Source organism: Acidimicrobiales bacterium (assembly GCA_035546775.1).
Classification (GTDB): Bacteria; Actinomycetota; Acidimicrobiia; order Acidimicrobiales; family JACCXE01; genus JACCXE01.
This window is the reverse complement of record DASZWD010000042.1, coordinates 1-57,671: the sequence shown is the minus strand read 5'-3', so window position 1 is coordinate 57,671 and position 57,671 is coordinate 1. Positions and strand designations below refer to the sequence as shown.

Below are 57,671 nucleotides of genomic sequence, written 5' to 3'. Positions count from 1 at the left end.
CGGCCGGCTGAGGTCGACGTCGCCGTCGGTGCCTACCGCCATGAGATTGCCAAGTACGAAGAAGTCCATTGACCGCCCCCGATCCGCCAGGCTAACGGCGTTGCGACCGCCGCCGCATGTGCGCCATACCGTTGGGTATGCAACGATCTGCCTATGGCTAAGCAGATCCCGCTCGTCGATTACTTGGTGCTCGGCGACAACCCTCATCTCGTGGGCCACAAGTGCACGTCGTGCGGAGCGATCTTCTTCGACCGCCGCAACGCCTGCGCTTCGTGCTCCAACACCGAATTCACGATGCAGGAGATCGCCAACGAGGGCATCTTGCGCACGTTCACGATCGTGTCGCTGGCGGCGCCCGGTATTCCGGTGCCGTTCGTGGCCGGCGTCGTGGACTGCGACGGCGTGTCGGTGCGCGGCAACGTGATCAACACCGAGCCTGATCCCGAGCACGTCCAGACCGGCATGAAGGTTCGCCTCGCCACGTATCTGGTCGGCACCGACGACGACGGCGTCGAGGCCATCGGCTTCGGCTACGAGCCCATTTCTTAAGGAGACAGCGACATGGCGACTGACGACATCTACATCCTCGGCATCACGATGACGAAGTTCGGCAAGCACCCGGACAAGGACATCATCGACCTCGCCTCCGAGGCCGCCCTCGGCGCGATCGCCGACTCGGGCATCTCGATGAAGGAAATCGGGATCCTCGGCTTCGGCAACCTGATGGGCCAGAACTCGGGCCAGATGCTGCAGAAGCAGATCGGCCAGACGGGCATCCCCGTCTACAACGTGTCCAACGCGTGCGCCACCGGCGCCACCGCGCTGCGCACCGCCATCATGGCGATCAAGGCGGGCGAGACCGACGCCGGCCTCGCCGTCGGCGTCGAGAAGCTCGCCGGCGCGGGCCTGCTCGGCGGCAACGCGCCGCGCAGTGACAAGAAGGAGTACACGCCGTCGGGCCGCTTTGGTTCCGTCGCCGGCACCGACGGGCGCATCGGCACCAACACGATGCCGGGCGTGTTCGCCCAGATCGGCCAGGAGTACGGCCACAAGTACGGCGGCACGTCCTTCGAACTGTTCGCCAAGATCAGCGAGAAGAATCACGCGCACTCGACGCTCAACCCGCTCGCGGCGTACACGAAGCGCATGACGCTCGAAGAGATCATGAACGACGTGATGATCGCCTACCCGAACACGCGCCCGATGTGCTCGGCCAACTGCGACGGCGCCGCCGCCGCGGTCGTCGTGAGCGGCACCAAGCTCAAGACGCTGTCGCTCGAGCAGCAGCGCCGCGCCGTCAAGGTGTCAGCGTCGATCCTGACGACCGACCCGTACGAAGAGGCGTGCCAGGTGCTGCCCGACGTCAACACGCTCACGAAGCTGGCGGCCAAGCAGGCTTACGAGCAGGCGGGTGTCGGTCCCGAAGACCTCAACCTCGTCGAGCTGCACGACTGTTTCGCCACCGCCGAGCTCGTCCACTACGACAATCTCGGTCTGTGCGAAGAGGGCGGCGCGGCGGACTTCTTCAACTCGGGTGCGACGTGGCGCGACGGCAAGACGCCGGTGAACGTGTCCGGTGGCCTCGAGTCGAAGGGTCACCCGATCGCCGCGACCGGCATCGCCAATATCTGGGAGGTCTGCCATCACCTGCGCGGTGAGGCGGGCGACCGTCAGATCGAGGGCGCCAAGGTCGGTCTCGCCCACGTCATCGGCCTCGGCAATGCCTGTGGCATTCACATCCTCGAGAAGGTGGCCGTCTGACCCGTTCGGTCGCCTTTCCCAAGCAGTACTGGTATCCGGTCTGCCAGTCGAAGGACCTTCGACGCAACAAACCGGTTGCCGTCACGCTGATGGACGAGCCGCTGGCGATCTTTCGAGACGCCAGCGGCTCGCCGCGTGCGGTACTTGACCGCTGCCCGCACCGCAACGCCGCGCTGTCCGAAGGGCGCGTGCACGACGACGGGTGCCTCGAGTGCCCGTACCACGGGTGGCGCTTCAACGGCGACGGTGAGTGCCGCGCCGTGCCCGGTCTCTACGAAGGCGACGCGGCAACGGCGACGGCGCGCAACGTGTCGCACCACGCCGCGGTCGAAGCCGACGGTTTCGTGTGGGTGTGGGCGGCGGCGGGTCAGGCGCCGACGCGCGATCCGTTCCGCATGCCGCAACTGCTGCGCGCCGGGCGCAAGCGGTGGCAGGTCGGCCAGGTCGTGTTTCCGTGCGACCTCGACGCCACGCTGCACGCCGCGCTGGAGAACACCCTCGACGTGCCCCACACGGCGTTCCTGCACAAGGGCATCTTCCGCGGCAAGCGGCTGAAGGAACTCACCGCCGTGCGTCGCGACTTCGACGGCGGCGTCGAGGTCGAGTTTCTCGGCGAACCCGTCGGCCTCGGGCCGATCCAGGGCGGGCCGCTGGCGAACAAGACGTTCCAGCACTGGGATCGTTTCGTCATGCCGTGCGTGGCCCAGGTCGAATACCGCGTGGAAGACTGGCTCGAGATCTGGAACAACGTGATCCACCTGCCGGTGTCGCCGACGCTGACGCGCGCCTGGTTCGTCTTCCGCTGGTGGACCCCGCTGCCGGCCAAGGTGCTGGCGCCGATCGTCAACGCCCAGGGCCGCATGGTGCTGCGCCAGGACAAGAACGCCATGAAGGCGCAGTCGCGCAACATCGACCGCTTCGGCGGCGAACGCTTCGCGTCGACCGACCTCGACTTGCTGGGCGCGGCCATCTGGCGACTGCTGCGCCAAGCCGAGCGCGCCGAAGAAAAGCAGCAGGCGAACCTCGACGATCTCGTCGAGGGCGCCGACCGCTTGACCTTCGAGGCGTGACCGGCCTCGCCTTTCGCGACGACGACGGTGCGACCGTCGTCAGTCTCGACGGGGCGACGGTGGCGGTCTACCGCCGGACCGAGGAGCGCGTCGCGATAACGGTCGGCACGTCGCCGCGTCCCGTCGTGGCCGCGGTGCTCGACCACCTCGTCGCCTCCGGTGTCACCACGCTTGATTCCGCCTCGTTGGTGCTGCGCTACGAGGCGAGGGCGCGTGGGTTCACGGGCGGTCTGCGGGCACCGCTGGCACTGACCGGCAACGCCCGCCCAGGCTTCCTCGACGAGCTCGACGCGTTGTTGCCGGGCACGCATGCCCTCCTGCGGCGCCAGTCGCGCTGGCGCGGTGTCGTTGCCGATCTGGTGTCGGGCGTGGGCGGGATGACGCGCGTCGAGGTCGCCCCCGACGACGGGGGAGCGGTGATCGTGGCCGCAGTGCCGCAGCGCGACGACCTCAACGCCGAGGCGATCGCCCTCGCCGTCGACACGACCATGCGGGTGCGGGCGCGCTTCGGTCGCGCCGTCGACCACGTCCGCACCCTCTCGTTCGACCACAGCGCGCACGGGATGTCGGAGGGCAAGACCGCAGGCGCGGCGGCGCCGATGCTCGGCGTCATCCACCTCAACGCCAACTTCGCGTACGCGTCGGGCACCGACGAGATGAACGCGGCGATCCGGCGCCGGCAGAGCGAGGCCGCGGGCACGCCGACGTACGCGACGGGCTTCACGGCGCCGGCGCCGTGGACGCCGCTCGACGTCACCGTGGCGCACGAGCTGTGGCACAAGATCGAGCTGGCGTGGCAGAACGAGCGCTACGCCGAGTCGATCGAGTTCCGGCGGGCGGTGGGCGAACTCTTCGGCCACGACACCATCGAGCACGTATTCGGCGACCCAGTGGCCGTTGCGACGCTCGCCCGCGAGGTGACGGCGTACGCCACGACGAATCGGCTCGAGGCGACGGCGGAGATGTTCGAGCAGTGGTGGTGCGGCCCGCCGCCGCCGGGCTCGATCGCGGCGCGCTTCGGCGAGATCGTCGAACGCTTCTTCCCGCCGCCGCGCTAATCCTCCGACGGGTCGACGAGCCGGTAGCCGACGCCGGGTTCGGTGATCAGGCGCGGGTGCGCCGGGTCTTCGTTGAGCTTCTTGCGCAGTTGCGACGCGTAGACCCGCAGGTACTGCGTCTCGGTGCCGTAGCCCTTCCCCCAGACCGCTTCGAGGATCATGCGGTGCGACAGCACGCGCCCGGGGTGGCGGGCGAGGGCGGCGAGGAAGCCGAACTCCTTCGGCGTGAGGTCAACGGCGCGGCCCGCGACGGTCACCATGTGCCGCGCGAGGTCGACGCGCAGGTCGCCGACGTCGAGCACTGCTTCGTCGATCGTGGGCGTGGTGCCCCGGCGATGCCGCAGCGCCACCCGCACGCGGGCCAGCAACTCGGGTACCGAGAACGGCTTGGTCACGTAGTCGTCGGCTCCTTCGTCGAGGGCGGTGACCTTGCGGTCCTCCGCGCCCTCGGCGGTGAGCACGATGATCGGTACCGTCGACCAGCTGCGGATGCGGCGGCACACGTCGATCCCGTCCATGTCGGGCAGGCCGAGGTCGAGGATGACGATGGCGGGTCCCTCCGCGGCCACCCGATCGAGGGCGTCGAGTCCCGCGCCCGTCGACACGACGCGGTAACCGCGCGCTTCGAGCGCGGCGGTGAGCGCCCGCACGATGGCGGCGTCGTCCTCGACGACGAGCACCGTGTCAGCCACGGCGCACCGGGAGACTGAACGAGAAGCGGGCGCCGCCTTCGGGGACCGACGACAACTCGATGTGGCCGCCGTGGGCTTCGATGATGGCGCGGCAGATGGCCAGACCCACGCCGCTCGACTGCGAGCCCTCGCCGCGCTGGAACGGCTCGAAGATGCGGCCGGCCTGATACTGCGCGACGCCCGGCCCTTCGTCGCTGACCCACACCACGACGTTGTCGTCCTGCTGGCGCGCGCCGAAGCGCACGGTCGAGCGCGGCGGCGAGTGCCGCGCCGCGTTCTCGAGCAGGTTGGTGATCACTTGGTCGAGCAGGACGTAGTCGGCGTCGACGAGGGGAAGGTCGTCGGGCAGTTCTACCTGGACGCGCACCTGACGGAACAAGCGGTCGAGGCGGCGCACCCGTTCGGCCACGAGTTCGTCGAGGGCGACGGCTTGGCGTTCGGGGTGCAGCGCGCCCGCTTCGATCCGGCTGAGCGACAACAAGTTGGCCACGATGCGGTCGAGGCGCTGCGCTTCGTCCCCGACGAGGTCGAGCAATTCGTTGCGGGTCGCGTCGTCGTAGGTGGTGCCGGAGCGGAGATCGGAGGCGACGGCGCGGATCGTCGACAGCGGTGTGCGCAGGTCGTGCGAGACAGCGCGCATCAGCGCGCGCCGCTGCTCGTCGACCTGTTCGAGGACTTCGAGTCTCGTCGCTTCTTCGGCCGCCGCGTCGCGCTCGGCCACCATTGCCTCGTAGCGCTCGTGCATCGCCTCGACTTCGGCCGTGCGCGCTTCGGCCGAGCGGCGGCGTTCGGCTTCGAGGGCGACGACGGTGCCGAGAACCGCGGCGACGGCGAGGAAGATCACGAGGGCGACGGCGTCGTCGACCGCGTTGATCTTCAGCGTCCAGTACGGGCGTACGAAGGCGAGGTTGAACGCCAGCGCCGAGGCCACGGCAGTTGTCAGCGCACCGACGCGTCCACCGAGTACGCCGGCCACGAGGACGGGGATCACGAGGACGAGCGCCGGGGTGGCGCGGTTGGCCGAGTCGCGCAGCGGTACCAGCGCCAGGGTGGCAACCAGGGTCAGCCCGACGCCGGCGAGCGCGCCGACGCCCGCCGCCGGACTTCGCCCCGTTTGTGCATCCACAGCGCCGATCTTTGCGCGATCTTTGCGCGCCCACCGAGGTTCTTATGCCTTCTTTACGAGCGTGTGGGATTCACTCGCGCGGTGACGACTCTTCAGGCGCCGACGCCGATCCCGCCGACGCCACCGCTCAACCTTCCGGAAAAGCGCGGCTACCGCGCGAAGCGGGTGATGCTCGGCGAGCCGCTCCACACCGACCAATTGGCGCACGAGCGTCTCGGCAAGCCGACGGCGCTGGCGGTCTTCGCGTCCGACAACCTGTCGTCGTCTGCGTACGCCACCGAAGAGATCCTCAAGGTGCTCGTGCCGGCGGTCGGCGTCGCCGCATTCGCCCTCGTCGTCCCTGTGACGATCGCCCTGCTGATCGTCCTCGGCTTCCTGATCCTCTCGTACCGCCAGACGATCAAGGCCTATCCGACGGCCGGCGGCGCCTACATCGTCACCCGCGACAACTTCGGCCTGCTGCCGGCGCAGGTGGCGGGCGTCGCACTGCTGACTGACTACATCCTCACCGTGGCGGTGTCGGTTGCGGCCGGTACCGCAGCCATCGCGTCGGCCGCCCCCGTGTTCGAACCCTGGTCGGTGCCGATCTGTGTCGCGCTGATCTCGGTCATCGCGTACGGCAACCTGCGCGGCGTGAAGGAGTCGGGGCGCGTGTTCGCGATCCCGACGTACTTCTTCATCGTCGACATGGTGATCCTGCTCGGCTACGGCTTCTACCGCATGCTCGTCGGCGGGGGGCTGCCGGTGAACCACGCGCAGCACGCCGCGGGCATGGTGCACTTCGGCGGCGCGGGCATGGGGCTGCTGATGGGGGCGTCGCTGTACAAGGTGCTGACGGCCTTCGCCAACGGTGGCGCGGCGGTCACCGGTGTCGAGGCGATCTCCAACGGCGTGCCGGCGTTCCGCGTGCCCGAGTGGAAGAACGCCCGCGAGACGCTCGTGATCATGGGCTCCACCCTCGGCGCCATGTTCCTCGGCCTGTCGATCCTGGCGGCCAAGACCCACACCGTTCCCTACGAGAAGGGCACGCCCACGGTCATCTCGCAGATCGGCAAGGCGGTGTACGGGCACTCGCCGGTCGGCAACGCCCTGTACCTGATGCTCCAGGCCGGCACGGCGCTCATCCTGATCCTGGCGGCCAACACGTCCTTTGCCGACTTCCCGCGGTTGGCGAGCTTCCACGCCGGTGACAACTTCATGCCGCGGCAGCTCACCAAGCGCGGCCACCGCCTCGTGTTCTCCAACGGCATCATCGCCCTGGCGACGGCCTCGATCGTGCTCGTCATCGCGGCCGACGCCAAGGTCGACAACCTGATCGGCCTCTACGCCATCGGCGTGTTCACCAGCTTCACGCTGAGCCAGGGCGGCATGGCCAAGCACCACATCACGCAGAAGGAAGAGGGCTGGCGCATGGGCCTCTTCATCAACGGGACGGGTGCGTTCCTGTCGCTCGTCGTCGACATCATCATCGGCATCACGAAGTTCACCCGCGGCGCCTGGGTGGTCGTGGTACTCGTCCCGGTCATGGTGGCGCTGCTGGTGCGGCTGAACAAGCAGTACGAGTCCGAAGCCGAAGAGCTGAAGGAGGACGCCAAGGCGGCCGCAGAGGCGCAGGTGCTGCGCCGTCATGTCGTGCTCGTGCTCGTCGACACGCTCGATCGCGCGGCGGCGCGCGCCATTCAGTACGCCCGCACGCTGCACCCCGACGAGCTCAAGGCGGTGCACATCGCCGTCGACCTGTACAAGGCCGAGCAGCTGGCCGAGGAGTGGCGCGCGCTGGGCCTGACACGCTTGCCGCTCGAGCTGGTCGACTGTCCCGACCGTCGCTTGACGCACAGCGTCATGGAAGTCGTGGCCGAGTCGCTCCACGGCGGCGACACCGAAGTGTCGGTGCTCGTGCCCCGGTTGGAGCACCGGCGTTTCTGGCACCGCTTGTTGCACGACCGCACCGCCGACTCGATCGCCGACGCCGTCGGGCGTTTGGCGCACGCCAACGTCACGTTCGTGCCGTACCACCTCGGCGCGCATTCCACCAAGGAGCCAGTTGATGTCGCTCGTAGCTGATGACCGGATCGCCATCGGGAGCGTCGTGTGGCGCGACACCGTTTGCGTGGAGGGCCGCGTGCGCTCGATGCGCATCACGCCGTGGGCCGACGTGCCGAGCTTGGAGTGCACGATCGTCGACGAGACGGGTGGGCTCACGGTGGTGTTCCTCGGTCGGCGCAAGATCGCCGGCGTGCATCCCGGAACGGTGCTGCGCGTCGAGGGCGTCGCCGGCGCCCACCACGGCAAGCTCGCCCTGATGAACCCCGAATACGAGATCGTCACGACCCCGCACGTGGAGGCGCCGCACCACTAAGTCGCCCCTGCGGCGTTGGGTCGGCGCGTAGTGCGCCATGATTCGGGCATGTCGTTGCTCTCGGATGCACAGGTGCTCCAGGAACGAACGGTGGCGTTGCGGCGCGAGCTGCACGCCGATCCTGAGCTCGCACTCGAACTGCCGCGCACGCAGGAGCGCGTCGGGGCCGAACTCGCCGACCTGCCGATCGCGGTCACGCAGGGAACCGGATGCACGTCGCTGATCGGCGTGCTCGACGGCGACCGACCGGGCCCGACGGTGCTGTTGCGCGGCGATATGGACGCGCTGCCCATGCCCGAAGACACGGGACTCGAATACAGCTCGCGCAACAAGGGCGTCATGCACGCCTGCGGGCACGACGCCCACACCGCCATGCTGGCCAGTGCGGCGCGCCTGCTGTGTGACCGCCGCGGCGAACTCGCCGGCCGCGTGGTGTTCATGTTCCAGCCGGGCGAAGAGGGCGGCTTCGGCGCCAAGGTGATGCTCGAGCACGGGTTGTTCGACGTCGGTGGTCGACCTGACGCCGCGTTCGCGCTGCATCAGTCGCCGTCGATGCCGAGCGGGATGATCGCCGTGAAGCCCGGCGCGACGATGGCATCGACCAACAACTTCACCATCCGCATCGTGGGCAAGGGCGGCCACGCCTCGATGCCGCATCTCGCGGTCGACCCGATCCCGGTGGCGGCCGAGCTGGTGATGGCGTTGCAGGCCTACGTGACGCGTCGCGTCGACGCGTTCGACCCGGCGGTGGTCACCGTCGCCAAGATCCGCGCCGGCACGACGATCAACGTCGTGCCCGAGGACGCATTGCTGCTCGGCACCATCCGCACGGTGTCGGCGCGTACCCGCACCGCGGTGGTCAAGGGCGTGGAGGATCTGGCCAAGGGCATCGCGTCGGCGCACGGGTGCGTGGCCGAGGTCGAGATGCACGAGGGCTATCCCGTCACCGTGAACGACGACACGATGGCGGGCTACGTGCGCGACGTCGCCACCGGTGTCGTCGGCACCGATCTGGTGCGCTGGTTGCCGGCGCCGGTCATGGGCGCCGAGGACTTTTCCTACGTGCTCAACGAGGTCCCGGGAGCGATGGCGTTCCTCGGCACGATGCCTCCCGGCCACCGCGGCTTCGTGGCGCCGAACCATTCCAACCGCATGGTCCTCGACGAGAACGCCATGGCCGCGGGCGTGGCCGTGTACGCCGCCGCCGCGCTGTCCTTCGCGTCAGCCGCCGCCGCCGAGTGACAGTTCTTCGCCGTCGCAGCCGTCGGGCTTTCGCGGTGGCGATCGGCGTAGCTCTCGTCGGCGCCGGGCTGTTGTGGTGGCGCAAGCCGTGGGTACCCGCCGTACCGCTCGCTGACCCAGGACGCGGCGGCCAAAGGATCAACGAGGCTGGTGTCTTCGGCAACTACTTCGCGAGTACCGCGCCGGCACCGGGCATCCTCCTGCTCGGCGGTTCAGAGGGCGGTCTGTCTCACGACGTTGCCAGAACCGCTAGGGCGTTTCGACGGGCAGGGTTTTCCGTACTGCAGCTGGCATATTTCGGCGCACCGCACGAACCATCCAAACTCGAACGCGTTCCCCTCGAGACGTTCGACCGCGGGTTGGACTGGCTGCGCCGCCAGCCCGCGGTACTGCCGGATCGCGTCGCCCTCGTCGGCCACTCCAAGGGAGCGGAAGCGGCGCTGCTGGAGGCTGCGCGCCGGCCTGACGTTGTCCGGGCTGTCGTGGCCGCGGCGCCGTCGAGCGTCGTGTGGAAAGGGATCGACTGGGGCTTCCCGCTGAATCCCGATTCGTCGTGGTCGGCCAATGGAAAACCCGTCCCGGCGCTTCCGTACGCGCTGTGGCGTCCGTGGAAGCCGATCGGCTCCGTCTACCGGGATGGCCTGCGACGTCTGGGCGAGCATCGCAAGTCCGAAATCGCCGTGGAGCGAATCGCGGGGCCCGTGTTGCTGCTGTGCGGCGATCGTGACGCCCTCTGGCCATCGTGCCCAATGTCTCGCGCCCTGCGTTCCCGCGCCGAGCAGCGCGGAAAGACTGGCGTGAGCGTGATCGAATTCAAGACCGCAGGTCACCTCCTCTTCGGTCCTCGGGTTCCGCCGCAGGATCCGGCGCTGCACAATCGATGGACGGGCGGCTCGGCGACGGCGAACAACCAAGCTCGGGCGAAAGGCTGGTCATTGGTCGTCGCCTTTCTCCGGCAGAACCTCGCGTCGTAACGTCTCTCGCCATGCCCGTCGACCGCAGCGTGACCAAAGTCGCGCTCTTTCCGACGTGCGTCGTCGACGCCGTCGCGCCGGAGGTCGGCTTCGCCACCGCCCGCGTGCTGGCGCGGCGCGGCTGTGAGGTCGAAGTCGCCGAGCGCACGACCTGTTGCGGCCAGCCGGCGTGGAACTCGGGACACGCTGAGCCCGCGGCGGTCGTCGCCCGCACGACACTGGCCGGTATCGAGGAGGCGCTCGCCGACGGCGCCGAAGCGGTCGTCGTGCCCGCCGGCAGTTGCACGACGATGATCCGCGTCTTCTGGCCCGAGCTGTTCGCCGAGGTAGGCCAGCACGACGCGGCGCGCCGCGCCCGCGCCGTCGCGCCCAAGGTGTTCGAACTCAGCGAGTACCTCGCTTCTGCGAAGGATGACCGCCCCATCGGGGCGGAAATCCTTCACAGAAGTGAGGGAGCAGCGGTGCGCTACCACCCGTCGTGTCACATGCTGCGGGAGTTGGGGATTCGGGACCAGCCGTGCGCCGCGCTGGAAGGCGCGGGGTACGACGTGGGGCGCGGGCCGGAACGGTGCTGCGGGTTCGGTGGGTTGTTCAGCGTGAAGCTGCCCGAGACGTCCGTCGCTATGGCCGACGAAGTGCTCGACGCCGCAGTGGCCGCCGGCGCGTCCGACATCGTGGCCGCGGACGGGTCGTGCCTGATGCAGCTGGCGACGCGCGCCGAAGCACGCGGGCTGCCGCTGCGGTTCCGGCATCTCGCCGTCGCCCTCGACGACGCCGAAGCCGAAGCCGAGATATGACGGCCCAGCCGATCGCGTCCACCCCCGACCTGCGGGACCGGACGGTCACGGCCATCGCCGACGCGCGGCTCGGGCGTGCCCTGGCCAACGCGGCGGACACCTTCGAAGAACGGCGCGGCGTCGCGCGCGCCGCGTTCGCCGACGCGGCGGCGGTACGCGAGACGGCGCGCGCCATCCGTGCCGACGTGCTGCGGCGGTTGCCGGCGTTGCTCGACCAACTCGCCGACAACGTGCTCGCCGCCGGCGGCCACGTGTGCTGGGCGCCCGACGCCGAGGCGGCGCGCGCCTATGTGCGCGAGGTGGCGCGCCGGCGCGGCGCCAAGAAGATCGTCAAGGGCAAGTCGATGCTGTCCGAGGAGATCGAGCTCAACCCGGCGCTCGAGGCCGACGGCATCGAAGTCACCGAGACCGATCTTGGTGAGTGGATCATCCAGGTGGCGAACGAAACGCCGAGCCACATCATCGTGCCGGCGATCCATCGCGACCGCGGCCAGATCCGCGACGCGTTGCAGCGCGTCGCCCACGGCGATCTCTCCGACGTCCCCGAGGAACTGGCGGCGTTCGCCCGCGCCCAGCTGCGGGCCAAGTTCCTCGAAGCCGACATCGGCATCACCGGCGTGAACTTCGGCGTGGCGGCGACGGGCACCTGCGTGCTCGTCACCAACGAAGGCAACGGTCGCCTGTCGAGCAGCGTGCCGCCGGTGCACATCGCGTTGATGGGCGCCGAGCGGGTCGTGGCGGACTGGGCGCAGCTCGACGTGTTGCTGTCGTTGCTGCCGCGCAGCGCAACCGGCCAAGCGGCGACGACCTACGTGAGCGCGATGACGGGGCCGCGTCGCGACGGCGAGCGCGACGGGCCCGACGAGTTCCACCTCGTGATCGTCGACAACGGGCGCAGCGCCATCGCCGAGAGCGAGTTCGCCGAGATGCTGGCGTGCATCCGCTGCGGCGCTTGCCTCAACGTGTGTCCCGTGTATCGCCAGATCGGCGGGCACGCCTACGGATGGGTGTACTCGGGCCCGATGGGCGCGGTGCTCACCCCGCTGCTGGCGCAGGACGAGTACTCCACCGCCACGCAACTGGCCAACGCGTCGAGCCTGTGCGGCGCTTGCTGGGAGGCGTGCCCAGTCGGCATTCCGCTGCAGGACATGTTGCTGGCGCAGCGGCGGCGCAACTCTGTCGGCGCGCGGCCGAGCGAGAAGACCGCCTGGCAGGCGTGGGCGGCGACGTGGTCGCGCACCGGCACCTACTGGTTGAGTTTGCGCACCGGCACCGTGGCGCAGCGCCTGCTCGGCCCGCGCTTGGCGCGCCTGCCCGGCGCTCGCAACTGGGCGACGGGCCGCGCGCTGCCCCAGGCGGCCGAGGTCTCCTTCCGCGACGCGTGGCGCCGGGGTGAACGGTGACGCGCGAGACGGGCGACCGCGCCGCGTTTCTCGGACGCATCCGCCGCGCCGTCGCCGCACCCACAACCGGACACGCCCGCCCCGTCACGCCGTTGCCGCCTTCCGGCCCGCCCGTCGTCGCCTACGCGACGGAGCCCGATTTCGCCGCCGCACTCGAAGGGCTCGGCGGCGTCGTGCGCTCGCTGGCCGACCCCGTGGCGTTCACCACGTTCGTCGACGATGCGTTGGATGCCGCCAAAGGCGACAAGACGCGCGTCCGCGTGCTGCTCACCGACGAGCCCGAGTGCGCGGCGGTGGCGTACGCGCTCGGCCAACGAACCGACGTCGACTTGGTCGCGTTCACCGACGCCGCGGCGGCGGCTACCGCTGATATCGGCTTCACCGGTGCCCGCGCCGGTGTCGCCCGTACCGGCTCGATCGTGGTCGACTCCGGCCGTGCGGGTGGCCGTACGGCCAGCCTGCTGCCACCGATGCACGTTGCCCTCCTCCGGGCGGACAGCGTCGTGCGTGACCCCGGCGACCTGTGGCGACCGCTGGGCGTGCCCATGCCGTCGAACCTGGTGCAGATCACCGGACCGAGCCGATCCGCCGATATCGAGCTCATCATCACGCTCGGCGTGCACGGACCGCGAGCCCTTTGGGTAGGACTGCTCGTTTAACCTGCCGCGGTGCGAAAAATCCTGTTGGTGGTCTCGCTCGCGGCGTTGATGGTGTTCGGCGAGGCGGCGATCGGCGCCGCGCCGCCGGCATCGGCTGACGTCGTGCCCGACGCCGCGACGTCCATTGGCGAGGCGATCATCGGTTTTCAACCTGGTTTCCTGCCGGCGCTGAACATCGGCGAGCGGCTGGCGGGTCTGGCCGTGACGCGCGTGTCGCGCAACGGTTCGTTCGTCACGGTGTCGGTGCCGACGGTAGGTGCGGCACGCACGGCGCTGGCGAGCATCCCCGGCGTCGCCTACGTCGAGGACAACGCCTTGCTGCACACCGAGGCGGCGCCGAACGACCCGAAGCTCGCCCAGCAGTACGGCCCGCAGATGATGGGCTTCCCGACGGCGTGGAGTGAGGTCGGGTACGGGTCGACGGCGATCACCGTGGCCCTCGTCGACACCGGCATTCTCAAGACGCACGAGGACCTCGCGGGGGCGCGCATTCTCCAGGGCCACGACTACGCGAACGGCGACACGAACCCGGACGACAACTGTGGCCACGGCACCCACACCGCCGGCATCCTGGGCGCCACCACCAACAACGGTCTCGGCATCGCCGGCGAGGCGCAAGTGAAGATCCTCGAGATGAAGGCGCTCGACAGTTCGTTCTTCAGCAGCAGTTGCTCCGGCAGCGACGCCGACATCGCCCAGGCGATCATGGACGCCGCCGACCAGGGCGCCAGCATCATCTCCATGAGCATCGGCGGCGCCGGTTCGACGGCGATGCAGAACGCGGTCAACTACGCCTACAACAAGGGTGTCATCCTCGTGGCTGCGGCCGGCAACGACGGGCAGAACAACGGCACCGATTATCCGGGTGCGTATCCGAACGTGATCGCAGTGGGAGCGCTCACCAGCAACAAGGTGCGGGCCAGCTATTCCGACGGGGGCGCGCAGCTCGACATCATGGCGCCGGGCAGCAACGTGCTGTCCACCTACACCGGCAGCAACTCCACCTACTCGTCGCTCAGCGGCACCTCGATGGCGACGCCCGGAGTCGCGGGCGCGCTGGCGCTCGCCCTCGGGTGTGCGCCCGCGGGCACGACGCGCGACACCGTCGTCAACGCGTTGTATTCGACGGCCGACGATCTCGGGACCGCCGGCCGCGACAATGCCTATGGCAACGGCCTGGCGCGCGCCGACAAGCTCGTGCAGTCGGTGTGCAATGTTGCGCCGCCCGCCAACCAGAACCCGACGGCCGCGTTCACCACGAGCGCGTCGGGCGAGCTGGGCGTAGCGGTGGACGCCAGCACGTCGAGCGATCCGGACGGCGACACGCTGACCTATGCCTGGGACTTCGGCGACGGGGGCACGGGCACGGGCAAGACCACGACCCACACGTATGCGACGTCGGGCACCTACAGCATCACGTTGACGGTCAACGACGGACACGGCGGTACGGCGCACACGTCGGCGAACTTCACGACCGGTTCGAGCGGTGATCCCGATCCGTCGGTGCCCACGATCACGAGCGGCCAGATGGTGAACGCCACGGTGAACTCGTCAGCGAAGTCGGTGTATTTCAAGATCAACGTGCCGACGGGCACGAGCCAGATCACGGCGGTCACGGCGTGCAGCTCGTCGTGCCCCGCCAACGTCGACCTCTACACGCGCCGCAACGCGGAGCCGACGAACAAGAAGTACGACTGCCGGTCGAGCAGCGCCGGTGACGCCGAGAACTGCACGACGGCGAGCCCGGCGAGCGGTTACTGGTACGTGCGCGTGAAGAAGGTGAAAGGCAGCGGCACCGTGCAGTTGACCGTCACCCTGTCCTGATGCAGTTGCCGGTCCTGCTCGCCGACCTCGAGCAGCTCGTGACGGTCGAGTCGCCGTCGGCCGACAAGGACGCCTGCCATCGCTGCGCCGACGCCGTCGCGCAGCTCGCCGGCCGCGTGCTTGGCGTCGCGCCGGAACGCATCGTCGTCGAGGGATCGCCGCACCTGCGCTGGCGCTTTGGCGAGGCACCGACGCGCGTGCTCCTCGTCGGACACTTCGACACCGTGTGGCCGCTCGGCGCGCTCGCTGAATTGCCGTTCGCGGTGAACGACGGTGTGGTGACGGGGCCCGGGTGCTTCGACATGAAGGCAGGCGTCGTCATGGCGCTGCACGCGCTGGCGTCACTCGACGACCTTGACGGCGCCGCACTGCTCCTCAACAGCGACGAGGAGACGGGGTCCCTCACCTCACGGGCGCTGATCGAGGACACGGCGCGCGGGGCACGTGCCGCGCTTGTCCTCGAGCCACCGCACCAGGGGGCGCTGAAGACGGCGCGCAAAGGCGTGGGGTTTTACCGCCTCGACATTGCGGGGCGCGCCGCCCACGCCGGGCTCGAACCGGAGAAGGGCGCCAACGCCCTCGTGGCCCTCGCCGACGCCGTGCGCGGCATCACCGCGGCGGCCGACGCGCCCAAGGGCACGACCGTGACGCCCACGACAGCGAGCGCCGGGACCACGCGCAACGTCGTACCCGCCCAGGCGGCGGTCGAAGTCGACGTGCGTGGTCAGACCCAAGCAGAACTCGAACGCGTCGACGCAGCGCTGCGCGCGCTGCAACCAACGGTCGAGGGCACCACCTTCGCGTGGTCGGGTGGCATCAACCGCCCGCCGCTCGAGCCGTCGGCGTCGGCGTCCCTGTTCGCCCGCGCCCAGCGGCTTGCCGCCGACCTCGGGCTGCAACCGCTGCGCCACGTCGCTGTAGGTGGTGGGAGCGACGGCAACTTCACCGCCGGCATCGGCGTGCCGACCCTCGACGGTCTCGGTGCTGACGGCGACGGCGCCCACGCCCGCACCGAGCACGTCGTGGCCGCGACCATGCTCGACCGCACGCGCCTCCTAGCCGCGCTCGTGCAGGATCTGCTGGTCGGCTAGCTCAACTCGTCGCCGAAGATCGGGTTGATGGAGGGGACGACGCCGCTCTTCATGACGCCCTCGGCGACCGGCAGTGCGGCTTCGGCGAGGGCGGCGGCGGCGTCGACCCCGATCATCGACAGCGGTCGCGCCGCCAGGTCGTCGGTCCGTCGCTCGATGGCGGCGAGGCCTTCGCGGCCGCGGTCGTTGCCCGAGCCATCGGGTTCGAGCCAGCCGCGCTCGATCAACGACTCGACGCCGAGCGCCCACTCGTCGTCGGGCCAGTTGCGCGTGCCTTGCAGTGTTTCGCGCGGGATGGCCGTGTAGGTCGACTGCAGCACGAGTGCCTCGCACGGTCCGATCCCCGCGTCGACGAGCGCCGCGACGTGGCCGTCGCCCCGATGCTCGCGAATGAGCGTCGCCGCCCACCACGCCTGGAGCGCCGCGCCCTCCTCGGGCCAGTCCAACTCCGCGTGCGCGGCGAACAGCGGGCGTCCGGCGATGTCGTTGCTCACCGCTTCGGCGATCGTACGTGCCAGCGGCGCGAGCAGAGCGACGGCCTCGAGGTCCACCTCCACCATGGCCGAGAGCGCGTCGACCATCCCGTCGAGGCGGGCGCGCAGTACGGCGTTCGGAGTGGTCTTCGCCCAGCAGTCGGGCACGGCGCGCTCCACGCGGCTCGGGTGGAAGTTGTAGAAGGTGGCGGTCACCATCTTCGGTCCTACGGCGCCCATCGCCGCCGCACGCGACGCGAAGTAGCCCATCCAGAAGCCCTTCATGCCGACGGCGTCCCACGCGGCGCGGCTTTCGGGGGCGAAGTAGGTGATGGCGTGGTAGGGCTCGAGCCGCCGCCAGATCCGACGAGCGAGCAACGACAGCGCCGGATCGATCACGCCGTCACCCTCCCTGCAACATCGAACGAACCGCGTCGGCTCCAACCGACTGCTCGAACAAGCCGTGCATGTCGGGGCCGCGTCGCAGCGTATGCCCGCCGTCGACGCTGATGATCTGACCCGTCGTCCACGCCGCCTCCGGGCCGCATAGGTAGCGCACGGCTTCGGCGATCTCCTCGGGCGTGCCGTTGCGTCCGAGTGGCATCTGCTCCAGGTAATCCTGCTGGAGGTGCTCGTTGGTCGTCAGCATGGTCGACAACTCGGTGGGCACGAGGCCGGGCCGCACGGCGTTGACGCGCACGCCCACCATCCCGAGTTCGTCGGCGGTGTTCTTGACCAGCATTTCGACGGCCGCCTTCGACACGCAGTACGGCCCCATGTAGCGGTGCGTCAGCGCGCCGGCGATCGACGAGATGGCCAGCATGGCGCCGCCGCCGCTGCGGGCGATCGCCGCGCCGGCGTGCTTGAAGGTGAGGAAGACGCCCGTGAGGTTCGTCTCGAGCACCGCGTTCCACGTCTCGAGATCCGTCGTGGTGATCGGCGCCGCGCTGCCGGTGCCGGCGTTGGCCACTGCGATGTGGAGTCCGCCGCCCTGCGACGCGTGCTCGACCGCGGCGCGCACCGACTCCTCGTCGCGCACGTCACACACAACCGCGCGCGCCCCGTCCGGCAGCGACGCCAACGCGCGCTTCAGCTTCTCCTCGCTGCGCCCACAGATCGTGACCGTCGCCCCATCAGCAGCCAACCGCGCCGCAATAGCCAAGCCAATCCCGGACCCGCCCCCAGTAACGAGTGCGTTCATTCCGTCGAGCGATGCCATTACCAGCCTCCTCCTCCTCCGCCGCCGCCTCCGCCGCCGCTAAAGCCGCCGCCGCCGAAGCCGCTGCTGCCCGACGACGATGGGGTGGACACGATCGTTCCCGATGTTTGCACGGCGAAGCTCGACATCGACGACGCGAAGTTGCCGAAGCTGAACGCGCTCCACGTTCCGTAGGGCGTGTACCAGCCCATGCCGGGCGGCGGGTTGTCGCCGTAGATGTCGTGGAAGACCTTCGCCCAGTGAGCGGTCTCGTGGAACACGATGGCGTAGGGCAGGTATTTGGCGAAGATGTTCTCGTCTTCGGCGAACTTCATCCGGTCGGCCTCGGCCGTCGCCATGTACTTGCGGAAACCCATCGCCTGGTCGAGCGCGGCGCTGCCCTTGCCGGTGCGCGCCGGCATGGCGTGGTGGGTGGCGATCATCAGCAACGCCACGAGGACGAGCGGCACGCCGACGAGCGCGGCGTGAGTGAAGGCGGCGAGTCCGATCACCACGAGGGTGGCGAAGATCAGCGCGACGATGCCGCCCGCGAGGTACGTCGCGCGGATGCGGTCGGGACGTTTGGCGAACCACTTGCGGCCGACCGTGTCGTCGTACAGCGCGTTCTGCACGTGGTGGAGGTCGGAGGCGAACTTGTTGTGCAAGTCGGAGAGGCTGACTGCGCTGCGCCCGTCGAAAAGCGCCTCGAACAAGCGGCGCTCGTACTCGGCGAACGAGCCGTCGTCCTCCTTCGTCTTGGTGAGCTTCCAATCGGCCTTGTGGAACAGCGTCTTCTTCTCGGTCTCCTCGATCGAGAGATAGCCGCGCACGCCGAAGTCGATGATCGTCGCGGTGACGTCGAGCGGATCGGCGCGCTCGTCAACAAGGACGCCGACCTCCGCCGGTCGCGCGTCGTCCGGTGGGCGGTACTGCACCGGGCCGCCGTGACGGTCGAACATCGGGATGCGTTCGTCGTCGCCGCCCGAGCCGGTGCGCCGGTCGCGGCCGGTCTGCCACAGCTTGCGCACGACGAGGCCACCGAGCAGCAACAGCAACGCCAGCGCCACGCCCGCGGTTCCGATCGTTACGGCGAAGGCGCGGGCGAACGACCACTTCTCGTCGAGGATCGGCAGCACGCCGGCGGGATCGACCACCCCCTTGTTGAGCGCGACGACGATCGTCATGCCGCTGCCGGGGTACAGCACGCCCTGGGTGAAGTCGGCCTCTTGGGGAGACGCGACCGCGGCACCGTCGCAGCTCAGCGTCGAACCTTCGGGCCCCGTGAAGCAACCGACGCGCTGCACGCCGTCGGGCGCCCGCACGATCACCTGCGTCGTGTCGATCGGTATCACCCAGCCGAACCCCACCGGGTTCCAATACAGCTCGTCGTGATCCTTGAAGCCGTTGAGCGCGCCGTCGAGCCGGTAACTGATCACGTAGGTGTGCATGCCCGTGACGGTCTTATGGGCGTCGCCGATCTTGAGCGTCTTGACGCGACCGGAGTCGCTGATCGCGGTGTGCGCCGACGCGTCGGTGGCGGTCACATGGATGTGGCGCATCTTGTAGACGCGCTCGTACTTCGGGTTCGGGTCGTAGTTGAAGCGAACGTTGAAGTACTGGTAGATGCCGTGGTGGGCTTCGTCGGCGTAGTCGACGTCGAGCGTCTCCACGACGTTGATGCTCCCGTCGCGCTGGATGTCCATGAAGATGCGTTGCCGGGCGATGTGAAACCCGGTGCTCTGCGCGTCGGCGTGCCCACCGCCGATGACGGCGACCAAGGCGACCGTCAGCGCGGCCGCGGCGACCGCCTTACAGAGCCGCACTGGGCGCGTCCTTGGCGTCGAGGTCGGCTTGGAAATACTCGGCTGGGCTGAAGCCGAGCGCCCGGGCAAACAGCACCGTGGGGAACGTCTGCTGTGCGGTGTTGTAGTTGCGCACGGTGCCGTTGTAGTACCGGCGGGCGAACGACAGGTCCTCTTCGAGGGTCGCCAATTCGTTCTGCAGCGACTGGAAGTTCGTGTTCGCCTTCAGATCCGGATACGCCTCGGCCACGGCGATGAGCGAACCGACGGCGTTGCCAACCTTCTCTTCCGCCGCCCCGGTCGCCGCCGCTCCCCGCGCCTGTGTGCGGGCGGCCACGACGGACTCGAGCGTTTGCTGTTCGTGCAGCTTGTAGCCCTTCACGACCTCGACGAGGTTGGGCACGAGATCCGCCCGCCGGGTGAGTTGGACGTCGATGCCGGCCCAGGCATCGGCGACCGAATTGCGGTTTTTGACCAAGCGGTTGAAGGTGCGGACCCCGAACGCGACAAGGAAGATCAGCAAAAGCACCACGACGATGACCGCGACCATGCGCGGACCCTACAAGGCGTGTGACCGATTTCACGCCGAAAACAGGACGCACGCTCGGTAGTGTTCGCACTGACAGAACGTTCGCGCTGCAGGAACGTCGAGGGGGAATGGGTTCTCGTGTAGAGACGGCCGCGGATCTTGCGTCGTACTTTCCGCGTTTCGCCGTCGACTGGGCGCGCGACGACCCGGACCGCACGTGGCGCGCCGACGACGCGTCGCTCGTCTTCGTCGACATCTCCGGCTTCACCGCGCTGTCGGAACGTCTGGCGCGCCGAGGCCACCTCGGTGCCGAGGAACTCACCCAGACGCTGAGCACGTGCTTTGCCGACCTGCTCGTCGCGGCATACGCGGATGGCGGCAGCCTCGTGAAGTTCGGCGGTGACGCGTTGTTGCTGCTCTTCGAGGGCGACGATCACGCCAACCGCGCCGTGCGCAGCGCGCTGCAGATGCGGGCGCGTCTGGGACGCAGCGGCCGTATCGCAACGTCGGTGGGCAACATCCGGCTGCGGATGTCGGCGGGCGTGCACTCCGGCGTGGTGCACCTCTTCCGCGTCGGTGCGTCCCACCGCGAACTGCTGATCGCCGGACCGGGCCCCTCGAGCGTCGTCGCGATGGAGCAGACGGCAAACGCCGGTGAGATCGTCGTCAGCAGCGGCACAGCCGAACGCATCCCGGCGCGGCTCGTGGGCGACGCCACCGGTCCCGGCTTCTTTCTCAGGTCGCGTCCGTCGATCTCGGTGGACGCATCGTTTCCTCCGACGCGCGACGCCGGCGTCGACCTGCGTCCCGCGATCCCCGTCGCGTTGCGCGATCACCTGGCGGGATCGGTGGAGCCGGAGCACCGGCGGGTGTCGGTGGCGTTCATCCGGTTTGACGGCATCGACGCTGTCATCGAGAACGACGGCCCCGCGATGGCGGCTGAAGTGCTCGACGAGCTCGTCACGGATGTGCAGGCGGCGGTCGACCACGAAGGTGCGACCTTCCTCGGCACCGACGCCGACAAGGACGGCGGCAAGCTCATCGTCATCGGCGGCGCCCCGCGCGCCCTCGACGACGACGAAGGCCGCGTGCTGCGAGCGATGCGGCGCGTCGTCGAGCGTGAGCGGCGCCTTCCGGTGCGCATCGGAGTGCACCACGGCCACGCGTTCGTCGGTGAGGTTGGTCCGTCGTACCGACGCACGTACACCGTGATGGGCGACACGGTGAATCTGGCGGCGCGGCTGATGGCGAGCGCGGCGCCGGGTGAGGTGCGCGCGACCAGAGACGTACTCGACCTCGCGGCCTCGGAGTTCGTGACGACGTCGCTGCCCCCGTTCTTGGTGAAGGGCAAGTCGCGCCCCGTCGACGCGGTGCTCGTCGGCGAGCGCGTCCGCCGCCGTACGCGCGCTCTCACCGATCTGCCCTTCGTGGGGCGTGAAGTCGAGCGCGAGCGCCTCCGCGACACGCTCGACGAGATGCGGGCCGGGCGCGGCGGCTTGGTCGACATCGCCGGCGAAGCAGGTATCGGAAAGTCGCGCCTGTTGCGCGAGTTTCTCGCCGACGCTGCGGAGGTGCCCATCGTGACGACGTTCTGCGAGGCGTACGAAGCGACGACGCCGTACTTCGCCGTGCGCTTCTTGCTGCGCGGCGCGCTCGGCCTGAAGACGGCCACCGACAACGCCCCGGCAGTCCTGCGCGCCATCGTCTCCGGAGCGGCCCCGGAGTTGTTGCCGTGGTTGCCTCTCATCGGGTCCGTGATGTCGGTCGAGGTGGCAGCGACGCCCGAATCCGAGGCGCTGGATCCGCAGTTCTTGCGCGATCAGACCGTGCGGGCCGTCGTCGATCTCCTCGCCGCTGTCGTCTCCGGAGCGCAACTCTTCGTCGTCGAGGACGCCCAGTGGGTCGACGACCTGTCGGCCGAAGTCTTGCGCGCCATCGCACAGCGGGCGCGTTCGCGGCGCTGGCTTGTCTGCCTCAGCCGGCGGATGGACGACACCGGTTATCGCCCCGGTGACGAGACGACGCTGCGACTCCTCCTCGACGCCCTCGACGACACCGAGGCGCGTCGCCTGCTCCAGGCGGCGGCCGGTGCCGCGCCGGGCGAGACGTTGCTGCGACCCGACCAGGTCGACGTGCTCGTGGAGCGCGCCGGGGGTAACCCGCTGTTCGTCGAGCAGTTGGCGCACGCGGCGGCCTCCGGTGCAGGGGAAGCCACGTTGTCGGGCAGCCTCGAAGCCGTGGTTGCAGCCAAGATCGACACGTTGCCGCCGCGGGATCGTCAGGCGCTGCGCTACGCGGCGGTGCTCGGGCCGATGTTCGAGGCGGCACGTCTGGCCGAACTCGTCGCCGAAGAAGGCGGCGAGGCCCGTGCGGTGGCGGGACGGCTACGCCAGTTCCTCGAGCCATCCGGCACCGGGTGGCTGCGCTTCCGCAACGAGTGCTACCGCGAGGTCGCATACGAGACGCTGTCGTTTCGCAGGCGCAAGGAGTTGCACGCCAAGGCCGGCGCGTCGATCGAAGCCGCGCTCGAAGACGGCACGACGGAAGGCTTCGAGATCCTGTCGTTCCACTTCTGGCACGCACAGCAGTACGAGAAGTGCTGGCGCTATTCGCGGGCAGCGGCCGAGCGGGCGCGCGACAAATACGCCAACGTCGAAGCGGCGGTGCTGTACGAACGGGCGCTGGCGGCCGGTGGCCAGATCGACGGTGATCTCGTACCGTCGGCGGCGCAGGTGTACCGGTCGTTGGCCGAGGTTGCGCTCATCGGCAACTTGTACGACCAGGCCAAGGCGGCCCTGGCGCGGGCGCGGGCGTTCCGCAAAGGCGACGCTCCGTTCCTGGCCGACGTATGCCGCCTCGAGACGATCCTCGCCGCCAACCGCGGGCAGAGCGCCAACGCGGCGCGGTGGGTGAATCGCGGCCTGCGCCTGCTCGAGGGCGACAACCGGCGGGCGGCCGTCGCGTTGCGCGCCGAACTGCGCATGTTGCGCGCCGATCAGCTTCACCGGGCGAACGACAATCGCCGCGCGCTGGCGTGGGCCGAGCAGGCGATCGCCGACGCCAAGGCGTCGCGCAATCGCAAGGCGCTCGCCCGCGCCTACACCGTCGCCGATCTCGCGTCGGCCCGCTTGGGTCGCCCCGATGCCGGTCGGCGCCTGCGCGCCGCGCTCGCCATCTGGACCGAGCTCGACGTCAAGAAGGACGAGGGTGACGTGCGCGTCGTACTCGGTGCCACCGCGTACTGGAAGGGCGAGTGGGACGAAGCCCTCGACCAGTTCATCCGGAGTCGTGACGCCTACACGGCGGCGGGCGATCTCGTGACGGCGGGCTACGGCACCACGAACGTCACCGACATCCTGCTCGACCAGGGACGCGGCGAAGAGGTGACCGGACTCGGCGACGTCATCAACCTGTGGCGCTCGGTGGGCCACCCCGGTCCGGTCCCGGGGGCGCTGACCAACATGGGGCGCGCCGCCTTGCAGCGCGGCGACGTATTGAAAGCCCGCGACGTATTCGACCAGGCCCGGTGGGCGGCGGAGGACCTTGGTGCCGACACCGCCGAGTATGACTACTGGGTTGCCGAGTGCATGATCCGCGAGGGCGAAGCGCGCGACGCCCGTACCTTGCTCGAGCACGCCCTGCGCGACGAAACGAAGAAGGGCGGCGTCCTGTTGCTACCGCGCCTGCACCGCGGCATCGGCTATGCCCACCTCGCGCTCGGCGATCCCGACGCCGCGGCGGCCGAGTTCGAGCGCGCGGTGGACGCGGCGAGGGCCAACGGTTCACCGTACGAAGTGGCCCTCGGTCTCGACGCGCTGGTGCGCGTACGTCCCTCGGACGCCGCCGCCGCCGAGCGCGACGAGGTGTTCATCCGCCTCGGCGTGCGGGCGGCGTTCCCGCCGCTAGTCCAAGGCGTGGCGGCCGATGGCGGCGGGTTCGCGTCCTGACAGCAGCCACCCGGCGGCCGCGGCCATGACCGGCAGTCCGAACAGCAGCACGCTCAGGTCGGCGATCGGCGGATGCGCCATGTCGGAGATGCGGTCGACGTACACGGCCGTGAGACCGACGTAGGCACCGCCGATACCGAGCACGCTGCCGAGCAGCGCCAGGCCGCCCGACGTCGACGCGCTGAGCGCTCGCCGGGTGAAGCTCGTCGCCCCGGCGGCGACGAGGGTCTGGTCGTCGCGGCCCGACTCGCTGCGGATGAGGCCGATCGTCATGCCGAGCAGCGCCAGCGCGAGGAGCACGCCCACCGCCGTCGCGATCGTGCGCGCCGCCAGCAGACCGGTCTGGGTGTCGCGGGCTTCCACGTCGAGCCCGGCGTCCAGAGCCGCGGTGCGGGCGTCACGCACGTCGGCCGCAGACAGGTGGTGGCCGGCTTCGACGAACCACCCGTCCGTTTCGAACACCATCGCGGGGCCGAGCTTGGCGATGCCGGTCTGCGTAATCAGCGCGGACGGCGCGTCCGAATAGTCCGGCCCGTCGTAGTGCTGGAAGGTGAAGTGGGGGTTGCGGTCAAGCGTCGGGACAATCGCGAGCTTGCCGGTTGCCGACGTGACCACGTCGACGCCGGCGCGTGGGGTGACTCCGAGGCGCGCCAGCAACTCGGGTGTCGCCACGTAGACGTGCGCGACGTACCGGAACGAGTGCGCGTTTTGCTCGAGCGCGAGATCGATCGGAGCCGGTGGACCCTCGCCACCGCCCTTCGGGTTAAGCACCGCCGGATTGCCGACCAAGTCGAGTTGATACACGCGGGCGTCGGATCCGAGCGTGCGGGCGAACGCCTCGACGTCGGAACGAAGCGCGGTGCGGCGATCGTCGTCGACGGCGCCTTGCGTGCGGAACACGAGCTGGCGGTCCGACAGGTTGCCCTGGTCGGCGTGCTTCTTCGCTGCGGCGGTGACGACCACGACGCTGGACGCAATCCCGAGGCCCAACGCGATCGCGGCGAGCGCCGCGCCCGAACGCGCCGAGTACCGATTGAGGTCCCGCAGCGCGAGACGGGCCGGCAACGGCGCCCGGCGCGCGGCGCGGGCCAGAGTGCGGATGGCGATCGGGCTGAGCACGAGCACGCCCACCACAACGGCAAGCGCGCCGGGGATCAGCAACAGCCCGTTGGCGCTGCCTTTGACGTCGTTGACGCCGGCATCGATGGCCACCCAGCCGCCGGCGAGCAGGCCGAGCGCGACCACCACTGAGCGGTGCACAGTCGCCGGCTGCGGCGGCCGCCCGCTCAATGCCTCGACGACCGGCACGCGGGCGATCGACCGCGCCGGCCACCACGACGCCGCCGTTGCCGCGGCGATCGCGAGAGCCGTCGTGGCCAGCGGGACCCAGGCGGGGAAGTCGGTGACGTTCATGCGGTGGTTCACGAGGTGTTCGAGCTGCGGTTGGAGCCCGAGCCAGAGCCCCAGGGCGACCACGGCACCGCCGATGGCGGCGAACACGCCGACGGCGACGCCGTTGCTGAGCATCACGAGGCGCAGCTGGGCGTCGGTGGCGCCGACGCTGGCCAGCATGCCGAGCTGGCGCTGCCGGCGGTGGGCGATGACGGCGAAGCTGGCGGTGGCCACGAGCACCAACAGGAACAGCAGGATCGCCGAGAGCAGCAGCACCAGAACCGCGCCGAGTTGCTTGTCGCTCGCGCCCCGGATCTGGGTCGCGTAGCTGGCGTTGGCTTCGAGGGCGAGGCCGCGATGGTGGGGAAAGTTGCCGTGCACCAGCACGATCAGGTTCTCGGCGGCGACGTCCCCAGCCGTCCCCACTGCGAATTCGTCATCGAGCTTGCCGGGGTTCTCGACGACGCCGACGACGCGGTAGGCGCCGCCACCGAACCGAACGGTCGATCCCAGCGCCGTGTGGAAGTCGGCCGCGGCGCGTCTCGTCATGGCGATCTCGCCCGACGCCGCCGGATACCGGCCCGACAACAGCCGCAGCATCGGCGCACCGAACGCGCCGCCGGGAACCTGGTCGCGAAAGTCGACGGTGTCGACCGCACCGGGGATCGGTACGTCGCGGTGACCGATCACCTCAGCGGTGCCGAACTTCTGGCGAATGGTCGCCAGCGCGGCGTCCGTGTGCGGGGCGCCGACGTGCAGGCGGACCATGCCGTTGGCGCGCCCGAATTCACCGTCGTGGGTCGGCAGCGCGGCGGCGACGACGACCGAGCAGAACAGCGCGGCCGCGGTCGCGAACGTGAGGAGCGACAAGACGAGCACCTGCTGGCGCCAGTCACGCTTGAACAGGCGTACGCCCCACCGGAAGACCGGCCGCCGGCCTGCGGCGCTCACTTCGTGGGACCGGAGGTGAGAAGTGATTCGGGGTCGGGCCGCGGTGCGGTCTGGTCGACGATGTGGCCGTCGCGGATGAACACGATGCGGTCGGCCCACGACGCCAGCTGCGAATCGTGCGTCACGATCACGCCGGCGACGCCGCGGTTACACGCGTGGCGCACGAGGCGCATCACGGCCTCGCCGTTGACGGAGTCGAGGGCGCCGGTCGGTTCGTCGGCGAGCAACAGGCCGCGGTCGCCCACCACGGCGCGGGCGATGGCGACGCGTTGGCGTTCGCCGCCGGAGAGTTCGTCGGGGAAACGTTGCGCCCGCTCGTCCATGTCGAACTGGGCTAGGCCGTCGAGGGCGATCGCCTGGGCGCGCTTGGTGTTCATGCCGTCGAGTTCGAGCGGCAGCGAAACGTTCTCGAGCGCGGTCAGGCCGGCGAGCAGGTTGAAGTCCTGGAACACAAAGCCGATCGCGCGGCGCCGCAGGCGGGCGCGCTCGTTGCGCGACATGGCCGAGACCGGCGTGCCGCCCACGAGCACCTCACCGCTCGTCGGTTCTTCGAGCGTGCCCGCAACGGTCAGCAGCGTGCTCTTGCCCGAGCCGCTCGGGCCCATGATAGCGACGAGTTCGCCGGGCTCGACGGTGAGGTTCACGTCGACCAGCGCGTGGACCTCGTTGGCGTCCTCGCCGTAGGTCTTGCTCACGTTGCGCAGTTCGAGCGCGGCCGTCATCGCGCCACCCCGTCGACCGATTCCGCCGATTCCCCCGAAGTGGTCCTGTCCAGCACCGGTTTCCGGTGCTGGACAAGACCAGTTCGCTTGATGCGGGTTTCCGCGGCGTCGAGCCAGCGGACTTTGGCTTCGAGACGGAAGAGTTCGGCGTCGGCAACGAGCGACAGGGCGATGTCGTCGGTCGCCGCGTGTTCCTTCACGCGGGTGAACTGCTGCATCGCCTCGACGAGGTGGCGGCGGTGCCGCTGGACGACGTCGTGCACGTCGACGCCGGGAACGCTCAGCGCGATCAGCACCTTGATCGTCAGCTCGTCGCGGGGTGGGGCGGCGGCGTCGTCGGGGTCCGACAGCCAGTCGAGCAGCTCGGCGTGGCCGGCGGCGGTCAGCCGGAAGACGTTCTCGCGGCTGTCGCGCTCGGCACCGTCCGATGCCACGAGCCCGTCGCGCTCGAGGCGCTGAAGCGTCGTGTACACCTGCCCGACGTTGAGCGGCCACAGCTCGCCGGTCTTGCGCTCGAACTCTTCCCGCAGCTGGAGGCCGTACTTGGGCTGGTCGGCCAGCAGCGCCAGTAGGGCGTGCTTGATGCTCATACTCAGTACTATACGGAGTATAGCACTTGACGCAAGCGCGAAGAACTTTTATTCTCACGTCCGATGGAGCCGGCGGGGGAACTGCGAGAGGATCCGCTGCGCACGCAGTTGCTCGACGCCGCCGCGCGCGTCTTCGCCGCCAAGGGCTACTCGGGCACCAAGATCGCCGACATCGTGCGTGAGGCGGGCTTGTCAACGGGCGCCGTCTACGGCCGCTTCCGCTCCAAGGACGAGCTGTTGCGCGAAGCCGTCATCGGCCAGGCGATGCGCCACTCGCACCTCGGCGCACCCAAGGGCTGGCGCGTCGCCGAGTTGATCCAGCGCCTCGCCGCGTTGTCGGACGCGCCGCTGACCGATGCCGAGGCGGTCCGGCTCGAGGCCTTCGTGACGGCGCGCCGAGAGCCCGATGTCGCCGAGGCGGTGCACGCCGCGCAGCAGCAGTGGCGCACCGCGGTGCAGCCCCTCGTCGACGCCGCGCAAGCCGACGGCACCGTCGCCGACGACGTCGACCCCGAAGCCGTCCTCTACTTCGTCCGCACGCTGGCGCTCGGGTTGCTCGTGCAACGCGGCGCCGGCATTCCCAAACCCGATCCCGCCGCGTGGGACGCCCTCGTCACCCGCATTGTTCACAGTTTTGGAGACCAACCATGACCGTCACCGACGCCGAGAAGCACGAGGCGATCAAGCTCGTCACCGACAACGCCCCGCGCATCTTCTTGTGGGACTACGACCGCAGTCGCGATCAGCTCGTCACCCTCTACAACAAGGCGATGGCGTCGCAGTGGAACTCCGTGACCGAGCTCGACTGGGCGACCGAGGTCGACGCCGAAGAAGTGGTGCGCTCCGCCCCGCAGGCCAACCTCACCGTCGACCTCGCCCGCGCCGCTGCCGAGGTGCCCGGCTCGCCGTTCTCCAAGTGGAGCGACAAGGAGTTCACGCAGCTCGGCATCGAGTCGATGAAGGCGATGCTGAGCCAGTTCATGCACGGCGAGCAGGGCGCCATGATCGTCGCCGCCAAGATCGTCGAGACGGTGCCGTGGATCGACGCCAAGTACTACGCCGCCACCCAGACGATGGACGAGGCGCGCCACACCGAGGTCTTCGCCAAGTACCTGCATACCAAGCTCGGCGAGGCGTATCCGATGAGCCCGTTCCTCGAAGCGCAGATCGACGCACTGATGGAGGACTCGCGCTGGGACATTGCGTACCTCGGCATGCAGATCGTGATCGAGTCGTTGGCGCTCGCGGCGTTCGGCTCGATGCTGCGCGCCACCAACGAGCCGCTGCTCAAGAAGCTGCTGCGCTACGTGATGAGCGACGAGGCGCGCCACGTGGCCTTCGGCGTACTGAGCCTGCACGAGTACTACCAGGAGCTGTCGTCGGCCGAGCTCAAGGAGCGCCAGGAGTTCCTCGCCGAGAACACGCTGCGCAGCCGCTCGCGCTCGACGACGCCCGAGATCTGGGAGCGCATGGGCACCACGATGGAAGCGGCCCTTCCGTCGATCCTCGAGGCGAGCCAGAAGCTCGACCGCTCGCGCTTTGGCAGCTTCGAAGGCGGCTTCTTCGCCAAGCTCGTGCCCAACGTCCGCAAGCTGGGTCTCCTCGACGCCAACGACGGCTACCTGCGCAAGCTGTGGGACGAAGCCGGGCTGCTCCAGTACGAGTTCGCCGACAACACCGGCGACGACTACGAGACCTACGACGAAGTCGCCAAGGACCGAGCAGCACGCGCCGCGGCGGCGAGCTAAGCAAGAGCGCCGTACGAAATGGTTCTGGGGGGAACTCATGCCTGATCTCGCACACTGGGCCGCGACCACGCCCGATCGCGCCGCGATCATCTCGGACGCCGGCGACCGCACCTTCGCCGAACTGGAGGCCAACGCCAACCGGTTGGCCCGCGCCCTGCGCAACCGCGGCCTCGTCGCCGGTGACGCCGTCGCCCTGATCGCCAACAACGTGCCGGCGTTTGTCGAGACGGTCTATGCCTGCCAGCGCGGCGGATTCCGCCTCACGCCGGTGAACTTCCACCTCACCGGCGAAGAGGCCGCCTACATCGTCGACGACTGCGAGGCCAAGGCGCTCGTCACCACCGCGTCACTGGCGGACATGGCGCGGGCGTGCCTGCGCGCCGCGCCGGCGTGCAAGGTGGCGCTCGTGGCCGGTGGCGACGCCGACGGCTTCGAGAACCTCGAAGAGGCGATGGCCGGCGAGTCGCCCGACGCCCTGCCCGATCCGTCACCCGGCACGACCATGCTCTACACGTCGGGCACGACCGGGCGGCCCAAGGGCGTGCACCGCCCGCCGGCGGCCGCCGGGGCGTCGACCGCCGCGGTCAACCTCGGCGGCTACAACGAGGAAGGCGGCGACGTGCACCTGTGCACCGGTCCGCTATACCACGCCGCCCCGCTGGCCTTCTCGCTGGCGTCGCCCCACGTGTACGGCGCGACGGTGGTGGTGATGGACAAGTGGGACGCCCACGAGACGCTGCGCCTGATGGCGCGCCACGGCGTGACGCACACGCACATGGTGCCGACGATGTTCCACCGGCTCCTGTCGTTGCCCGACGACGTGAAGGCGCGCTACGACATCTCCAAGCTGCGCTACGTGCTCCACGGCGCCGCGCCCTGCCCTGTGCCGGTGAAGCAGCGCATCATCGAGTGGTTCGGCCCGGTGGTGTGGGAGTACTACGCGGCGACCGAAGGCGTCGGCAGTTTCGTGAACTCCGAGACGTGGCTGGCGCACCCGGGCACCGTTGGCAAGCCGTTCCTGCCCGAGCAGGTGATCATCGGCGACGAGGCGGGCAACGCCCTGCCCGCCGGTGAGGTCGGCCTCGTCTACATCAAGGCGCCCGGCGCGGCGCGCTTCAGCTACTTCAAGGACGAGCAGAAGACGGCCAACTCGTTCCGCGGCGAGTACTTCACCCTCGGCGACGTCGGTTACCTCGACGACGAGGGCTACCTGTACCTCACCGACCGCAGCGCCAACCTCATCATCTCGGGCGGTGTGAACATCTACCCCGCCGAGGTCGACGCCGTGCTGCTCGAGCATGCCGCGGTCGGCGACGTCGCCGTCATCGGCGTGCCCGACGAGGAGTGGGGCGAAGCCGTGCTGGCGGTGGTCGAACTGAAAGAGGGTGTCGAGCCGTCACCGGCGCTGGCCGAGGAGTTGTTGGCGCACTGCCGCGACCGGCTTTCGCACTACAAGTGTCCGCGGCGGGTCGACTTCGTCGACGCGTTGCCGCGCGAAGACAACGGCAAGATCTACAAGCGGCGCCTGCGCGAGCAGTACCGCCAACAGGGAGCGAATACATGACCGTCACCGAAACCCGCGTCTCGGCGAACTTCGTCGACGAACTGAAGAGCTTTCTCGAAGACAACTGGAATCCCGATCTCACCGTGGGTGAGTGGTGGGACCGTCTCGGCATGAGCGGATGGGCGGCGCCGATGCTGCCCGTCGAGAGCTACGGCCGCGGCCTGAGCCGTCCCGAGTCGATGGTGGCCGCCAGCATCATCGCCCAGCACGGTGCGCTCGGCGCCCCGATGGGCATGGGCATCTCGCTGGTGTCGCCCACGATCGCCACGCACGGCACGCGCGAACAGATCGAGCGCTACATCCCCGACGCGGTGTGCGGACGCCTCGGCTGGTGTCAGCTCTTCAGCGAGCCCGGCGCCGGCTCGGACCTCGCCGGCCTGTCGACCAAAGCCGTCAAGGACGGCGACGTGTGGGTGGTCAACGGCCAGAAGGTGTGGACGTCGGGCGGTCACATGGCGGATATGGGCATGCTGCTGGCGCGCACCAACCCCACGGCGCCCAAGCACCAGGGCATCAGCTGGTTCGCCTTCGACATGCACCAGCCGGGCCACGTCGAGGTGCGCCCGCTGAAGGAGATGACGGGCCACACGATGTTCAGCGAGGTGTTCTTCACCGACGCCATCGTCAACGACGACGCCCGCATCGGCGACCTCAACGACGGCTGGACCGTCGCCAACACGACGCTGTTCCACGAGCGCTCCGGCATGGGTATGCAACGCGGCACCGGCGTCGGCGGCGGCGCCGGCGTGCCGATGGCGCGCGCCGGCACGATCGCCAACGACCTCGCCAAGCGCGCCGGCGACTTCGTGCGGGCGCCGCGCGATAGGTCGGCCGCGCCCAAGCCGGCGGCCAAGCGCGAGCGCACGTCGCCCGCCGCGATGTACATCAACCTGGCGAAGGAGACCGGCAAGAACACCGACCCGGCGATCCGCCAGCAGCTGGCGCAGGCGCACATCCTCGGCGAGCTCGCCCGCTTCAACGGCGAACGGGGCAAGGCGGTGCGCGCCCGGGGTGGCGACATCCCCGGCCTCCCGAACTTCTCGAAACTGCTGACGGCGATCATCCTGCGACTCAATCGCGACCTCGGCATGCAGCTGCTCGGTGCCCGCGGCATGTTGCACGCCTACACCGACGACCAGCGCGCCACGCTCAAGGACGCGCCGCTCGGGTCAGCGGCGCACGCCATCACCGGCCAGGCGCTCGGGGCGCAGGCGCTGCCGATCTTCGGCGGCACCGACCAGATCCAGAAGAACATCGTGAGCGAGCGCGCGCTGGGCCTGCCCAAGGAGCCCGGTGACCTCTCGCGCGTGCCGTTCAACGAGTTGCCCAAGAACGGCTAGGAGTCGACTGGACTAGACTTAGTCCGGTGATCGTCAACATCCACGAAGCGAAGACGCACTTCTCGAAGCTGGTCGACCGCGCCGCCGCGGGAGAGGAGATCGTGATCGGTCGTGCCGGCAAGCCGGTGGCGCGTCTGGTGCCCTACGTGCCCGCGGTGGCGCGCCGCACACCTGGTGCCTGGAAGGGCAAGGTCAAGCTGGCCGCCGACTTCGACGACACGCCGGCCGACGTCATCGCTTCGTTCGAAGCATGAATCTGCTCCTCGACACGCACGCCATCCTGTGGTGGCTCGGGGGGCAGCAACTCAGCCGCGAGGCCACAGAACTCATCGAGGACGGCGCCAACGTCGCCGTCGTGAGTGCTGCGTCGGTGTGGGAAGTCGCGATCAAGCGCGGCCTCGGCAAGCTGAAGGCGCCAACCGGCTTTGCGGAGGCCGCCGTGCGCGGCGGGTTCGAACCTCTGGCGATCTCGCACGAGCACGCCGAACTCGCCGGTGCGCTACCGCCACATCACCGCGACCCCTTCGACCGCATGCTTGTCGCCCAGGCACGTGTGGAAGCACTCACGATCGTCTCGCGCGACGCCGTTTTCGAGCGCTACGGCGTGGCCGTGATCGGCTGTTGAGCCGGTAGCGAACTCCGAGGGCAGTCCCAGCAATCTCCGAGGTTGGGGGCGCATCGTGGACGACCATGACGCTGACCCTCGACCGTCCTGTTATCGGTGACGCCGTCACTGCCGACGTTCCGCCGGCGCCCGCCGGTTCGCCGGCGTGGGAGCGTCCCGCGTTCGCCGCCCTCCTGGCTGCCACCGCGGTCCTGTATCTGTGGGGACTCGGCGCTTCCGGTTGGGCGAACTCGTTCTACAGCGCGGCGGTGCAGGCCGGCACCCACAGCCTGAAGGCGGCGTTTTTCGGCGCGTCTGATGCCGCCGGTTCGATCACGGTCGACAAGTCGCCGCTGTTCCTGTGGCCGATGGAGGTCAGCGCCCGCATCTTCGGCGTCAACAGCTGGTCGATCCTGGTGCCCAACGCGCTCGAAGGTGTCGCGTCGGTGGCGTTCCTCTACGCCGCGGTGAAGCGGTGGTTCGGGGCACCCGCGGGACTCGTGGCGGGTGCGGTGCTGGCGCTCACGCCCGTCGCCGTGTTGATGTTCCGGTTCAACAACCCCGACGCCGTGCTCGTGCTGCTGCTCACCGCCGCGGGCTACGCCATGGTGCGGGCGTTGGAACACGGCGCCACCAAGTGGGTGGCAATGTGCTTCGCCCTCGTGGGACTCGGTTTCCTGGCCAAGATGATGCAGGCGTTCCTCGTCGTGCCGGCGTTCGGGTTCGCCTACCTGCTCGCCGGGCCCCCGAAGCTCGGCCGGCGAATCGCGCAACTGGCGATCGGCGCGGCCGCCATGCTCGGCGCGTTCGCCTGGTGGGTGGCCGCCGTCGAGCTGACGCCGAAGAGCTGGCGTCCCTACGTCGGCGGCTCGCAGAACAACTCGGTCCTCAACTTGATCTTCGGTTACAACGGGTTCGGCCGGTTGACGGGCAACGAGTCAGGCAGCGTGGGCGGCCAGCAAGGCCCGAGGGGCACCACCATGTGGGGACCGACGGGCCTGTTCCGCATGTTCAACTCCGCCTTCGGCGGCCAGGCGTCGTGGCTCATTCCCGCCGCGCTCGTGTTGCTCGCCGTCGGCCTGGTGGCGACGGCGGGGCGCGACCGGCGCGACCGCACGCGCGCCGCCCTCATGATCTGGGGCGGCTGGCTGGTCGTGACCGCCCTCACCTTCTCGTTGGGCAAGGGGATCATCCACGAGTACTACACGGTTGCCCTCGCGCCGGGCATCGGCGGCACGGTTGCGGTCGGCGGTGCGCTGCTGTGGCGCGAGCGGTCGGCGTGGTGGGCCCGCATCGCGTTCGCCGCCACGGTGGCCGTCACCGCCGTGTGGTCCATTGCGCTGTTGGCCCGCACGCCGAACTGGTTGCCGTGGCTGGCGCCGCTCGTATTCGCCGCCGCTGCCGTCACGATGCTCCTGCTGCTCATCGGTCACTTGGTCGGGCCGAAGGTGATCGCCGGTGCCGCCATCGCCGCGGTCGGTGTGGGGCTGATCGGTCCGGCGGCATACTCGCTCGACACCGCGGCCGCGGCCCACAGCGGCGCGCTGCCCACGGCTGGGCCCGCGGGCCAGGGCCGTTCCGCGCGCGGACCGGGTGGCTTCGCCGGCGGTCCGCCCGCGGGTCAGTTCGGTGGCCGGTTCGGTGGGCCTCCGCCCTTCGCTGCGGGTAACGGTGGTGGCACCACTGCTCCGGGCGGCGCCGGTGGGTTGCTCAACGCCAGCACGCCGTCAGCCGAGTTGACCGCCTACCTGTTGCAGGACGCCGGCAAGTACACCTGGATCGCCGCGACCGTCGGCGCCAACGAGGCGAGCGGCTACCAGCTCGCCACCGACAAGTCGGTCATGCCGATCGGCGGTTTCAACGGCACCGACCCTTCGCCCACGCTGGCGCAGTTCCAGCAGTGGGTGCGCGCCGGCAAGATCCACTACTTCATCAGCGGCGGCAACGGCGGGCGCCGCTTCGGCCCCGCCGGCGGCAACCAGACCGGTTCGACGTCGGCGCAGATCTCGTCGTGGGTGACGAGCACCTTCTCGTCCACGACCGTGGGTGGCGTGACGGTCTACGACCTCACACGGACGTAGGTGGGCTCGGTAGGCGTCGAGCGCGACGGGTCGTAGCGGTAGCCCGCCACGTCGAAGTCGCGCAGGCGCCGCGCCGAACGCACGCGGTTGCGCACCAGCCACGCCGCCATCGCGCCGCGCGCCCACTTGGCGGCGAACGAGATGATCTTGAGGTCGCCCTTCGGCCCCTGGTCCAAAAAGCGCGGGCTCACGAGCGTGCCGTTCAACGCGTCGGTGTCGACCGAGCGGAAGTACTCACCTGACGCCAAGTTGACCACGAGGTCGGGGCCGGGCGACTCCGCCAGATCGGCGTTGAGCGTCGGCGCGATCACGGCGTCCCAGTAGTCGTAGAGCGTGTCGCCCCGCGACGTCGACAGCTTGGTGCCCATCTCGAGCCGGTACGGCTGCATCAAGTCGAGCGGGCGCAGCACGCCGTAGAGACCCGACAGGATGCGGACGGTCTTCTGCGCCTCGGTGAGGTCGCGGGCGGTGAGACACTGGCGGGCGTCGAGGCCGCGGTACACGTCGCCGTTGAAGGCGAACACCGCCGGGCGGGCGTTGGCCGGCGAGAACGGCGTTTCGAACTCGGCGTAGCGCCGGGCGTTGAGATCGGCGAGCTCCAGGGAAATGCCCATCATCGCGGCGATCTCGTCGACGGCCTTCGTGCGCATCACGTCGATCAATTCACGCGAATGTTCAAGCAGCCGCGGCTGGGTGAACTGCTTCGTCGGCAGCGGCGACTCGTAGTCGAGCGACTTGGCGGGCGAGAGCAGGATCAGCACCGGTTAGTCACTGACCGAACCCGGTGCGGAGACGACGGAACGCGGCACGAGTCAATTTCACCAGGTCGTCGGTGCCCTCGCCGGCGACCCACGTTTCGATGGCGGTACGCAGCGCCGTGGTGCACACCGCTACTACGAGGCGTAGTTCGAGGTCGGATGTGCGCTTGGCGCGCGCCGACGACCGGAGATGGGCGACGATCTCGGCTTCCCACCCCTGTTGCCGCTCGGCCGAGCGGGTGCGCAGAGACGGCGTCTGCTCGACGACGGTGCGCCGCAGTTCGAGCATCTCGCGCTGGGCGGCGTAGTCGGAGGCGGCGTCGAGCATCCCGGCCTCCAGGGCCTCGAACGCCGTCAACTTTGTGTCCTGCTGGCCGATGAGAGACACAAGACGCGCGCAGACCGAGTCGCCTTCGGCGAACAGCACGTCTTCCTTCGACGCGAAATAGCGGAAAAACGTGCGGGGCGACACGTCGCACGCCGCCGCGATTTCCTCGACGGTCACATGGTCGAATCCGCGGGCAGCGAAGAGGCGCAGCGCGGCGTGGAACATGGCGTCGCGCGTCTGTTCCTTCTTGCGCTCGCGCAGGCCGGTGGTGACCACGGAAAAAATGTAGCACAATCTGACTTCTGTCAGTTTGTGTCAGAAGTCAGAGTACGTCATACTGATGTCGTGGACGAAGCGGCCCTGAACCCCAAGCGGTGGTGGACGCTGGGCGTGCTGTGCCTCAGCCTCCTTATCGTCACCGTCGGGAACTCGAGCCTCAACGTCGTCATACCCACCTTGTCGCGCCAGCTCGACGCGTCGACGTCGCAGTTGCAGTGGGTCGTGGCCGGCTACTCGCTGGTCTTCGCCGGCCTGTTGTTCACCGCCGGTGCCATCGGCGACCGCTTCGGTCGCAAGGGTGCGCTCCAGCTCGGCTTGCTCGGATTCCTGTGCGGCGTCGGCCTGGCGTCGCTGTCGACGTCGATGTGGCAACTCATCGCCTGCCGCCTCCTCATGGGGGCGTGCGCCGCGTTCATCATGCCCTCGACGCTGTCGATTCTCGTCAACGTGTTCCCGCCCCACGAACGGGCGAAGGCGATCGCGGTGTGGGCGGGTGTGAGCGGCGGTGCTGGCTCGCTCGGGCCCATTGCCAGCGGGTGGTTGCTGGCGCGTTTCTGGTACGGCTCGGTGTTCCTCGTCAACGTGCCGATCATCCTGGTCGCCCTTGCCGCCGGCGCCTACCTCGTGCCCACTTCGAAGGATCCGCACGAGCAGAAGCTCGACCCCGTCGGTGCCGTACTGTCGATCGTCGGCATCGTGTCGCTCGTCTTCGGCTTGATCTCGGCGCCGGAAAACGGGTGGCTGGCGCCATCGACGCTGGTGGCCTTCGTCGTCGGTGCCGTGGTGCTGTTCGCTTTCGTGCAGTGGGAACGGCGCGTCGCCGAGCCGATGCTCGACATGGCCTACTTCCGCAATCCGGCGTTCAGCACCGCCAGCGCCGGCATGATCCTGATGTTCCTGTCGATGTTCGGCGTCATGTTCCTCATCACGCAGTACTTCCAGCTCATCCTCGGCTACAGCCCGTTCTCCGCCGCGCTGCGCTTCCTGCCGATGGCGCCGATCATGATGATCGTGGCGCCGCAGACGCCGCGCATCGTGGCCCGCTTCGGGTCGAACCGCACCGTGGCGGCGGGTATGACGCTGGTGGCGTGCGGGTTCGCCTCGTTCTCGTTCCTCGGTGTGCACACGTCGTACTGGTACGTGCTGGTGTGCTTCATCCTGCTGATCGGCGGCATCGCCATGACCATGTCGCCGATGACGGCGGCCATCATGTCGGCGGTCCCGCCGCGGCGCGCCGGTGCGGGCTCGGCGATGAACGACGCCACGCGCGAACTCGGTGCCGCCCTCGGCGTCGCCGTTCTCGGCAGCGTGGCGGCGTCGCGCTACAGCTCGGGCATCGCCGGCGTGCTCGGGCGGCTGAGTCCCGCCGACCGCACCGCTGCCAAGACCTCACTCGGCACGGCGATGCAGGCGGCCCAGCATCTGCCGCAGGCAACCGCCATGGCGCTGCGTGACGCCGCCGAGCACGCGTTCGTGTCCGGCATCCACTGGACGGCGCTGACGGGCGCGACGCTGGCGATCATCGCGGCGGCGTCGGTGTTGAAGTTCCTGCCGCAGCGCATCGAGCAGCACGGCGCGCAGTCCTCGGCTATGGCGTCGGCCGAGAACGCCGCCGAACTCGGCCTCGGCGGCATCCCGCCGGTGTTCGCCGACACTCCGACGTCCAACTAATCGCTAGCGTCGGCGTGCCGGTCCACGCCATGACGACTACCGAAACCCGATTCCTCCACGACGGCTGGTCGTTCCGCCAGACCGACGCCGCGCCGATCCCGAACAGCGACGCCGGCGCCTGGCTACCGGCGACGGTGCCCGGCCACGTCCACCTCGACCTCGAGCGCGCCGGCGTCATTCCCGATCCGTTCACCGGTATGCACGAACGCGGGGTGCAGTGGGTCGACGACGCGGCGTGGGCCTATCGCTGCGCGTTCGCCGTCGACGGCGCCACCCTCGAGGGGGCGCGTCACGTGCTCCGATTCGACGGCCTCGACACGGTCGCCACGGTGCTGCTCAACGACGTGGAGATCGGCGCCAGCGACAACATGTTCGTCGCCCATGAGTTCGACGTCACCGACGCCCTGCGAGTCGGTGACAACGCGCTCGAGGTGCGCTTCGAGTCGGCTGAGCGCGCCGGCCAGGAGCGGCTGGCGGCTCTCGCCGACGCCCCGCCCGCGATGTCGAGCCGGGCGATGGTGCGCAAGGCGCAGTACATGTGGGGCTGGGACTGGGGGCCGCGGTTGCGCGGCTGTGGCATCTGGCGGCCGGTCAGCCTCGTGCGCGTACCCGCGGCCCGCATCACCGACTGGTCGTGGCGCGCCGAGTTCGCCGACGACGGCAGCGCGCGTGTGACGGTGGACGTGGAGGTCGAGGGCGCCGCGCCCGAGGTGGGCGTGTGGCTGTTCGGGCACGGCACCGATACGAACGCGACCGCGCCGGTGGTCGACGGGCACGCGACCATCACGCTGTCGGTCAGCGATCCGCGGCGCTGGTGGTGCGCCGGTCTCGGCGAGCAGTCCCTCTACGACCTCACGATCAGCGTCGGTGACGACGACGTGCGCGACGCCCGCATCGGCTTGCGCCAGGTCGAACTGGTGCAGGAGCCAGACGCCGCCGGCGCGTCGTTCTTCTTCTGCGTCAACGGCGTGCCCATCTTCGCCAAAGGCGCCAACTGGATCCCTGACGACTCGTTCCCGGCGCGCACCACCCCCGAACGCGTGCGGCGGGTGCTCGAGCGGGCCCGCGACTGCGGCATGAACATGATCCGCATCTGGGGCGGCGGCCTGTACGAGTCCGACGAGTTCTACGACGTGTGCGACGAACTCGGGCTTCTGGTGTGGCAGGACTTCCCGTTCGCCTGCGCCGTGTATCCCGACGACGACGCCACGGTCGCCGCCATCGTGCCCGAAGCGACCGCCGCGGTGAAGCGGCTGCGCAACCACACGTCGCTGGCGCTGTGGTGCGGCAACAACGAGAACCAGTGGTTGGGGTGGATGGGGGCCTACGGCAAGCTCGACACGTTGCCGGGTTTACGTTTGTACGACGACGTGCTTCCCGCCGTCGTCGCCGCGCACGATCCCGGTCGCCCCTACTGGCCGAGCAGCCCGTGGGGGAGCGACGACAACCCGAGCGGCGACAGCGACGGCGATTCGCACTACTGGAACGTGTGGCACGGCGAAGGCGACTGGCGCCACTACGTCAAGTGCCGCGCCCGCTTCGTGAGTGAGTTCGGCTTCGCCGCCGCGCCCGCCGAGCAAACGTTGCGGGCGGCGCTGGCGCCCGAACACCTAGGTGTCGACACGCCCGGGATGCGCTGGCACGACAAGACGCGCAAGGGCTACGACACGTACCTCGGATTCATCGCGCTGCACTATCCGATGCCGGCGACGCTGCCCGAGCTCGTGTACTACAGCCAGCTCAACCAGGCCGACGCCATGCGCTTCGGCATCGAGCACTTCCGGCGGCTGCGCCCCCACACGATGGGCACGCTGGTGTGGCAGCTCAACGACTGCTGGCCGGTGCAGAGCTGGGCGTGGGTCGACTACGCGCTGCGCCCCAAGGCGGCGTGGTACGCCGCAAAGCGTTTCTACGCCCCGTTGCTGCTCAGCCTCACCGACGAGGACGATTGCGTCGGTGTCCACCTCGTCAACGATTCGTTGACGGGCCGCGACGGCACGCTCGCGCTGCGCGTCGTCGACCTCGACGGCAGCGTGCTCTGGCAGTGGTCGCATGACGCGTCGATCGACCCGCTGGCGAGCGAACGCATCGCCGACCTCGAGCTGCCGGCGGCGGTGCGCGACGCCGCGACCCACGCGCTGGTGCACGCCACGTTCGCCGATGTCGAAGCGTCGTTGCTGCTCGCCGAGCCGAAAGACCTGGTGCTCACCGCGGCGCGCGTCACCGCGTCGGTCGACGGCGACGCGATCACGCTGACAACCGACCGGCTGGCGCTGTCGGTGATGCTGTGGCTCGACGGCGTCGACGCCACGTTCAGCGACAACTTCTTCCACCTGCTCCCGGGTGAACCGCGGCGCGTGACCGTGTACCCCGAGGCCGACCTGTCACCCGACGAGGTGGCGGCGCGGGTGCGCTGGAGAACGCTGTAACGCTTCTGCCAGAAATCTTGGTATCGATGTCGAAACGGCGGAGGCGGCTCCGTCCCAGGGGTGAACGCGGCACCGAAGCCGCAGTCACACAAGGAGATCACCATGGCCAAGTACCTGTTGCTCAAGCACTACCGCGGTTCGCACGAGCCGCTGAACTGCGCGCCGATGGACCAGTGGACGCCCGCAGAGGTCGACGCCCACATCGGCTTCATGCACGACTTCGCCGCCAAGCTGCAGGCGAGCGGCGAGTTCGTCGACGCCCAGGCGCTGGCGCCCGACGGCGTGTGGGTGCGCTCCGACGGCGCCGGTAAGCCGCCCGTCACCGACGGACCGTTCCCCGAGACGAAGGACCTCATCGCCGGCTGGATGGTCATCGACGTCGACAGCTACGAACGCGCCATCGAAGTCGCGGCGGGTTTGTCCGACGCCCCCGGTCCCAACGGCGAGCCGATCCACGAATGGCTCGAAGTGCGGCCCTTCCTCGCCGCGCCGCCGCAGTTCAACGACTGAGGTGGACGCGGTCGAACTGCGCGCCCTCGTCCCGCGGGTGCTGAGCGTCCTCGTCCGGCGCGGCGCCGACTTCGCGACGGCCGAGGACGCGGTGCAGGAGGCACTCGTGCGCCTGCTGGCGCGCGACGAACCCCCAGCGGATCCGCAGGCGTGGCTCGTCACGGTGGCCTGGCGTGTCTTCCTCGACGCGGCGCGTGCCGACACGGCGCGCCGGGCGCGCGAAGCACGCGTCAGCGAAGAGCCACCGCCCGACGGCGTGCCGAGCGCCGACGACTCGCTGCGCCTCTACTTCCTGTGCGCGCATCCGGACCTGAGCCCGTCGTCCGCGGTCGCGTTGACGCTGCGCGCCGTCGGCGGCCTCACCACACGCCAGATCGCGGACGCCTACCTCGTGCCCGAAGCGACGATGGCCCAGCGCATCAGCCGGGCCAAGCGCACCGTCGCCGCCAGCGGCCTCGACCGTCCGGGCGACGTGGACACCGTGATGCGTGTGCTGTACCTCGTGTTCAACGAGGGCTACTCGGGCGACGTCGACCTCGCCGCCGAGGCGATCCGTCTCACGCGCGAACTACGGGCGCTGGCGCCGTCGCCTGAGGTCGACGGGCTGCTGGCGCTCATGCTGATCCACGATGCGCGCCGCGCCAGTCGAACCACGGCCGAGGGCGCCATCGTCCCGCTCGCCGAGCAGGACCGCAGCCGCTGGGACCGCGCGCGCGTCGCCGAAGGCGTCGACATCTTGCAAGCGGCCCTCGCGCGCGACGAACTCGGCGAGTTCCAGGCGCAGGCGGCCATCGCCGCCCTCCACGCCGACGCCGCCACCTTCTCCGAGACCGACTGGATCCAGATCGTGAGCTGGTACGACGAACTGCGGCGGTTCGCCGACACGCCCGTCGTGCGGCTCAACCGCGCCGTCGCCGTTGGCGAAGCCGACGGGGCCCACGCCGGCCTCGCCGCGCTGGGCGAGGTCCCCGCGGGGACGCCGCGGCGCGACGCGGTGGCCGCCTATCTGCACGAGCGCAACGGCGAGTACGCCACCGCGGCGCGCCTGTACGCGGAGGCGGCGCGGCACGCAGCGAGCGTCGCCGAACGCGACCACTTGACCCGCCAAGCGGCGCGGGTGAATCAGCGCCTGCGGAGCTGATGGCTGCTCCCGCTGCTTGACAACGGTGAAACAATTTCGTACAACTGTTTCACAATGGTGATGGCGCTCGAAGACCTCGGTGTGACCCTGGCCGACGTACCACCGGTCCCACCGGCGGAACTCGACGAATACCTCGACGCCGCTGCCCGCTGCTTTCTCCGCTTCGGTGTGGGGCGCACGCGGGTGCCCGACGTGGCCGCCGAGGTCGGCAAATCGCGGGTGACCGTGTACCGCCAGGTCGGCACGGTGGACAACATGGCGCGACTGCTGCTCGCCCGCGACCTGCACCGCCTCCTGCGCAAGGTGCCGGCGGCGTTGAGCGGCCAGCGCGGGCCCGACGCCATCGTCGCCATGCTCGAGGTGGTCGTGGAACACGCCCGCAGCCACCCCGTGCTGATGAAGGTGCTGCGCGACGAGCCCCAGCTCGTCGGCCCGGTACTGATCAGTGACCTCGGCGTGGCCTCGAGCCGCGTCGCCAACATCGTCGCCCCGGTGCTCGACGCGCTGATGGATTCGGGTCAGCTCGCCCGCCGCGACTCGCGGGTCGTCGCCGAGTGGCTGGTGCGCCAGACCGTCACGCTGATCCTGGCGCCGCCCAAGGGCAATCTGAGGACGTTCCTCGCCGAGTTCCTGGTGCCCGCGCTGTCGCCGGTCAAGGCGCGCCGATGACGGCGACGCTCGAACCGCCCGTCCTGCTGCCGCGCATCGAGGACGCGTCGCGCCTCGCCGAGATCGCGGTCGTGCTCGCCCGTAACGGGCTGGTGACGGTGCGCCGGCGCGGCGGGGGCCTCGTGGTCGCACCGCGGCGCCAGGCGCCGCGCGCCGCGGGCGTCGCGCTGCGGCGCAGCTTCGCCGAGCTCGGTCCGACGTTCGTGAAGTTCGGCCAGCTGATCGCGTCGAGCCCGGGCCTGTTCCCCGAAGGGCTGTCGAACGAGATGCGCAAGCTGCTCGACGCCGTCCCGGCCGAGCCGGCGGAACGCATCCGCACGGTGATCGCCCGCGAGCTCGGCGCCGATATCGACACGTTGTTCGCCTCCTTCGACGACGTGCCCGTCGCCGCCGCGTCGATCGCCCAGGTACACCGCGCCGTGCTGCACGACGGCACGCGGGTCGCGGTCAAGGTCCGCCGTCCACACCTGCGGCGCCGCATCGAACAGGACCTGCGCCTGCTGCGCCTGCTCGCCTTCGTGCTCGCCCGCGTGGGTGCGGTCGGCGAGATGCTCAACCCGACGGCGATCGTCGACGATCTCGCCACCACGCTGCGGGCCGAGCTCGACTTCCGCGGCGAGGCGGCGTCGATCGAGCGCTTCGCGGCCAACCTCGCCACGACACCGGCGGCGCACAAAGTCGTCGTGCCCCGGGTTGTCGACGGCATGGTGTCCAAACGCGTGCTCGTGATGACCTACGTCGACGGGGTGCCGGTCGACGACGGTGCATCGTTGCGGGCCGCCGGCTTCGACCTCGAGGACCTCGTGCGCACCAGCGTGTCGGCGTGGCTCGACGGCGCGCTTGGCCACGGTTTCTTCCACGGCGACGTCCACGCCGGCAACCTGTTCGTCACGCCCGCGGGCGAGGTGGCGTTCCTCGACTTCGGCATCATGGGCACCCTCGACGACCGCACCCGCACCGTCCTCAAGCGCACCGTGCCCGCGCTGTTCCTCAGCGGCGACTTCGAAGCGGTCGTGCAGGCCGTGTTCGACCTGGGCGCGGCGTCGCCCGACGCCGAGGTCGACATGGCGCAGGCGACCGAGGATGTGCGCGCCCTGCTCGAGCCGGTGCTGGCCAAGTCGATCATGGAGCTGAGCTACGGCGAGTCGCTCAGCCAGGTGCTGTCGGTGGCCACCAAGTACCACGTGGTGCTGCCGCGCTCGCTGGTGTTGTTGTCCAAGCAGTTGCTCTACTTCGAGCGCTACGCCCGCGAACTGGCGCCCGACTACGTGATCTTGAGTGACCCGAGCATTCTCGGGCGCCTCATGGGTTAGGAGTCTCCAATGCCTGCTGTGGTCGACCCCACCGCTGATGGCCTGCTGTTGCAGCTGTTCGTGTCGCCCGAGGCGCGCCGCGACCCGTACCCGGTGTACCGCCAGCTGCGCGACACCGCACCGGTGCTGCGCACCGGGTTCGGCCCCGTCGTGTTGTCGGGCTACGACGACTGCATGACGGCGCTGCGCGACCCGCGCCTGGGCCGCGGCACCGCACTGATGGCCGAAGGCGGCGGCATCCTCGGCGTGCTGCGCGGCGTCGGCAACGTCGATGCCGAGACACGCGACTCGTTCCTGACGCGCGGCAACAACATGCTCTTCGCCGACCCACCGGACCACACGCGGTTGCGCCGTCTCGTGTCGCGCGCCTTCACGCCGTCGCGCACCGAGGCGATGCGGCCCGGCGTGCAGCGACTGGCGTCGCACTACGTCGACGCCATGCTCGACGCCGGCGACGTGGAGGTGATGGAGGCCTTGGCCCTCCAGGTGCCCGTCACCGTGATCGGCGACCTCCTCGGCGTGCCGGTAGCCGACCGCGCCGGGTTCCAGACGATGATCCGCTCGGCGGTCATCGGTGCGATGGGTTCCAACGACGACGCCGCGGCACGTGCGGCGATGCACGCCATGGAACAGACGCGCCGCTACTTCGAAGACCTGGTGGCGCAGCGCCGCGCCGAGCCCGGCGACGACCTGCTTTCGGGAATGATCGCGGCGCGCGAGGCGGGCGACGCCCTGAGCGACGACGAGGTCATCGCCACCGCGGTGCTGTTGTTCATCGCCGGGTTCGAGACGACCACGAACCTCATCGGCAACGGTCTGCTCGCCCTGCTGCAACATCCCGCGCAGATGGACGCGTGGCGCGCCGATCCGGCGCTGGCGCCTCGCGCCGTCGACGAACTGCTGCGCTGGGACAGCCCGGTGCAGCTCAACATCCGCGTCGCCCTCCAAGACGCGGAGGTCGCCGGCGAGCCGCTGGCAACAGCAACACCCGTGATCATCCTGCAGGGCGCCGCCAACCGCGACCCGTCGCACTTCAAGGATGCCGAGACCTTCGACGTCAGCCGCACGGACAACGTCCCGCTCAGCTTCGGCTGGGGCATCCATCACTGCATCGGCGCCTCGCTGGCCCGCATGGAAGGCGAAGTCATCTTCAACGAACTTCTCAGCCGCACGCGCGCCATCGAAGCGCGCTTCGACACCCCCGACTGGCGCACCTCCCTGGCGCTGCGCGGCCTGTCCGCGTTGCCCGTCTCACTCACCGCGGCGTAAACCGGGGCCGTGGCCGCCAACCCCTGGCTCGCGCGGCGAGTCCTGAACTACGCGCACCAGGGCGGGGCGCGTGAGGCTCCGTCGAGCACGCTGTTCGCCTTGCGCCGAGCCGTCGCCGGCGGCGCCGACGCCCTCGAGCTCGACGTGCACGCCACGGCCGACGGCGTGGTCGTGGTGTGCCACGACGCCACCGTCGACCGCACCACCCCGGCCCGCGGTGCAATTGCGCAGCTGACCTACGACGAACTGCGCCGGCTCGACAACGCCCACTGGTGGGTGCCGGGCGAAGTCGTAGCCGACGATCGTGCCGAGCACGAATACGTCCATCGCGGCAAGGCGGTAACGGACCCGTCCTTCGGGATCGCCACGTTGCGCGAGGTGCTCGAGGAGTTCCCCGGCGTGTTCCTCAACCTCGACATCAAGCAGACGGCGCCGGCGGTCGCGCCCTACGAGCACCGCGTCGCCGATCTGCTGCGTGAGTTCGACCGCACCGACGACGTGATCGTCGCCTCGTTCGACGACCGCGCCACCGACGCCTTCAGCGCGATTGCCCCCGAGATCCACACGTCGTGCGGCACCGTGCTGACGACCGCCATCTGGCAAGCGGTGCAGGACGACGCGCCACTACCGGCGACGCACCACCGCGCCCTGCAGGTGCCGGCGACGTTCGGCGACATCGTCGTCGCCGACGAGCGCTTCGTCGCCCGGGCCCACGACCACGGCCTCGCCGTGCACGTGTGGACGATCGACGAACCCGACGAGATGGAACGACTCGTCGACCTCGGCGTCGACGGCATCATGACCGACCGCCCCTTGGTGCTCGAAGCGGTCCTGCAACGCCGCGGCGTCGCGTTCGATCGGGGTTTCGAGCACTGAAACGCGCGCCCGCAGCGCCATTTCGGGCTCATTTGCCGCGCGTTTCAGTGCTTGAAACGCTTGGTTCGGTCTGGTTTGGTTGGTTGGGCGGCGGGCGATGACCGTGCGTCCGTGGGCTAGATCATGAGCAGGGATTGCCGCTCAGCGTCTCGACCCAGTCCGCCTCGTCCCCGGTGGAGGCGTCCACGACGACGGCAAAGAACGTCGGCGAAACGTCGCGGTGAGCGATCGTCGTTGCGCCCGCGGGTTCCATCGGGCAGCTAAAGACCACTCCCTTGGTCACGCGGCTGACCCGTACCCACACGACACGGCCTTCCAGCGTTGAAATCGCGACGACGCGATGATTGAGGTTCGTTCCTGAGCCAGTCATATCGGTGGCTCCTTGCGAGTGCAGCTTGACCAGCCCCTCATACAGCACCTCGGGCTTGCTCGACGCCGGCATCGTGAACGGATGGTCGAGGATTCGCTTCGCTGCCGCGTGACTGACGTGATGAGCGGCGCTCGTCGGGGTCAACACGAGTTGGTCGCCGCTACGACCAAACGTGCGACTACGGCTAGGCGAATTTCCGGATGAACAACCGACGGCTACGACCGCGATGAACACTAGGAGCACGCTTCTCAATCCGCGAACCTTCGCGTGTGCGCCCGACTTGGATTGCTGCCGGGGTTCAGTTCCTCCGTTGAGAGCCATCACAGAGTGAGTGGGTTACCGACAGAAGTCCGAATGCGCAGGCAGGAGCAGCTGCCCAAGCCGGTGTTGTGACGACGGAGTAAAACAATCTGCCGGCTTCACGAATTTCTCCGGGGTGATTTGTGAATCCATGCGGGCGGGGGGCACACAGCAACGCCAACGCGAACCTCGGCGGTTTCGCCCACCAGACAATCCGGCCGCTATCGACTTCGTCAAGCAGATTGGCGTATGCCGGTTTGAAGGACGCTCCGGTTACTTGAACACAACGTTGAGCAGGGCGGGATCGCCAAAGGCGTGAGCCACCGTTGCGTGCCCGTCGTAGGGACCGACCTTGACGACGCGGCGGCCGTCCTCGAAGACGAGTCCAAGGCCGTGCTCGGGCTCCCACGCCACCTCGCCCTCAAACGTCACATACGAACGAGCGGGCATCAGCGAAGTGCCGCCGAGGTCGATGGTTGGGCGTTGAACCAGGCGCACCTCTTCCCAGATCTCGGTGTCCGCGCGTCGCAGCTTTCGTCGCGCACGCGTCGCAAAGGTCGCCTTCTTGACCGAATCGCGGTACTGCCACAGGTACGGCGTGACTGCAGCGAGGATCTCGGTGCCTGCCGTAAGGAAGTTCTGGATGGCATCGTCGATCGCCTCGCGCTGTTCCGTCGAGAACTCGCCGTCAAAGAGTTCCGGTTGCACGACCAGTGAGTCGAGTGACGCCTTCAACTCGCGTAGGCCGGCGATGGTCATGCCGCTCATGGTGCCATGCCCTTCTGTAATCCGCTTCTCGTGACTGTCGATGCTTGGGGTTCTGTCGTCGAACGATCGGCCGAGGAGGTGAGGGCGACCTCTTCGATCGCGCTGCGTCGCGCGGTGGTCTCAGAGAACTCGGTCGATGTCGATGTCCTGCGGTAAGTGATCCGAAAGCGCCGGCCGTAAACGCGACGGCGGCGGAGCCTTAGTCGGCACGCGCAAAACGCCATCGGAATCGGGCGTTGCCTCTGTGAGGAACTTGTCGAGCATTCGAAGGTTCGCACCAACGAGGAGGAACGCCACCAGCAGCGTCTGTGCCGCGACGCCGCGTTCTCGACGGCGTTCCGCTACGCCGAGCGCTTCGTACGCGCCATCCTTCGCAATGCCGTGAATGCCCTCGTTCGTGTTGCGAATCGCGGCGTACAGCCGGTGCCAATCTGGACTGCGATACGTCAGCTCTTGTCCGAACTTCGCGCCCGCAGAATGCGGAATCATGATCGTGTCCTGTTGGCAGATCTTCGGCTTCTTCGCCTCGAGTAACAGGCTTGGAAACACAGGCATTAGCCCGGTTCCCTGTTGGTTCTGCTTGAACGGACACGTCACGGTCGGTGAGGGACCTGCGGCAGGGCACGCCCAACGGGTGTCGCCGTTGGCATCGGGCCTCCCGCGCCTACGCAACGCGTAGTTCTCACGAGCCTGCATCCGTTGTTCGTACAAGTCGCGCTCTAACTCCGCTTCCTCTTTGGTGACGAGGACGATCTGCTCAGGCATTGCGGGGCAGTACCACTGCCCGTCCACTTGTTGCGCGCCCTCGTGCGTCGTCTGGTGGCCGAGCTGGTCGGAGCGGTAGTCAAAGACCACCTTGTAGCCCATTGCTTTGGCGGGGAGTTGAAACTTCTCGGGGACCGAGCTCGAGTAGGCGCGGTCTGCAGCGAGCCAGCCTGCGGGGTAGCCACGAGACTGCACGTTCGCCAATGCCCGTACCCCGTTCTCGCCAGGTTCGACGCCTGGTCGGTGGAGCGGAGCCATTCCGATGATCAACGGGTGCGGGAAGTCCTTGTCCTCGTCGGGTTCGTCGCTCGCGGTCACCACGAACGTGCCTTCGTCTGCCCAAAAACGCTTCTTGATCTTGCGGTCCAACGCGTCGACAAGGTTGTTCGCGTCTTGCCCGTCAGCGGTCCGCGAGTAGAACCCACCATCGGGGTCGGCGGAGTGAACGAGAGTCACGCGGTTCTTGCCTTTGCCCGACGTGCGAGGCGGGCGGCTGAACAGCGGGATGGGAGTGGCGTCGACGCCGACCGATCCCTTCCACCGCGCGAAAACCGCTGCCGGAATCTCGGCGATGCTCATCTCGAGAACGGCGTTCGCAACGAACGTCAGACGCGCCGAGTAGAGCTCCATCTGCTGAGGCGACAGATCACGACATGCGTGTTCGAACTCATCCGGCGACAGCCGGCGATTCTTTGGAAAGGGCGACGGGTCGATGAGTTTGCAGATCGCGCGAAACCTCGTGCGTGTCCTCCGGTATGCGGCCAGCCAGCTATTGGTGTCGTCCAGTTGCGGAGGCTCAGGGATCGCGAGCGCGTCTCGCATCGTCGCGGAGATGTGTTTCGTCAGGATGTCTCGGTACTCGGTGATGAGCGATGGTCGACCTTCCCGCGCGGCCAGGAGCATCGCAGTAAGCAACGCACGATCCGAAGGCCAATTCGGTGGGCGACCGCTCCGTGTTTGGTCAGTCGCTCGCCATAGCTCAAGGCGGGGGACGAGCCCGCTTCTGTCGATGCTTGCTGCCGCCCACTGCACGACCGTGTCGTGGAAGCTCCAATCACCACGCGGTGGCCGATTGGGGTGTTCCTCGAGGTCGTCATGCTCGTCGCCGTAGTTGGCGGCCTGGCTCATGCGCCGCGCATGTCCTTACGAAACTGCTCGGGCGCAGGATCTGCGAGGAAACGCGTGTACTCACCGATGTGCCTGATCGTCGTACCGGACGCCAGCTCTAGCGACCGAGGGGGAGTCGCCATTCGCAGGTGCTGAACGAGCCACGTGACACGGAAGCGTTGAAACGTGAGAGGGGGCACCTTCGCCCCGTCCTTGGAGCAATTGGTGAAGAACGACGTGAGGTCATTGCGTCGGATTGAGTCACGCTCAGGACGGAAGATTGGTGCGTCCCCAACCCGCGCCAGGACTGAACGGGCCGTCGACTCCCACGCCTTGAGGATGGGCACCTGCCGTGGCCGTCCGATGGCGACATTCCAGACGAGGACGTCGCCGTAGTCGACAAAGTCGGTACCGACCGCCGAGATGAACTCCTGCGTCGATGGGCCCGCTCCGAACCCGAAGCCGAGCACGGGCTCGAGGTTTTCGCGCATGTAGGTGGTGGGGCGACCCAATGCCCAACCAACGATGTCTCCGACCTCGGCGTCGGAATACGGTGCGGTGACGTCGGATCGGTTGATTTGAAGTTGGCTCGGGTAAAGGGGCGGCCCAATCACGATCTGGCCGATCCGACGGAGCTTGCTTCGGTAGTTGCCGCCGGTCCCTTCCTTGAGGTGTTTGCAGCCTTCGACAGCGAAGCGGTCGATCACGTCGGGGTTGAGGATGGTGGCGAGGTCGGTCTGCAGTCCTTCCCGGTGACACCACCATGCGATCTGCGTAACGAGTGACGACATCTCCTTCGCACGGAAAGGGCCGGTCGCTGCTTGTAGAACCACCTGGTTGACGACGGGCTTGATCTGCTCCCAGACGTCGGCTGGCACCGAATCGGGCTGGAAGCGGTCGGCTCGGTACGTCACGCTGTCGTAGGGAGCCAACGGCTGGCCTGTGTCCCACTCGCCGGACCGGGCAAGAAGGAAGCTGGCGATCGTCGCTGGATTCGGTCGCGCAGGCGCGTCGGGGTGCACGTAGTCGGCGAATCGACGATCCGTCGCGCGGTCCTTCGGGGCACCCATCGAGTGATACGTGTATCGCGCTGGTACGCACTCGTTTTCCGAGTACTCGATCCTCGGTTATATGCGGGGCGCGTACGCACTTTGTGGGTACTCGGTTCTCGAGTGGCCACCCGAAAGGCGCGTTTTTCAGGAGCAAAAGCGCAGGTCAGAGGGCTCACTCGTCGACTTCGTACGCGTCTTCGTACAAGACGATGACCCACTCAAGATTTTTCTCGCCGTTCGCGAGTTCGCGCCAACGGTTGAAGATGCGAACGCCGATGTCGAGCGCAGCAGCGGCTTCTAATAGCGACTTCGCAAGCTCAAAGTCATCGACGAAGCTGACCCGAAATCCGGGCCATGTGTCCTCGTCACCTGTCAGACACGGGTCCACGTATCCGGCCGCGCGGCCGAGAGTGCCGAGCGGCAGATCGAGGGCGCGCTCAAGGCCGCGAACTTGTTCGACACCGAGATCGACAAGTCCGACCTCCCAGCGACTGATGGTCGTCTGCGGGACACCCAGGAGGGCCCCCAACTCACTCTGTTTGCGATCCCCCCGGTATTTCCGTATTGCACGGCCGAGTGCTTCACGCCGTTCGTCGGCGCGCGCGTCAAAACTACGATTGGTCATGTCAGAACCTCCTGTTAGGTGCTGGCCAGGTCCCGGGGTGTTGGCGCACCGCCGGGACCGCCTTTTTGTTCACTGCGACGTTCAGCCGCCGTCTGTTACGGGACTCACGGTCCCCTTTTGCGGTGTCGCCTTCCATCGACGATCGAGGTCGTCGTTCCATCCCATGTCTGACTGAAAACTCGCTGCGCGGCAGCCGCGCGACGAGTCCGAATGGAGCCAACGGCTACCGATCAGAAGGATCGGAGCATGGCAACGCGCGCACGTCGCCGCGTGAGTCGGCGCAGCTGCGTCCATCGCCTTGAGGAACGCGTCATGCGCCAGACGGAGCTCATCTGTAACGCGGTCGGGATGCGTCGCGAGGAAGGTGTCGACTGCCGATGCGAGCCTGGCGAACGCAAGCAATGCCGAGCACGGCCTGCTGCGGAATCTGAGTCATGCGGTCCTCCTGTTAGGTACCGGGTGAGGTCCTGACGCGTTGGCGCACGATCACGACCTTTGAGTGTTTGATGTTGACACCTGTATACAGGTTGTTGTATTCGGGTGTCAACACCAAGAAGAATCTCCGGCTGTGACGCCAGAGGTCAACACGGAGGATCTGATCGACGCTCAGGGAGTCGCAGAGCTCCTTGGGCTTGCGCAGCGAACCTCGGTGAGCGTCTATCAAGCGCGGTATCCAGACATGCCTCGGCCAGTGGTGGACCTCGGGGCCGGTCGGCCGCGACTGTGGCTGCGATCTCAGATCGTTGTCTGGGCGAAGAAACGAGGCAGGAAGCGATCTACAGGTTGAAGCGTGCGCGAGCGAGCTGGCGCAACTCGCGCTGAATTGCTCCTTCTTGTTGAGGATCCTTTAGCCGGTCTTGCCGTGAGGGCGACGACCCATCGGTTTCACGAATCCACTCGTGAAACTCGTGGCCGGAACTTCCCATGTCGGCTTTCGCACCCGCAGCAGCTTCTAACCATTCCTCGAGCAAATCGACCTCGCGGAAGGCGGACCGACACGCTTCGTGGAGGCGATAGGTCGGAACCACGAACCGAGTGAGGTTATGGATGAAACGTTGTTGCAGAAGGTTGGTTCCTTCGTCACTAAGACAAGCGACGCGTTCACTCGCCACAACAGCGTCACCACTCACGACACCGATCTGTTCAAAGTACGCGGCGTAGTGAGCGCCCGCGACGAGAGCGGGTAGAGGCATGACCTTGCCGTAGCCGGTCCATTTGTTGTGGCCGACGTACTGGTGCGGTTCAACACCAGCCACAACGATGCGTTCGGCTAGGTCGACCCCGTTACTTCGCATGGAACACGGATGGGTCAGGACGATGACGTACTCAGCACTTAACCCAGCGGGCGAGATGCCTTTTAGGACGTCGCCGGTCATCCTCGGCCGAGTAGTCGGCACGTCCGCGCCGCGCGCGAGGTAGATCTGCTCGTCGGAGGACGGCGCGGCTAAAAGCTCAGGATTTGGCTCGGTCTCTAGGGCTTCATCGGTCATGTCGCATTCGGACTGACGGCAACCCGTCATCCGCAACGACGACCTCGAACGGATCGTCGTACCGACTCCGCCAATCGGGGTCGTGCAAGTCGAGAGTTGTATGCGGGTCGTTGTTCGGTTCAGCGTGCCGAAATAGCAGATCTAACCGACGTTCGCTGAGAAGGTCCATGCCGGTGACAGGGCAGCGACTACCCGCTACCAGGGGCATCGACAACCAGCCGACGATGTCGGCAATGCCTGGATGGCGATCGGCGAGCACGTCGCAAAAGGCGACGACCTCTGCGACTCGTGTGTGGTTCTCGGGTGAAGCATCCGCACCGAGCCGCCATTTACGCAGTGCGGGAACGGATACGCCAACGACGCGCGCAAACTCGCTCCACGGGAACCCAAGATCGGAGATTTCAGCGAGTAGGTCGACCATTGGCTGCTTCATGCGATGCGCGGTCGCCTGCCGGTGGAGAATCGTTGCCGTGTCCACATGCAACTGATCCCATCGCTGCACGAGATCACGCGAGGACCTCAGAATCATTTCGGACTCCATGCGACCCACGGCCACATCGTCCGCCAGACGTGAGACGGTCTGAGTGCGTGTCTCCGTGTCAACGGCAGTCGACGCTGCAGTACCGACCGTGCCGGCACCGGTTGGGCTACTCGCTGGACGCTGCACTGCGACCATTACGCACGCTCCTTTTCAAACACGTCGGTCCGAAGTCTCTCAGTTGTAATGGCGTCAAAGATCTTGCGCGTCGGCGTATGCAGATCGTCGCAACGGGACAGCACGCCAGCGGCGTCGAACTCAGGCGTTTGAAGCGACGGCTCCCAGAAGCTGTCGGTATCGAGCAGGAAATAGGGTCCGGGCTCGGCGGGATTTAGCCGCCGCGTCGGCGCTGCAGGCAGCACCGCGAAACCTTGCGCTGGTCCGTAGCGAACCACGAGCGTTGAGTCCGGCGCGGTCTCGTATTGCACAACTCCCTGCCACGCTTTTGGCCTCAAGTGGGTCTCCTCAAGAAGCGAACGATCGACCGACGCGATAAATCTCTCATCGATCCACCCGGACCAATCGCCCGGTAGTTCCGAAACTGAGGGCACTCGAATCTCGTCGATGTACCGCAGACCGATGCGGCTAACGCCGTCGGGCGACAGAGCTGCCGCCGCAGCCTCGAAGCAGACTTCGAGCAACCGTCGGAACTCTGTGTATCCGTCGTACGCAGTGGTTTCGACCACTATCGCCTGGGGATTGACGGTCATCGCAGTTGTGTGATCCCGGTTCACGAACCGCGGAGTGACGGTTTGCGTTACGGACGGGATGCCGTCGGGTCCGATCTGGACGTTGTTCGTCGGCATCAGTTCGCGAATTGGTAGCAACAAGCGCACCAACTCTCGAACAGGCTCGACACGACGACTGATGTCGTCCACCTCAGGAAATCTGACCTCTGCAGCCGTCAGGACGAGCGGCGCGTTGGCAAAGGGTGGCGTAGAACTGGGAGCCACGACCCTCCTCTACTGAAACCGAAACTGTAACTGATCATGTAACACGATCGGCAGCTTGGCAACAGTAAAGAGGCAAACTCACATCAAACTCGAAGATTCTTGCGCCGAGTTTGCGGGGGCGATGACTGCCTTAGAACGGCCCTACCCGCCATGGGCGGGTGACCGGTATGACTCGCCCGGCTTCAAGATCTTCGAGATCGGCCTCTGCTTCGCGTTTGACGTGCGGCGGAAGCGCCTTGCCGCGAGCGGGGTGAAGCGCCTGTTTGTAGAGCGCCTTCGCTCGCCCACGATCCCACCGACTGATCGCTTGGATCGCGACCATACGTACGTACGGTTCCCGGTCGCGAAGCGCCTTCTCAATACAACGATGCGCGTCCTCGCCGCCCATGCGGTCGAGGGCTCGTACGGCGTGAAGACGAGCGAGCCAGTTGCGGTCTCTGAGATAGCCACATACGAGGTCCGCTGTTTTGGGGTCAGCGATCTCGCGGAGGATGACAGCGACTGTGGTTCGCGGCGACCACCACATGACGCGGCGTCGACGCAACGCGGATACGAAGACGTCAGGATGCGATGCCGCGAGCAGCATTAGAGCGTGATTGAACCGATCGACGCTCTCGCGTCCACTCCTCCATTTCACCTCAAGTCGGGCGTCACCGAAGAACGAATCGAGAAGTCGGCAGAGTCCCGCCTCCCCGGTAGCGAGAAGTGCAGCCTCTCCCTCAGCGGAGTAATCGGTCGCGAACTGGTTGATAGCTGCATCGACTGCCGCAGTTTCGCCCGCGAACAGTCGTCTCGACCTACGACGCAACACGGCCACAGTTGTACCCGAGCGCTTCGTCGGGCGCTTCCGTCGTGCCGTTCAAGTTGGTCGTCGGCACAATGTCTGGATGACTGCTTCGACCGCAGCTCGCGCGCTCGCCGAGGTGCTACTCGCCCACGCGGACCGTCTCGACAGTGACGACCTCGCGACGATTTCGGATTCGATGGTCGCCGTGCGAGCTGCGGCGCGGACCGTCGAGGAGCAGCTTCGGGCTCGCGGATGGGGTGGCGGTGTTCTGTATGGCTTCGGCGACCCACTCGATGATGAAGATGACGACGTCTACGAGTTGGAGAGCGAGGACTCCGAGGCGGGGGACGATGGAGACTTCGTCGCTCCGCCAGGCCGGAAGGTCACGTGGCAAGCGAGGTACGACTTCGTCGTGGTTGACGAGGCCAAGTTGCTCGCCTACGTCGAGCGTCGGGCACGCGAGTTGGGTTCGAGTTGGACGCGTGACGACATCATCGACCACGATCCGCTCTACGTCCTGACCTGGCTTGAGGGCTTTGCGAACCGAGACCTCGCCGATACGGGTCTCGTCTTCGCCGGTGGCCAGGACGCGATGCACGACATCGAGCAAACCCTCTGGGAGATGGCCCCAGAAATGTCGGACGATCAGTTTCCAACGGCAACGTAGGTGGGACGTGACGTGCGGTCATAGGCGTCGGAATAACGGTTGGATCTCGCTGCCAGTGGCGAGGTCGCGCACCGACCACACCTTCCCGTTGCACAGGCGGTTCAGGGGTTCCGCCTTGGGATCGCCGCCGATGACGACGGCGTAAGTTGTGAACTCACGCGAATGCTGTTGGTCGAGGTACCAGCTATGGAACGCTTCGCTCACTGCACATTGACCATCGGTGAGCATCACCACGTCGGAGTGCGTGCCAGCGACCGACCCAATCAGGTCAACCGCGGCTCGCAATGGCCTCTCGTAGTTAGTGCCGCCGCCAAGGAACAATTCGGCTGCGAGAAGCACTCGTTCGGTCGTGAAGTCCGCTGGTCGCTCGAAGCTGACGATCGCGAGATCAGTCCGAGAGCAGCCGCTCCGACTTATGTCGTCGTGGCTGCGCGACTTCTGTCGGTCCGACGCGGCTACTTCTGTCGGAAACCCTGAGTGGGCGAGGCGGGACTTGAACCCGCACATCCTTTCGGACACAGGAACCTGAATCCTGCGCGTCTGCCAATTCCGCCACTCGCCCGAGTGGAGCAGTCAGGGTAGCGGACGACGACGGCCGCGGACCAAGGCGTAGCGTGCGGTGATGGCGCTGCGCCGATTCAGTCCGATGCGGGGCCGCAAGCTCCGCGTCGACGAGGCGTTGCTCGAGCGGGCGGTCATGGGCCCGGTCGGCTACCAGTACCTGCTGCGGGTGGCGCCGAAGATCGACCGTGTCGTCATCCCGCGCACGAAGGGGCGGTTGAGTTCGACCGGTCTCGACAAGGTCGGGCTCGTCACGACGACGGGCGCCAAGTCAGGCCAGCCGCGCACACTGCCGCTGGCGTTGATCGACACGGGCGACGGGCTGCTGGCGATCGCCTCGAACTACGGGCGGCCGCCCCACCCCGGGTGGAGCGCCAATCTCATCGCCCATCCGGACTGCGAAGTCGAGTTCCGCGGCCCCAAGGCGGCCTACCGCGCCGAACTGTTGGCCGGCGACGAACGCGAGCAGGCGTGGGCGACGGTCGTCGACTTCTACGCCGGCTACGAGCGTTACCGCCAGAAGTGCGCACCCCGACAGATCCGGGTGTTCCGGCTGCGACCGCGTTAGGCGCCGACGCCGGCGGGCGCGTCGCCTTCGAGGGCGACGCGCAGCATGTTGCGCCGTGCCGTACCGAAGTCGCGCAGGGCGTAGTGCATCGTGCAGCGGTTGTCCCAGAACGCCAGGTCGCCCGCCTGCCAGCGCCAGCGCACCATGCCGTCGGGGCGGGTGGCCACGTCGTAGAGCACTTCGAGGATGGCGTCGGACTCGGCGCGGCGCAGGCCGTCGATCTTGATGGTGAACAGCGGATTCACGAACACGCTGCGCCGGCCCGTCTCGGGGTGCACGCGGATGACGGGGTGGTGCGCCGGCGGCGCGGCGGCGTTGGCCATCGTGGCGACGCCGCCCGTGGTGTCGCGGGTGGCGAAGAAGCCGTCGGCCTTGGCGGAGGAATGCGTGGCGGTCAGGCCCGACAGGAAGGCCTGGAGCGTCGGCGACAGCGCGTCGTAAGCCGAGCACATGTCGACCCACACGGTGTCGCCTCCCACCGCCGGCACGGTCTCGGCGTGCAGCATCGCCCCGAGCGGCGGGCGCTCCTGATACGTCAGGTCGCTGTGCCACACGTCGGCGCGGGCCCCCTCCTCGGAGTCGAGCGCCAGCACCTCCGGATGCCCCTCGACCGCCGGCTCGACGGGGTGCGCCGGCGTGGGTTCGCCGAAGCGGGTGGCGAGCTTCGTGAGGTCGCCAGCGTCGAGGGACTGGCCGCGGAAGAACAGCACCTTGTGGGCCAGCAGCGCGGCGCGGATGCCGGCCACGTCGGCGTCGGCGATGCCGGGCTCGAGGGTGACGCCGTCCACGACGGCGCCGAGCACAGGCGTGAGCGGTGCGACGTCCATAACCTCAAGGGTATGACGAAGCACTGGGCGCTGTTCTACGAAGGCGACGACGA

At 68.2% G+C, this 57,671-nt stretch carries 54 protein-coding genes and 1 tRNA gene (1 of these 55 running past the window's edge); 31 read left to right on the top strand and 24 right to left on the bottom strand.

What is annotated here, in order from left to right; all coding sequences use genetic code 11:
* Nucleotides 1–42, bottom strand: the 5' end (the start) of a protein-coding gene (locus VHC63_10415; GenBank protein HVV37004.1) for a BTAD domain-containing putative transcriptional regulator. The gene continues 3,456 nt to the left of window position 1, outside the view; 42 of the gene's 3,498 nt are visible here — the first part of the coding sequence; it begins with the start codon at nt 40–42; its stop codon lies off the left edge, out of view.
* A 111-nt stretch (nt 43–153) separates the two neighbouring features.
* Between VHC63_10415 and VHC63_10410 the strand changes: the two genes are divergently transcribed.
* Genes VHC63_10410 through VHC63_10395 form a run of 4 tightly spaced genes read left to right on the top strand, consistent with a single transcriptional unit; the run spans nt 154 to nt 3,889 of the window.
* Complete coding sequence (locus tag VHC63_10410) at nt 154–549, top strand: OB-fold domain-containing protein (GenBank protein HVV37003.1); 396 nt, start codon at nt 154–156, stop codon at nt 547–549.
* 12 nt (nt 550–561) lie between these two features.
* On the top strand, nt 562–1,761 hold the full coding sequence (locus VHC63_10405) for a thiolase family protein (protein HVV37002.1): 1,200 nt from the start codon (nt 562–564) through the stop codon (nt 1,759–1,761).
* Complete coding sequence (locus VHC63_10400) at nt 1,725–2,831, top strand: Rieske 2Fe-2S domain-containing protein (GenBank protein ID HVV37001.1); 1,107 nt, start codon at nt 1,725–1,727, stop codon at nt 2,829–2,831. Before VHC63_10405 ends, VHC63_10400 begins: the two co-directional genes overlap by 37 nt.
* Nucleotides 2,828–3,889 carry a hypothetical protein gene (locus tag VHC63_10395; GenBank protein HVV37000.1) on the top strand — a complete coding sequence of 354 codons (1,062 nt, stop codon included), beginning with the start codon at nt 2,828–2,830 and terminating at the stop codon, nt 3,887–3,889. The genes VHC63_10400 and VHC63_10395 overlap by 4 nt, the downstream gene beginning before the upstream one ends.
* Here VHC63_10395 and VHC63_10390 read toward each other — a convergent pair.
* Both VHC63_10390 and VHC63_10385 read right to left on the bottom strand, forming a co-directional pair.
* Nucleotides 3,886–4,581, bottom strand: a complete 696-nt coding sequence (locus VHC63_10390) for a response regulator transcription factor (GenBank protein ID HVV36999.1) — start codon at nt 4,579–4,581, stop codon at nt 3,886–3,888. The two genes, VHC63_10395 and VHC63_10390, sit on opposite strands and share 4 nt — an antisense overlap.
* Nucleotides 4,574–5,707: an ATP-binding protein gene (locus VHC63_10385; protein HVV36998.1), complete on the bottom strand. Its 1,134-nt coding sequence runs from the start codon at nt 5,705–5,707 to the stop codon at nt 4,574–4,576. The genes VHC63_10390 and VHC63_10385 overlap by 8 nt, the downstream gene beginning before the upstream one ends.
* Before the next feature lie 81 nt (nt 5,708–5,788).
* Between VHC63_10385 and VHC63_10380 the strand changes: the two genes are divergently transcribed.
* From VHC63_10380 to VHC63_10340, 9 genes are read left to right on the top strand one after another with little or no spacing between them, the layout of a single operon-like run.
* Nucleotides 5,789–7,771 (top strand): APC family permease, encoded by a 1,983-nt coding sequence (locus VHC63_10380; GenBank protein HVV36997.1) that lies wholly within the window; start codon nt 5,789–5,791, stop codon nt 7,769–7,771.
* On the top strand, nt 7,755–8,066 hold the full coding sequence (locus VHC63_10375) for an OB-fold nucleic acid binding domain-containing protein (GenBank protein HVV36996.1): 312 nt from the start codon (nt 7,755–7,757) through the stop codon (nt 8,064–8,066). The genes VHC63_10380 and VHC63_10375 overlap by 17 nt, the downstream gene beginning before the upstream one ends.
* Nucleotides 8,067–8,114: 48 nt before the next feature.
* Entirely contained in the window at nt 8,115–9,308 is a 1,194-nt protein-coding gene (locus VHC63_10370) for a M20 family metallopeptidase (protein ID HVV36995.1), read from the top strand.
* 35 nt (nt 9,309–9,343) lie between these two features.
* Nucleotides 9,344–10,282 carry an acyl-CoA thioester hydrolase/BAAT C-terminal domain-containing protein gene (locus VHC63_10365; protein ID HVV36994.1) on the top strand — a complete coding sequence of 313 codons (939 nt, stop codon included), beginning with the start codon at nt 9,344–9,346 and terminating at the stop codon, nt 10,280–10,282.
* An 11-nt stretch (nt 10,283–10,293) separates the two neighbouring features.
* Nucleotides 10,294–11,079 (top strand): (Fe-S)-binding protein, encoded by a 786-nt coding sequence (locus VHC63_10360; protein HVV36993.1) that lies wholly within the window; start codon nt 10,294–10,296, stop codon nt 11,077–11,079.
* Complete coding sequence (locus VHC63_10355; GenBank protein ID HVV36992.1) at nt 11,076–12,482, top strand: LutB/LldF family L-lactate oxidation iron-sulfur protein; 1,407 nt, start codon at nt 11,076–11,078, stop codon at nt 12,480–12,482. The genes VHC63_10360 and VHC63_10355 overlap by 4 nt, the downstream gene beginning before the upstream one ends.
* Nucleotides 12,479–13,141, top strand: coding sequence for an LUD domain-containing protein (locus tag VHC63_10350; GenBank protein HVV36991.1), 663 nt, complete (start codon nt 12,479–12,481; stop codon nt 13,139–13,141). The genes VHC63_10355 and VHC63_10350 overlap by 4 nt, the downstream gene beginning before the upstream one ends.
* A gap of 9 nt (nt 13,142–13,150) precedes the next feature.
* Nucleotides 13,151–14,965, top strand: coding sequence for a S8 family serine peptidase (locus VHC63_10345; GenBank protein ID HVV36990.1), 1,815 nt, complete (start codon nt 13,151–13,153; stop codon nt 14,963–14,965).
* Nucleotides 14,965–16,056 (top strand): M20 family metallopeptidase, encoded by a 1,092-nt coding sequence (locus tag VHC63_10340; protein HVV36989.1) that lies wholly within the window; start codon nt 14,965–14,967, stop codon nt 16,054–16,056. Before VHC63_10345 ends, VHC63_10340 begins: the two co-directional genes overlap by 1 nt.
* On the opposite strand, the gene VHC63_10335 is transcribed toward VHC63_10340, so the two are convergent.
* The 4 genes from VHC63_10335 to VHC63_10320 are packed head-to-tail and all read right to left on the bottom strand — an operon-like array spanning nt 16,053 to nt 20,079.
* Nucleotides 16,053–16,928 (bottom strand): hypothetical protein, encoded by an 876-nt coding sequence (locus VHC63_10335; protein ID HVV36988.1) that lies wholly within the window; start codon nt 16,926–16,928, stop codon nt 16,053–16,055. The genes VHC63_10340 and VHC63_10335 overlap by 4 nt on opposite strands.
* A 4-nt stretch (nt 16,929–16,932) precedes the next feature.
* The gene (locus VHC63_10330; GenBank protein ID HVV36987.1) at nt 16,933–17,748 is read right to left on the bottom strand and encodes a glucose 1-dehydrogenase; all 816 of its coding nucleotides are present in this window, start codon (nt 17,746–17,748) and stop codon (nt 16,933–16,935) included.
* Nucleotides 17,748–19,550 (bottom strand): DUF2207 domain-containing protein, encoded by a 1,803-nt coding sequence (locus VHC63_10325; protein HVV36986.1) that lies wholly within the window; start codon nt 19,548–19,550, stop codon nt 17,748–17,750. Before VHC63_10325 ends, VHC63_10330 begins: the two co-directional genes overlap by 1 nt.
* The gene (locus VHC63_10320; GenBank protein HVV36985.1) at nt 19,537–20,079 is read right to left on the bottom strand and encodes a LemA family protein; all 543 of its coding nucleotides are present in this window, start codon (nt 20,077–20,079) and stop codon (nt 19,537–19,539) included. Before VHC63_10320 ends, VHC63_10325 begins: the two co-directional genes overlap by 14 nt.
* Nucleotides 20,080–20,186: 107 nt before the next feature.
* Between VHC63_10320 and VHC63_10315 the strand changes: the two genes are divergently transcribed.
* Nucleotides 20,187–24,005: an adenylate/guanylate cyclase domain-containing protein gene (locus VHC63_10315; GenBank protein HVV36984.1), complete on the top strand. Its 3,819-nt coding sequence runs from the start codon at nt 20,187–20,189 to the stop codon at nt 24,003–24,005.
* Here the strand turns inward: VHC63_10315 and VHC63_10310 are convergent.
* The 3 genes from VHC63_10310 to VHC63_10300 are packed head-to-tail and all read right to left on the bottom strand — an operon-like array spanning nt 23,961 to nt 27,660.
* Nucleotides 23,961–26,348: an FtsX-like permease family protein gene (locus VHC63_10310; protein ID HVV36983.1), complete on the bottom strand. Its 2,388-nt coding sequence runs from the start codon at nt 26,346–26,348 to the stop codon at nt 23,961–23,963. The two genes, VHC63_10315 and VHC63_10310, sit on opposite strands and share 45 nt — an antisense overlap.
* Nucleotides 26,345–27,070: an ABC transporter ATP-binding protein gene (locus VHC63_10305; protein ID HVV36982.1), complete on the bottom strand. Its 726-nt coding sequence runs from the start codon at nt 27,068–27,070 to the stop codon at nt 26,345–26,347. The genes VHC63_10310 and VHC63_10305 overlap by 4 nt, the downstream gene beginning before the upstream one ends.
* Nucleotides 27,067–27,660 (bottom strand): helix-turn-helix transcriptional regulator, encoded by a 594-nt coding sequence (locus VHC63_10300; protein HVV36981.1) that lies wholly within the window; start codon nt 27,658–27,660, stop codon nt 27,067–27,069. The genes VHC63_10305 and VHC63_10300 overlap by 4 nt, the downstream gene beginning before the upstream one ends.
* 63 nt (nt 27,661–27,723) lie before the next feature.
* Between VHC63_10300 and VHC63_10295 the strand changes: the two genes are divergently transcribed.
* The 7 genes from VHC63_10295 to VHC63_10265 all read left to right on the top strand — a co-directional run bounded on the left by VHC63_10295 (nt 27,724) and on the right by VHC63_10265 (nt 34,997).
* On the top strand, nt 27,724–28,311 hold the full coding sequence (locus tag VHC63_10295) for a TetR/AcrR family transcriptional regulator (protein HVV36980.1): 588 nt from the start codon (nt 27,724–27,726) through the stop codon (nt 28,309–28,311).
* Nucleotides 28,308–29,408, top strand: coding sequence for a ferritin-like domain-containing protein (locus VHC63_10290; GenBank protein HVV36979.1), 1,101 nt, complete (start codon nt 28,308–28,310; stop codon nt 29,406–29,408). Before VHC63_10295 ends, VHC63_10290 begins: the two co-directional genes overlap by 4 nt.
* Nucleotides 29,409–29,445: 37 nt before the next feature.
* Entirely contained in the window at nt 29,446–30,972 is a 1,527-nt protein-coding gene (locus VHC63_10285) for an AMP-binding protein (protein ID HVV36978.1), read from the top strand.
* Entirely contained in the window at nt 30,969–32,312 is a 1,344-nt protein-coding gene (locus tag VHC63_10280; GenBank protein HVV36977.1) for an acyl-CoA dehydrogenase family protein, read from the top strand. The genes VHC63_10285 and VHC63_10280 overlap by 4 nt, the downstream gene beginning before the upstream one ends.
* A 26-nt stretch (nt 32,313–32,338) precedes the next feature.
* Nucleotides 32,339–32,566: a type II toxin-antitoxin system Phd/YefM family antitoxin gene (locus tag VHC63_10275; protein HVV36976.1), complete on the top strand. Its 228-nt coding sequence runs from the start codon at nt 32,339–32,341 to the stop codon at nt 32,564–32,566.
* On the top strand, nt 32,563–32,937 hold the full coding sequence (locus tag VHC63_10270) for a type II toxin-antitoxin system VapC family toxin (GenBank protein ID HVV36975.1): 375 nt from the start codon (nt 32,563–32,565) through the stop codon (nt 32,935–32,937). Before VHC63_10275 ends, VHC63_10270 begins: the two co-directional genes overlap by 4 nt.
* Before the next feature lie 65 nt (nt 32,938–33,002).
* A complete protein-coding gene (locus VHC63_10265) occupies nt 33,003–34,997 on the top strand; it encodes a glycosyltransferase family 39 protein (GenBank protein HVV36974.1) in 1,995 nt (664 codons plus the stop codon).
* Here the strand turns inward: VHC63_10265 and yaaA are convergent.
* Entirely contained in the window at nt 34,976–35,758 is a 783-nt protein-coding gene (gene yaaA, locus VHC63_10260; protein ID HVV36973.1) for a peroxide stress protein YaaA, read from the bottom strand. The genes VHC63_10265 and yaaA overlap by 22 nt on opposite strands.
* A gap of 7 nt (nt 35,759–35,765) precedes the next feature.
* Complete coding sequence (locus VHC63_10255) at nt 35,766–36,359, bottom strand: TetR family transcriptional regulator (GenBank protein HVV36972.1); 594 nt, start codon at nt 36,357–36,359, stop codon at nt 35,766–35,768.
* Between the two features lie 69 nt (nt 36,360–36,428).
* On the opposite strand from VHC63_10255, the gene VHC63_10250 reads away from it, so the two are divergent.
* From VHC63_10250 to VHC63_10215, 8 genes are all read left to right on the top strand, one after another.
* On the top strand, nt 36,429–38,033 hold the full coding sequence (locus VHC63_10250; GenBank protein HVV36971.1) for a DHA2 family efflux MFS transporter permease subunit: 1,605 nt from the start codon (nt 36,429–36,431) through the stop codon (nt 38,031–38,033).
* Between the two features lie 29 nt (nt 38,034–38,062).
* A complete protein-coding gene (locus VHC63_10245) occupies nt 38,063–40,462 on the top strand; it encodes a glycoside hydrolase family 2 protein (protein HVV36970.1) in 2,400 nt (799 codons plus the stop codon).
* A gap of 102 nt (nt 40,463–40,564) precedes the next feature.
* Nucleotides 40,565–40,972, top strand: a complete 408-nt coding sequence (locus VHC63_10240) for a YciI family protein (protein ID HVV36969.1) — start codon at nt 40,565–40,567, stop codon at nt 40,970–40,972.
* 1 nt (nt 40,973) lies between these two features.
* On the top strand, nt 40,974–42,113 hold the full coding sequence (locus VHC63_10235; protein HVV36968.1) for a DUF6596 domain-containing protein: 1,140 nt from the start codon (nt 40,974–40,976) through the stop codon (nt 42,111–42,113).
* Between the two features lie 54 nt (nt 42,114–42,167).
* On the top strand, nt 42,168–42,782 hold the full coding sequence (locus VHC63_10230) for a TetR/AcrR family transcriptional regulator (GenBank protein HVV36967.1): 615 nt from the start codon (nt 42,168–42,170) through the stop codon (nt 42,780–42,782).
* Complete coding sequence (locus tag VHC63_10225) at nt 42,779–44,095, top strand: AarF/UbiB family protein (protein ID HVV36966.1); 1,317 nt, start codon at nt 42,779–42,781, stop codon at nt 44,093–44,095. The genes VHC63_10230 and VHC63_10225 overlap by 4 nt, the downstream gene beginning before the upstream one ends.
* 9 nt (nt 44,096–44,104) lie before the next feature.
* Complete coding sequence (locus VHC63_10220; protein HVV36965.1) at nt 44,105–45,364, top strand: cytochrome P450; 1,260 nt, start codon at nt 44,105–44,107, stop codon at nt 45,362–45,364.
* 9 nt (nt 45,365–45,373) lie between these two features.
* The gene (locus VHC63_10215) at nt 45,374–46,240 is read left to right on the top strand and encodes a glycerophosphodiester phosphodiesterase (protein HVV36964.1); all 867 of its coding nucleotides are present in this window, start codon (nt 45,374–45,376) and stop codon (nt 46,238–46,240) included.
* 121 nt (nt 46,241–46,361) lie between these two features.
* Here VHC63_10215 and VHC63_10210 read toward each other — a convergent pair whose 3' ends face one another.
* From VHC63_10210 to VHC63_10170, 9 genes are all read right to left on the bottom strand, one after another.
* Complete coding sequence (locus VHC63_10210; GenBank protein ID HVV36963.1) at nt 46,362–46,844, bottom strand: hypothetical protein; 483 nt, start codon at nt 46,842–46,844, stop codon at nt 46,362–46,364.
* 339 nt (nt 46,845–47,183) lie between these two features.
* Nucleotides 47,184–47,669: a hypothetical protein gene (locus VHC63_10205; GenBank protein ID HVV36962.1), complete on the bottom strand. Its 486-nt coding sequence runs from the start codon at nt 47,667–47,669 to the stop codon at nt 47,184–47,186.
* Between the two features lie 129 nt (nt 47,670–47,798).
* Nucleotides 47,799–49,571 (bottom strand): hypothetical protein, encoded by a 1,773-nt coding sequence (locus VHC63_10200; protein HVV36961.1) that lies wholly within the window; start codon nt 49,569–49,571, stop codon nt 47,799–47,801.
* Nucleotides 49,568–50,620, bottom strand: coding sequence for a hypothetical protein (locus VHC63_10195; GenBank protein ID HVV36960.1), 1,053 nt, complete (start codon nt 50,618–50,620; stop codon nt 49,568–49,570). The genes VHC63_10200 and VHC63_10195 overlap by 4 nt, the downstream gene beginning before the upstream one ends.
* Before the next feature lie 154 nt (nt 50,621–50,774).
* Nucleotides 50,775–51,227 carry a helix-turn-helix transcriptional regulator gene (locus VHC63_10190; protein HVV36959.1) on the bottom strand — a complete coding sequence of 151 codons (453 nt, stop codon included), beginning with the start codon at nt 51,225–51,227 and terminating at the stop codon, nt 50,775–50,777.
* A 776-nt stretch (nt 51,228–52,003) separates the two neighbouring features.
* Nucleotides 52,004–52,717, bottom strand: coding sequence for a hypothetical protein (locus VHC63_10185; GenBank protein HVV36958.1), 714 nt, complete (start codon nt 52,715–52,717; stop codon nt 52,004–52,006).
* Nucleotides 52,707–53,393 (bottom strand): hypothetical protein, encoded by a 687-nt coding sequence (locus VHC63_10180; protein ID HVV36957.1) that lies wholly within the window; start codon nt 53,391–53,393, stop codon nt 52,707–52,709. Before VHC63_10180 ends, VHC63_10185 begins: the two co-directional genes overlap by 11 nt.
* Complete coding sequence (locus VHC63_10175) at nt 53,393–54,208, bottom strand: TIGR04255 family protein (GenBank protein ID HVV36956.1); 816 nt, start codon at nt 54,206–54,208, stop codon at nt 53,393–53,395. Before VHC63_10175 ends, VHC63_10180 begins: the two co-directional genes overlap by 1 nt.
* A 130-nt stretch (nt 54,209–54,338) precedes the next feature.
* Nucleotides 54,339–54,794, bottom strand: coding sequence for a HEAT repeat domain-containing protein (locus VHC63_10170; GenBank protein HVV36955.1), 456 nt, complete (start codon nt 54,792–54,794; stop codon nt 54,339–54,341).
* A 301-nt stretch (nt 54,795–55,095) separates the two neighbouring features.
* Here VHC63_10170 and VHC63_10165 point away from each other — a divergent pair, with 301 nt between their 5' ends.
* Nucleotides 55,096–55,662: a hypothetical protein gene (locus tag VHC63_10165; protein ID HVV36954.1), complete on the top strand. Its 567-nt coding sequence runs from the start codon at nt 55,096–55,098 to the stop codon at nt 55,660–55,662.
* An 18-nt stretch (nt 55,663–55,680) separates the two neighbouring features.
* Here the strand turns inward: VHC63_10165 and VHC63_10160 are convergent, their stop codons facing one another.
* Together VHC63_10160 and VHC63_10155 are read right to left on the bottom strand one after the other, a co-directional pair.
* On the bottom strand, nt 55,681–56,001 hold the full coding sequence (locus tag VHC63_10160) for a hypothetical protein (GenBank protein ID HVV36953.1): 321 nt from the start codon (nt 55,999–56,001) through the stop codon (nt 55,681–55,683).
* Nucleotides 56,002–56,140: 139 nt separating this feature from the next.
* Nucleotides 56,141–56,224 (bottom strand) — tRNA-Leu (locus VHC63_10155).
* 60 nt (nt 56,225–56,284) lie between these two features.
* Here VHC63_10155 and VHC63_10150 point away from each other — a divergent pair.
* Entirely contained in the window at nt 56,285–56,791 is a 507-nt protein-coding gene (locus VHC63_10150; GenBank protein HVV36952.1) for a nitroreductase family deazaflavin-dependent oxidoreductase, read from the top strand.
* Here the strand turns inward: VHC63_10150 and VHC63_10145 are convergent.
* Nucleotides 56,788–57,618, bottom strand: a complete 831-nt coding sequence (locus tag VHC63_10145) for a TauD/TfdA family dioxygenase (GenBank protein HVV36951.1) — start codon at nt 57,616–57,618, stop codon at nt 56,788–56,790. The genes VHC63_10150 and VHC63_10145 overlap by 4 nt on opposite strands.
* Nucleotides 57,619–57,671: the final 53 nt, after the last annotated feature.

Coding starts and splice junctions, on each gene's coding strand:
- VHC63_10410 (HVV37003.1), top strand. CDS start 154: ATGGCTAAGCAGATCCCGCTCGTCGATTACTTGGTGCTCGGCGACAAC.
- VHC63_10405 (HVV37002.1), top strand. CDS start 562: ATGGCGACTGACGACATCTACATCCTCGGCATCACGATGACGAAGTTC.
- VHC63_10375 (HVV36996.1), top strand. CDS start 7,755: ATGTCGCTCGTAGCTGATGACCGGATCGCCATCGGGAGCGTCGTGTGG.
- VHC63_10370 (HVV36995.1), top strand. CDS start 8,115: ATGTCGTTGCTCTCGGATGCACAGGTGCTCCAGGAACGAACGGTGGCG.
- VHC63_10360 (HVV36993.1), top strand. CDS start 10,294: ATGCCCGTCGACCGCAGCGTGACCAAAGTCGCGCTCTTTCCGACGTGC.
- VHC63_10355 (HVV36992.1), top strand. CDS start 11,076: ATGACGGCCCAGCCGATCGCGTCCACCCCCGACCTGCGGGACCGGACG.
- VHC63_10340 (HVV36989.1), top strand. CDS start 14,965: ATGCAGTTGCCGGTCCTGCTCGCCGACCTCGAGCAGCTCGTGACGGTC.
- VHC63_10330 (HVV36987.1), bottom strand. CDS start 17,748: ATGGCATCGCTCGACGGAATGAACGCACTCGTTACTGGGGGCGGGTCC.
- VHC63_10320 (HVV36985.1), bottom strand. CDS start 20,079: ATGGTCGCGGTCATCGTCGTGGTGCTTTTGCTGATCTTCCTTGTCGCG.
- VHC63_10315 (HVV36984.1), top strand. CDS start 20,187: ATGGGTTCTCGTGTAGAGACGGCCGCGGATCTTGCGTCGTACTTTCCG.
- VHC63_10305 (HVV36982.1), bottom strand. CDS start 27,070: ATGACGGCCGCGCTCGAACTGCGCAACGTGAGCAAGACCTACGGCGAG.
- VHC63_10300 (HVV36981.1), bottom strand. CDS start 27,660: ATGAGCATCAAGCACGCCCTACTGGCGCTGCTGGCCGACCAGCCCAAG.
- VHC63_10295 (HVV36980.1), top strand. CDS start 27,724: ATGGAGCCGGCGGGGGAACTGCGAGAGGATCCGCTGCGCACGCAGTTG.
- VHC63_10290 (HVV36979.1), top strand. CDS start 28,308: ATGACCGTCACCGACGCCGAGAAGCACGAGGCGATCAAGCTCGTCACC.
- VHC63_10285 (HVV36978.1), top strand. CDS start 29,446: ATGCCTGATCTCGCACACTGGGCCGCGACCACGCCCGATCGCGCCGCG.
- VHC63_10280 (HVV36977.1), top strand. CDS start 30,969: ATGACCGTCACCGAAACCCGCGTCTCGGCGAACTTCGTCGACGAACTG.
- VHC63_10270 (HVV36975.1), top strand. CDS start 32,563: ATGAATCTGCTCCTCGACACGCACGCCATCCTGTGGTGGCTCGGGGGG.
- VHC63_10265 (HVV36974.1), top strand. CDS start 33,003: ATGACGCTGACCCTCGACCGTCCTGTTATCGGTGACGCCGTCACTGCC.
- VHC63_10245 (HVV36970.1), top strand. CDS start 38,063: ATGACGACTACCGAAACCCGATTCCTCCACGACGGCTGGTCGTTCCGC.
- VHC63_10240 (HVV36969.1), top strand. CDS start 40,565: ATGGCCAAGTACCTGTTGCTCAAGCACTACCGCGGTTCGCACGAGCCG.
- VHC63_10230 (HVV36967.1), top strand. CDS start 42,168: ATGGTGATGGCGCTCGAAGACCTCGGTGTGACCCTGGCCGACGTACCA.
- VHC63_10225 (HVV36966.1), top strand. CDS start 42,779: ATGACGGCGACGCTCGAACCGCCCGTCCTGCTGCCGCGCATCGAGGAC.
- VHC63_10220 (HVV36965.1), top strand. CDS start 44,105: ATGCCTGCTGTGGTCGACCCCACCGCTGATGGCCTGCTGTTGCAGCTG.
- VHC63_10205 (HVV36962.1), bottom strand. CDS start 47,669: ATGACCATCGCCGGCCTACGCGAGTTGAAGGCGTCACTCGACTCACTG.
- VHC63_10200 (HVV36961.1), bottom strand. CDS start 49,571: ATGAGCCAGGCCGCCAACTACGGCGACGAGCATGACGACCTCGAGGAA.
- VHC63_10195 (HVV36960.1), bottom strand. CDS start 50,620: ATGGGTGCCCCGAAGGACCGCGCGACGGATCGTCGATTCGCCGACTAC.
- VHC63_10190 (HVV36959.1), bottom strand. CDS start 51,227: ATGACCAATCGTAGTTTTGACGCGCGCGCCGACGAACGGCGTGAAGCA.
- VHC63_10185 (HVV36958.1), bottom strand. CDS start 52,717: ATGACCGATGAAGCCCTAGAGACCGAGCCAAATCCTGAGCTTTTAGCC.
- VHC63_10180 (HVV36957.1), bottom strand. CDS start 53,393: ATGGTCGCAGTGCAGCGTCCAGCGAGTAGCCCAACCGGTGCCGGCACG.
- VHC63_10170 (HVV36955.1), bottom strand. CDS start 54,794: ATGCTGCTCGCGGCATCGCATCCTGACGTCTTCGTATCCGCGTTGCGT.
- VHC63_10165 (HVV36954.1), top strand. CDS start 55,096: ATGACTGCTTCGACCGCAGCTCGCGCGCTCGCCGAGGTGCTACTCGCC.
- VHC63_10150 (HVV36952.1), top strand. CDS start 56,285: ATGGCGCTGCGCCGATTCAGTCCGATGCGGGGCCGCAAGCTCCGCGTC.
- VHC63_10145 (HVV36951.1), bottom strand. CDS start 57,618: ATGGACGTCGCACCGCTCACGCCTGTGCTCGGCGCCGTCGTGGACGGC.